This is a genomic window from Ramlibacter sp. GCM10027632 (assembly GCF_042675325.1).
Lineage (GTDB): Bacteria > Pseudomonadota > Gammaproteobacteria > Burkholderiales > Burkholderiaceae_C > Ramlibacter.
Genome location: NZ_JBHTGW010000002.1, coordinates 1 through 57,671 on the forward strand (window position 1 = coordinate 1; position 57,671 = coordinate 57,671).

At 70.1% G+C, this 57,671-nt stretch carries 47 protein-coding genes and 1 pseudogene (1 of these 48 running past the window's edge); 41 read left to right on the forward strand and 7 right to left on the reverse strand.

Features of this window, described 5'->3' with window-relative positions:
• Positions 1-157 precede the first annotated feature (157 nt).
• The 20 genes from ACFQZY_RS03410 to ACFQZY_RS03505 all read left to right on the forward strand — a co-directional run bounded on the left by ACFQZY_RS03410 (position 158) and on the right by ACFQZY_RS03505 (position 27,897).
• Complete coding sequence (locus tag ACFQZY_RS03410; protein ID WP_377412652.1) at positions 158-1,054, forward strand: hypothetical protein; 897 nt, start codon at positions 158-160, stop codon at positions 1,052-1,054.
• A gap of 2 nt (positions 1,055-1,056) precedes the next feature.
• The gene (locus tag ACFQZY_RS03415; RefSeq protein ID WP_377412654.1) at positions 1,057-1,950 is read left to right on the forward strand and encodes an ATP-binding cassette domain-containing protein; all 894 of its coding nucleotides are present in this window, start codon (positions 1,057-1,059) and stop codon (positions 1,948-1,950) included.
• 8 nt (positions 1,951-1,958) lie between these two features.
• Positions 1,959-2,618 (forward strand): class I SAM-dependent methyltransferase, encoded by a 660-nt coding sequence (locus ACFQZY_RS03420; protein ID WP_377412657.1) that lies wholly within the window; start codon positions 1,959-1,961, stop codon positions 2,616-2,618.
• Between the two features lie 82 nt (positions 2,619-2,700).
• On the forward strand, positions 2,701-4,263 hold the full coding sequence (locus ACFQZY_RS03425; RefSeq protein ID WP_377412659.1) for a hypothetical protein: 1,563 nt from the start codon (positions 2,701-2,703) through the stop codon (positions 4,261-4,263).
• 34 nt (positions 4,264-4,297) lie between these two features.
• A complete protein-coding gene (locus ACFQZY_RS03430) occupies positions 4,298-5,494 on the forward strand; it encodes an SIS domain-containing protein (protein ID WP_377412661.1) in 1,197 nt (398 codons plus the stop codon).
• Positions 5,495-5,682: 188 nt separating this feature from the next.
• Positions 5,683-6,540: a glycosyltransferase family 2 protein gene (locus ACFQZY_RS03435; RefSeq protein ID WP_377412663.1), complete on the forward strand. Its 858-nt coding sequence runs from the start codon at positions 5,683-5,685 to the stop codon at positions 6,538-6,540.
• Positions 6,537-7,415 (forward strand): glycosyltransferase family 2 protein, encoded by an 879-nt coding sequence (locus tag ACFQZY_RS03440; protein ID WP_377412665.1) that lies wholly within the window; start codon positions 6,537-6,539, stop codon positions 7,413-7,415. Before ACFQZY_RS03435 ends, ACFQZY_RS03440 begins: the two co-directional genes overlap by 4 nt.
• A complete protein-coding gene (locus ACFQZY_RS03445; protein WP_377412666.1) occupies positions 7,412-10,288 on the forward strand; it encodes a glycosyltransferase in 2,877 nt (958 codons plus the stop codon). Before ACFQZY_RS03440 ends, ACFQZY_RS03445 begins: the two co-directional genes overlap by 4 nt.
• On the forward strand, positions 10,281-11,570 hold the full coding sequence (locus ACFQZY_RS03450) for a hypothetical protein (protein WP_377412668.1): 1,290 nt from the start codon (positions 10,281-10,283) through the stop codon (positions 11,568-11,570). Before ACFQZY_RS03445 ends, ACFQZY_RS03450 begins: the two co-directional genes overlap by 8 nt.
• Positions 11,567-13,498: a TonB-dependent receptor plug domain-containing protein gene (locus ACFQZY_RS03455; RefSeq protein ID WP_377412669.1), complete on the forward strand. Its 1,932-nt coding sequence runs from the start codon at positions 11,567-11,569 to the stop codon at positions 13,496-13,498. Before ACFQZY_RS03450 ends, ACFQZY_RS03455 begins: the two co-directional genes overlap by 4 nt.
• Before the next feature lie 10 nt (positions 13,499-13,508).
• Positions 13,509-14,459, forward strand: a complete 951-nt coding sequence (locus ACFQZY_RS03460) for an ABC transporter substrate-binding protein (protein ID WP_377412671.1) — start codon at positions 13,509-13,511, stop codon at positions 14,457-14,459.
• Between the two features lie 19 nt (positions 14,460-14,478).
• On the forward strand, positions 14,479-16,473 hold the full coding sequence (locus ACFQZY_RS03465) for an ATP-binding protein (RefSeq protein WP_377412674.1): 1,995 nt from the start codon (positions 14,479-14,481) through the stop codon (positions 16,471-16,473).
• A 66-nt stretch (positions 16,474-16,539) separates the two neighbouring features.
• Positions 16,540-17,298 (forward strand): response regulator, encoded by a 759-nt coding sequence (locus ACFQZY_RS03470; protein ID WP_377412676.1) that lies wholly within the window; start codon positions 16,540-16,542, stop codon positions 17,296-17,298.
• Positions 17,295-18,137 carry an ABC transporter permease gene (locus ACFQZY_RS03475; RefSeq protein WP_377412677.1) on the forward strand — a complete coding sequence of 281 codons (843 nt, stop codon included), beginning with the start codon at positions 17,295-17,297 and terminating at the stop codon, positions 18,135-18,137. The genes ACFQZY_RS03470 and ACFQZY_RS03475 overlap by 4 nt, the downstream gene beginning before the upstream one ends.
• Positions 18,127-20,562 carry an ATP-binding cassette domain-containing protein gene (locus tag ACFQZY_RS03480; RefSeq protein ID WP_377412679.1) on the forward strand — a complete coding sequence of 812 codons (2,436 nt, stop codon included), beginning with the start codon at positions 18,127-18,129 and terminating at the stop codon, positions 20,560-20,562. Before ACFQZY_RS03475 ends, ACFQZY_RS03480 begins: the two co-directional genes overlap by 11 nt.
• Positions 20,563-20,599: 37 nt before the next feature.
• Entirely contained in the window at positions 20,600-21,745 is a 1,146-nt protein-coding gene (locus ACFQZY_RS03485; protein ID WP_377412681.1) for a DegT/DnrJ/EryC1/StrS family aminotransferase, read from the forward strand.
• A gap of 7 nt (positions 21,746-21,752) precedes the next feature.
• Positions 21,753-22,733: a glycosyltransferase gene (locus ACFQZY_RS03490; RefSeq protein WP_377412683.1), complete on the forward strand. Its 981-nt coding sequence runs from the start codon at positions 21,753-21,755 to the stop codon at positions 22,731-22,733.
• 16 nt (positions 22,734-22,749) lie between these two features.
• Entirely contained in the window at positions 22,750-23,862 is a 1,113-nt protein-coding gene (locus tag ACFQZY_RS03495; protein ID WP_377412685.1) for an acyltransferase family protein, read from the forward strand.
• A 316-nt stretch (positions 23,863-24,178) separates the two neighbouring features.
• On the forward strand, positions 24,179-27,577 hold the full coding sequence (locus tag ACFQZY_RS03500) for a beta strand repeat-containing protein (RefSeq protein ID WP_377412686.1): 3,399 nt from the start codon (positions 24,179-24,181) through the stop codon (positions 27,575-27,577).
• 107 nt (positions 27,578-27,684) lie between these two features.
• Positions 27,685-27,897 carry a DUF6447 family protein gene (locus tag ACFQZY_RS03505; RefSeq protein WP_377412688.1) on the forward strand — a complete coding sequence of 71 codons (213 nt, stop codon included), beginning with the start codon at positions 27,685-27,687 and terminating at the stop codon, positions 27,895-27,897.
• A gap of 416 nt (positions 27,898-28,313) precedes the next feature.
• On the opposite strand, the gene ACFQZY_RS03510 is transcribed toward ACFQZY_RS03505, so the two are convergent.
• Entirely contained in the window at positions 28,314-31,496 is a 3,183-nt protein-coding gene (locus tag ACFQZY_RS03510; RefSeq protein WP_377412690.1) for a beta strand repeat-containing protein, read from the reverse strand.
• Positions 31,497-31,802: 306 nt separating this feature from the next.
• On the opposite strand from ACFQZY_RS03510, the gene ACFQZY_RS03515 reads away from it, so the two are divergent.
• The 6 genes from ACFQZY_RS03515 to ACFQZY_RS03540 all read left to right on the forward strand — a co-directional run bounded on the left by ACFQZY_RS03515 (position 31,803) and on the right by ACFQZY_RS03540 (position 36,989).
• Positions 31,803-32,951, forward strand: coding sequence for a tyrosine-type recombinase/integrase (locus tag ACFQZY_RS03515; RefSeq protein WP_377412692.1), 1,149 nt, complete (start codon positions 31,803-31,805; stop codon positions 32,949-32,951).
• 175 nt (positions 32,952-33,126) lie between these two features.
• Positions 33,127-33,468: a type II toxin-antitoxin system RelE/ParE family toxin gene (locus ACFQZY_RS03520; RefSeq protein WP_377412694.1), complete on the forward strand. Its 342-nt coding sequence runs from the start codon at positions 33,127-33,129 to the stop codon at positions 33,466-33,468.
• Entirely contained in the window at positions 33,465-33,821 is a 357-nt protein-coding gene (locus tag ACFQZY_RS03525; protein WP_377412695.1) for a helix-turn-helix domain-containing protein, read from the forward strand. Before ACFQZY_RS03520 ends, ACFQZY_RS03525 begins: the two co-directional genes overlap by 4 nt.
• Before the next feature lie 374 nt (positions 33,822-34,195).
• Positions 34,196-36,391 (forward strand): hypothetical protein, encoded by a 2,196-nt coding sequence (locus ACFQZY_RS03530; protein ID WP_377412697.1) that lies wholly within the window; start codon positions 34,196-34,198, stop codon positions 36,389-36,391.
• 287 nt (positions 36,392-36,678) lie between these two features.
• Positions 36,679-36,816 (forward strand): hypothetical protein, encoded by a 138-nt coding sequence (locus tag ACFQZY_RS03535; protein WP_377412699.1) that lies wholly within the window; start codon positions 36,679-36,681, stop codon positions 36,814-36,816.
• Positions 36,813-36,989, forward strand: coding sequence for an addiction module antidote protein (locus ACFQZY_RS03540; protein WP_377412701.1), 177 nt, complete (start codon positions 36,813-36,815; stop codon positions 36,987-36,989). Before ACFQZY_RS03535 ends, ACFQZY_RS03540 begins: the two co-directional genes overlap by 4 nt.
• 5 nt (positions 36,990-36,994) lie before the next feature.
• Here ACFQZY_RS03540 and ACFQZY_RS03545 read toward each other — a convergent pair.
• The 5 genes and pseudogenes from ACFQZY_RS03545 to ACFQZY_RS03565 all read right to left on the reverse strand — a co-directional run bounded on the left by ACFQZY_RS03545 (position 36,995) and on the right by ACFQZY_RS03565 (position 39,322).
• Positions 36,995-37,411: pseudogene (locus ACFQZY_RS03545) on the reverse strand (type II toxin-antitoxin system VapC family toxin).
• Entirely contained in the window at positions 37,408-37,656 is a 249-nt protein-coding gene (locus ACFQZY_RS03550; RefSeq protein ID WP_377412703.1) for a type II toxin-antitoxin system Phd/YefM family antitoxin, read from the reverse strand. Before ACFQZY_RS03550 ends, ACFQZY_RS03545 begins: the two are co-directional and overlap by 4 nt.
• Positions 37,657-37,707: 51 nt before the next feature.
• A complete protein-coding gene (locus tag ACFQZY_RS03555; RefSeq protein ID WP_377412705.1) occupies positions 37,708-38,037 on the reverse strand; it encodes a helix-turn-helix domain-containing protein in 330 nt (109 codons plus the stop codon).
• The gene (locus tag ACFQZY_RS03560) at positions 38,034-38,363 is read right to left on the reverse strand and encodes a type II toxin-antitoxin system RelE/ParE family toxin (protein WP_377412707.1); all 330 of its coding nucleotides are present in this window, start codon (positions 38,361-38,363) and stop codon (positions 38,034-38,036) included. The genes ACFQZY_RS03555 and ACFQZY_RS03560 overlap by 4 nt, the downstream gene beginning before the upstream one ends.
• 29 nt (positions 38,364-38,392) lie before the next feature.
• The gene (locus tag ACFQZY_RS03565; protein ID WP_377412709.1) at positions 38,393-39,322 is read right to left on the reverse strand and encodes a transposase; all 930 of its coding nucleotides are present in this window, start codon (positions 39,320-39,322) and stop codon (positions 38,393-38,395) included.
• Positions 39,323-39,520: 198 nt separating this feature from the next.
• On the opposite strand from ACFQZY_RS03565, the gene ACFQZY_RS03570 reads away from it, so the two are divergent.
• The 5 genes from ACFQZY_RS03570 to ACFQZY_RS03590 all read left to right on the forward strand — a co-directional run bounded on the left by ACFQZY_RS03570 (position 39,521) and on the right by ACFQZY_RS03590 (position 45,271).
• Complete coding sequence (locus ACFQZY_RS03570; RefSeq protein WP_377412711.1) at positions 39,521-40,177, forward strand: hypothetical protein; 657 nt, start codon at positions 39,521-39,523, stop codon at positions 40,175-40,177.
• Between the two features lie 226 nt (positions 40,178-40,403).
• Complete coding sequence (locus ACFQZY_RS03575; protein WP_377412713.1) at positions 40,404-41,237, forward strand: peptidylprolyl isomerase; 834 nt, start codon at positions 40,404-40,406, stop codon at positions 41,235-41,237.
• A gap of 144 nt (positions 41,238-41,381) precedes the next feature.
• Positions 41,382-42,371: a Bug family tripartite tricarboxylate transporter substrate binding protein gene (locus tag ACFQZY_RS03580; protein ID WP_377412715.1), complete on the forward strand. Its 990-nt coding sequence runs from the start codon at positions 41,382-41,384 to the stop codon at positions 42,369-42,371.
• 54 nt (positions 42,372-42,425) lie between these two features.
• Positions 42,426-43,418: an ABC transporter substrate-binding protein gene (locus ACFQZY_RS03585; protein ID WP_377412717.1), complete on the forward strand. Its 993-nt coding sequence runs from the start codon at positions 42,426-42,428 to the stop codon at positions 43,416-43,418.
• A gap of 92 nt (positions 43,419-43,510) precedes the next feature.
• Entirely contained in the window at positions 43,511-45,271 is a 1,761-nt protein-coding gene (locus ACFQZY_RS03590; protein ID WP_377412719.1) for an Ig-like domain-containing protein, read from the forward strand.
• A 75-nt stretch (positions 45,272-45,346) separates the two neighbouring features.
• Here the strand turns inward: ACFQZY_RS03590 and ACFQZY_RS03595 are convergent, their stop codons facing one another.
• On the reverse strand, positions 45,347-48,643 hold the full coding sequence (locus ACFQZY_RS03595; protein ID WP_377412722.1) for a beta strand repeat-containing protein: 3,297 nt from the start codon (positions 48,641-48,643) through the stop codon (positions 45,347-45,349).
• 192 nt (positions 48,644-48,835) lie between these two features.
• On the opposite strand from ACFQZY_RS03595, the gene ACFQZY_RS03600 reads away from it, so the two are divergent.
• From ACFQZY_RS03600 to ACFQZY_RS03645, 10 genes are all read left to right on the forward strand, one after another.
• Entirely contained in the window at positions 48,836-49,999 is a 1,164-nt protein-coding gene (locus tag ACFQZY_RS03600) for a tyrosine-type recombinase/integrase (RefSeq protein ID WP_377412724.1), read from the forward strand.
• 119 nt (positions 50,000-50,118) lie between these two features.
• Positions 50,119-50,301, forward strand: a complete 183-nt coding sequence (locus ACFQZY_RS03605) for a hypothetical protein (protein WP_377412726.1) — start codon at positions 50,119-50,121, stop codon at positions 50,299-50,301.
• Positions 50,302-50,317: 16 nt separating this feature from the next.
• Positions 50,318-50,476 (forward strand): hypothetical protein, encoded by a 159-nt coding sequence (locus tag ACFQZY_RS03610; protein ID WP_377412728.1) that lies wholly within the window; start codon positions 50,318-50,320, stop codon positions 50,474-50,476.
• Positions 50,473-50,760: a helix-turn-helix domain-containing protein gene (locus tag ACFQZY_RS03615; protein ID WP_377412730.1), complete on the forward strand. Its 288-nt coding sequence runs from the start codon at positions 50,473-50,475 to the stop codon at positions 50,758-50,760. The genes ACFQZY_RS03610 and ACFQZY_RS03615 overlap by 4 nt, the downstream gene beginning before the upstream one ends.
• Before the next feature lie 52 nt (positions 50,761-50,812).
• Positions 50,813-51,322: a hypothetical protein gene (locus tag ACFQZY_RS03620; RefSeq protein ID WP_377412732.1), complete on the forward strand. Its 510-nt coding sequence runs from the start codon at positions 50,813-50,815 to the stop codon at positions 51,320-51,322.
• Positions 51,323-51,371: 49 nt separating this feature from the next.
• Positions 51,372-51,998, forward strand: coding sequence for a hypothetical protein (locus tag ACFQZY_RS03625; RefSeq protein ID WP_377412734.1), 627 nt, complete (start codon positions 51,372-51,374; stop codon positions 51,996-51,998).
• Positions 51,985-53,760: a type I secretion system permease/ATPase gene (locus tag ACFQZY_RS03630; protein ID WP_377412736.1), complete on the forward strand. Its 1,776-nt coding sequence runs from the start codon at positions 51,985-51,987 to the stop codon at positions 53,758-53,760. Before ACFQZY_RS03625 ends, ACFQZY_RS03630 begins: the two co-directional genes overlap by 14 nt.
• The gene (locus ACFQZY_RS03635; RefSeq protein WP_377412739.1) at positions 53,757-55,547 is read left to right on the forward strand and encodes a type I secretion system permease/ATPase; all 1,791 of its coding nucleotides are present in this window, start codon (positions 53,757-53,759) and stop codon (positions 55,545-55,547) included. Before ACFQZY_RS03630 ends, ACFQZY_RS03635 begins: the two co-directional genes overlap by 4 nt.
• A 27-nt stretch (positions 55,548-55,574) precedes the next feature.
• Positions 55,575-56,903 (forward strand): HlyD family type I secretion periplasmic adaptor subunit, encoded by a 1,329-nt coding sequence (locus ACFQZY_RS03640; protein ID WP_377412741.1) that lies wholly within the window; start codon positions 55,575-55,577, stop codon positions 56,901-56,903.
• A 1-nt stretch (position 56,904) separates the two neighbouring features.
• Positions 56,905-57,671 carry the 5' portion of a TolC family outer membrane protein gene (locus ACFQZY_RS03645; protein ID WP_377412743.1) on the forward strand. 595 nt of this gene lie beyond the right edge of the window, so only the first 767 of its 1,362 coding nucleotides appear in the window; its start codon is at positions 56,905-56,907; the stop codon falls past the right edge of the window.

Below are 57,671 nucleotides of genomic sequence, written 5' to 3' on the forward strand. Positions count from 1 at the left end.
GGCCGGCCCGCCGCCCGGCCGCCGGGCCGCGCCTGCGCGCGGCGCCGCGGCGCCTGGCCAAGCTCGGGCACCGCGCCCTGGTCATGGCGTACGCGGCGTACGCCGCGAGCCTGCGCCCGCTGGTCCACTGGCTGCGGGCGCTGGGAGGGGCGAGGCCATGAGCGCCGCGCCGGACCGGGCGTCGCGCAAGTCCGGTGCCCCTGGCCCGGGAGCGACCTGCCCGGGGCCCGCCGCGCCGGGTGGTCCGGGTGGTCCGGGTGCGGCGGGCCGGCGCGCCGCCCTGGGCTGGCACCTGCGCACCGCCTGGGCCCTCGTGCAGCGTGACTGGCGCGTGCGTTTCCGCCGCACCCTGCTCGGCGTCGCCTGGCTGCTGGTGCCGCTGCTCACGCTCGCTGCCGCCGCCGCGTACCTGGGGCAGGCCGCCGGCCTGTACGACGCCGCCGACCCGCGCGCCGCCACGCGCTACCTCGCGCGGGTGCTGGCCGGCCTGGCGCTGTGGCAGCTGTTCGCGGGTGCCTGGCTGGAGCCGCTGCGGCTCTCGCGCCGCGCCGCGGGCCTGCTGCGCGCGGTCGCCTTCGACCCGGCGGTGCTGCTGGTCGCCGGCGCGCTCTCGGCCCTGGCGGCCTTTGCGATCCGGCTGCCGGTGGTGCTCGCGGCCCTGGCCTGGTCCGGCCTGCTGCCCGGGCCGCACGCGCTGCTGCTGCCGCTGGGCCTCGCCGCCCTGGTGGTCGCCGGCGCGGCGCTCGCGGCGCTGTGCCTGCCGGCCGGCCTGGTGCTGCACGACGTGCGCTACGCGCTGCCCCTGGTGCAGGCGGCGCTGCTGCTGCTCACGCCGGTGTTCTACGACGCCGCGCCCGCCGCCTGGCTCGAGCCCCTGGTCGCGGCCAACCCGCTGGCCCTGCTCGTGCCGCCGGTGCGCGACGCGCTGGCCGGCGGCGTCCCGGCGCTGGGGCCGCCGGCCGGAACCGGCCTCGCCGCGCTCGGCGTGCTGGCCCTGGCCCTGCGCTACCTGCGCTCGCGGGTGCCGCTGGCCGTCGCCTACCTGGGGCACTAGCCATGGCGCACGGCAAGGCCCCCGACCAGGCCCGCGACATCGCGAGCGACCGGCCAAGCGACCGGGCGAGCGAGAGAGCCGCCGCTCCCGGCCTCGCGCCCTCCATCGCCCTGCGCCTCACCCGGGTCGGCCGCGCCTTCCCGCCCGACGTCGCGGACTTCGCGCCCGCCGTGCTGCGCGAGATGCTGCTGCCCCGCCGCGCGCTGGCGCGCAGCGCCGCCCATGGCCTGCCCGCGCTCGCCGGGGTGGACCTGGCCCTGCGCCACGGCGAGCGCCTGGGCGTGCTCGGCGCGCCGCGCAGCGGCAAGTCCCTGCTGGCGGCCATCGCGGCGGGCGTGCTCGCGCCCACCACCGGGCGGGTCCACGCGCCGGCCTCGCGGCTGCTGCTCGCGCGGCCCTCGGCCGGCTTCAAGCCGGGCCTGGCGCTGCGGGACAACCTGCGCCTGCACGCCCTCCTGCAGGGCCTGGACGGCGCGCAGGCCGACGCCGCGCTGGCCCGCGCCTTCGCCCAGTCCGGCGCCGACCCGCGCCTGGCCGGCGCCGCCACCGGCCACCTGCCGCCCGCCCTGGTGCGCCTGCTCGCGCTGGAGCTCGCCCTGGCCCTGCCGGCCCAGGTGCTGGTGGTGGACGACCTCGCCGGGGCGGGGGAGGGCGCGGCGCGCCGGTCGCAGCGCGCGCGCCTGCTCGCCCGGCTGGAGCGCGGCGCCGCGCTGGTGTTCAGCGGCGAGCCGCAGTGGCTGCGCGCCTGCGCGCCGCGCGCCTGCGTGCTGCGCGAGGGCCGGCTGCTCGGCCCCTTCCCGGTGGACGAGGCCGCCGCGCTGTTCGCCGCCGGCCCGGCGCACGGTCCCGAGGCCGGCCCGCCCTCCCTGTCCGCGCCGCTGCGCGCGATCGCCTGAGGCCCGCCATGTCCGGCGCCAACGGCCTCACCTGGATCCGCGAGCACCTGCGGCATGCGCGCGGCGAGGCGCTGGAGGTCGGCTCGCGCAAGTACAAGGCGCATGCCTTCCTCGACCTGCGCGGCTTCTTCGCGCAGGAGCGGCCGGCGCTGCGCCTGACGGGGTGCGACCTCGCGCCGGGCGAGAACGTCGACGTGGTGGTGGACCTCACCGCGCCGCCCGAAGCCGTGGCCGCGGCCTTCGGCGGCCGGGCCTTCGACACCGTCCTGTGCCTGAGCGTGCTGGAGCATGTGCCGCAGGTCTTCGCCGCGGCCGCCAGCCTGGAGCGGCTGCTGCGGCCCGGGGGCGCGCTGTTCCTCTCGGTGCCCTTCGTCTTCCGCTACCACGGCTACCCGGGCGACTTCTGGCGCTTCACGCCGCAGGCCGTGGGCCACCTGTTCCCGGGCATCGACTTCCGCGGCCTGCGCCACTCCTGCGTCGCCACGCTGGAGGAGGGCGACCGCATGTCCCTGGCCGGCCTGCGGGTCGACAAGCTCAATCGCTTCCTGTTCCGCCCCCGCGGCCGCGACGACCGCCTCGAGCGCAAGCGCGCCAAGGCCGCCGGCGAGGCGGTGCCGGCGTACACGCTGGCGCCGGCGATGCTGCACATGCTGGGGTTCAGGAAATGAGCGCCGCGCCGGGCCGCCCCAAGCAAGCTCGCGCCCCCTCGGGGGGCAGCGACGGACACGCAGTGCCGAGCGTGGGGGCTCCATGAGCAATTTGCCCAACGTATTCAGGTGGCTCGGTGAGCGGCCCGGCTGTCTCGCCCGCACCTGGCTCATCGTCGGCAAGGGCCCCAGCTTCCCGCTGGCGCTGCAGGCCGCTGAGTCCCATGCCGTCCTCTCCCTCAACGACGCCGTGCGCGCCCTGCCGCGCGTGGACATCGCCCACTTCATCGACCTGGAGGCCTTCCAGCGCTGCGCCGGCGCGCTGGCCCACGCGCGGCTCGTGGTGCTGCCGTGGCGGCCGCACGCCGGCCACCGCCCCGGGCCCGCGGCCCTGCCCGAGCTGGCCGACCACCACCCCGCGCTCGCCCGCCTGCGCGAAGCCGGCCGGCTGGCCTGGTACGACCTCGACTCCGCGCCCGGCCCGCGGGGCGCGCAGCCCGTGGTGCGCGCCACCTGGTTCAGCGCCGAGGCCGCCCTCGACCTGCTGGCCACCGCCGGCGTGCGCACCGTGCGCTCGGCCGGCGTCGACGGCGGCCACGCCTACGCGCCGCCCTTCGCCGACCTGCACGCCGTCTCCCGCCTGGCCAACGGCCAGCGCCGCTTTGACCGCCAGTTCCTGCGCTTTCCCGCCATCCTGGCGCGCACCGGGGTGGACTTCGCCCCGCTGGGCGTGCCCGCGCCGGCGCGGGTCTTCGTCGCGGCCACGCCGGGCGAGTGGCTGCCGCTGCAGGTGCTGGCGCACTCCATCCGCCGCCATGCCAGCCTGCGCGTCGAGGTCACCGCCCTGGGCGCGCTGGGCCTGCCGCAGCCGCTGCCGCGGGACCCGGCGCTGCGCCCGCGCACGCCGTTCTCCTTCCAGCGCTTCCTGGTGCCGCGCGCCTGCGGCTACGCCGGCCGCGCCCTCTACCTCGACGCCGACATGCTGGTCCTGCGCGACCTCCTGCCCCTGTGGCGCCGCCCCTTCGGCGCCGCGCCGGTGCTCACCGTCGCGGCCGACGGGTCGGGCCGGCGGCCGCAGGCCAGCGTCATGCTGATGGACTGCGACCGCCTGCGCTGGGACCTGCCGGCCCTGGTCGCCGAGCTCGATGCCGGCCGCCTCGGCTACCCGCAGCTGATGGAGGACTTCATCGCCGCCCAGGCCGAGGCCGCCATCGACCCGGTGTGGAACTCGCTCGAGGCCTGGTCGCCCGGGCGCACCGCGCTGCTGCACTACACCGACATGCCGCGCCAGCCCTGGGTCTCCTGCGCCAACCCGCTGGGCCGCCTGTGGGTGGGGGCGCTGCGCGAGGCGCTGGCGGCCGGCGCCGTCACGCGCGAGGAGGTGGCGCGGGAGGTCGCCCTGGGCCATGTGCGGCCCTCGCTGCTCGCGCAGCTCGAGGCCGGGCCGGAGGACCCGCTGCTGCTGCCCGCCGCCGCGCGCGCCGCCGACCGGGGTTTCCGCCCTCCCTGCCGCGCGCTGCCGCCGCACCGCGCCTCGCCCTGGAGCGGGCGCGCGCAGTGGCTGGCGGCGGCCCTGCGGGCGCGCTACCAGGGCACCTGGCTGCACGGCCTGCAGCGGCGGCTGCGGCATCGCTGGCATGAACACCACCCGCCCCCCGCCGCCTGAGGGCGCCGAGGGCGCTGGGGGCGCTGGGGGCGCCATGGGTGCCATGGGTGCCATGGGTGCCGTGGGTGCCGTGGGTGCCGTGGGTGCCGTGGGTGCCGTGGGTGCCGTGGGTGCCGTGGGCGCCGTGGGCGCCGTGGGCGCCGTGGGTGCCGTGGGCGCCGTGGGCGCCGTGGGCGCCGTGGGCGCAGCCCGCCCCTGCCAGGCCGGCGCGCAGTCGCTGCGCGCCCAGGCCCGCGCCGTCGCGGCCCTGGCCGCGAGGCTGGAGGCGGGGGGCCGGGCGGAGGCGGCGGCGGGCGACGGCGGGGCCGGCGCGGCCAGCACGGCCAGCACGGCCAGCACCGGCGCAGGCGCAGGCGCAGGCGGCCAGGCCGCCGCCTTCGACGCCATCGTCGAACTGCTGCTCGCCTGCCCGGGCCGGGTGGCGGTGTGCGGCATGGGCAAGTCCGGCCATGTGGGCCGCAAGATCGCCGCCACCCTGGCCTCCACCGGCACGCCGGCCTTCTTCCTGCACCCGGCCGAGGCCCTGCATGGCGACCTGGGCATGCTGCGTCCCGGCGACGTGGTCATGATGATCAGCAACAGCGGCGAGACCGAGGAGCTGCTTCGCCTGCTGCCCGCGCTGGAGGCCTTCGGCCACCCGCGCGTGGCGCTGGTGGGCCGCACCGCCTCCACCCTGGCGCGCCGCGCGCACCGGGTGCTGGATGTCTCGGTGGAGCGCGAGTCCTGCCCGCTGAACCTCGCGCCCACCACTTCCACCCTGGCCACCCTGGCCATGGGCGACGCGCTGGCCGTCGCCCTCATGGGCCGGCGCGGCTTCCGCCCGCAGGACTTCGCCCGCTACCACCCGGGCGGCAGCCTGGGCCGGGCGCTGCTCACGCGGGTGCGCGACGCCATGCACCCCGTGCTGCCCGGCGTGCCCTCCGGCACCCCGCTGCGCCAGGCCGTGCCGGTCATGACCGAGGGCCGCCTCGGCCTGGCCCTGGTCACCGGCCCCGGCGGCACCCTGCGCGGCCTGCTCACCGACGGCGACCTGCGCCGCGCCCTGCAACGCCCCGGCAGCCCGCTCGACCAGCCGGTCGACCGCTTCATGTCCGAAACACCGCTGAGCATCGACGCCGACGCCCTGCTGGCGGACGCCCAGGCCCTGATGCATGGAGCCAAAGTTCGCTGCCTGGTCGTCACCGCGGGCGGGGAGGGCGGGGCGGTGGGTATCCTGGAGATCTTTTGTTAGCGCTCACTACCCGTAAAAGCCCGGTGGATGATGGGACAAACGACCAGGGTTGCGCGCAATCCCACTTCATTACGCATTCTGTTGCCGAGCTGACTACCTGTTAACCACTTCTTATTGATGGGCAATCGGGAGCCCAGCCCTACAATGGCCGGGTTCCCATGATGACTAAAGTCCGTCAATAAGCTGTCATGAAGGCCGACCTGCCCGTCTCGCTGGCAGCGCCCTTCCTGGCGCTGCCCTGTGTCACGCTGTCGGTGGTCAGCCACGGGCATGGCACGGACGTGCTGCAACTGCTGGCCGACGTCGCCCGTCACTCGGCCCGCATCGTCGAGCAGGTCATCGTCACCCTGAACGTTCCCGAGCCCGAGTTGTCCGCGGCCCTCGAGTCGGCCGAGTGGCCCTTCGAGGTGGTGCTGCTGGCCAACACCGCCCGCCAGGGCTTCGGCGCCAACCACAACGCCGCCTTCGAGCGTTGCCGCACCGCCTACTTCGGCGTGCTCAACCCCGACATCCGCTTCTCCAGCGACCCCTTCATGCCCCTGCTGGGCCACCTGCAGGAGCCGCGCACCGGCTGTGCCTACCCGCTGCAGGCCTGCGGCGAGGGCGAGGCCTTCGACCCCGCGCGCGAGCTGCCCACGCCGGCCTCGCTGCTGCGCCGCCACCTCGGCGGGGCAGGGCGCGGCGCGCCCCAGGCGCGCGAGTGGACCAATGGTGCCTTCATGCTGTTCCGGTCCTCGGTGTTCCGCCGCCTGGGCGGCTTCGACACCCGCTACTTCATGTACTGCGAGGACGTGGACATCTGCCTGCGCCTGCAGGACCTGGGCTTCGCGCTCGACGGCGCGCCCGAGGTCGTGGTGGCCCACCGCGCCGCCCACGCCAGCCGGCGCGACCTGCGCCACCTGGGCTGGCACCTGCGCAGCCTGTGGCGCCTGTGGACCTCGGGCACCTTCCTGCACCGCCTGGCCGGCGGCCGCCGCGCAGCCCCGCCGCCGCAGGAAGGCTCCGGCCCCGCCCTCGACGGACGCCGGGGAGCCCCGTCACCATGAGTGGCCGGGTGCTCGCCTGCATCGTTGCCTACCACCCGCGCCTCGACAGTCTTTCCGCCCTGATCGACCGCCTGCGGGCGGACGCCGATGCCGTCCTCGTCATCGACAACGGCCACACGCTGGACCCGCGCGACGCGCGCTGGGCCGGCCATGCCAACGTGCTGTGGCGCCAGCCCGGGCACAACCTCGGCGTGGCCGCGGCGCTGAACGTGGCGGTGGCCCATGCCGAGGACCACGGCTTCGACTGGCTGCACACCTTCGACCAGGACTCGCTGCCCCCCGCCGGCCTCACCGGCCGCCTCGTCGCGGTGGCCCGGGCCAGCGGCCCCGGCATCGCCGCCTTCGGGCCGGCGCTGGTCGACGCCGCCTCCGGCCGCCCGTTCCCCTCCATGCTCCCGATGCGGTGGCGCCGCCGCAAGGTGCTGCTGGCGCCGCAGGACCGCGTGGTGGTGGACCACCTGATCACCTCCGGCTGCCTGTTCGCCGTGCCGGCCCTGCGCCGCGTGGGCCTGTTCAACGAGGACCTGTTCATCGACTACGTCGACGTCGAGTGGTGCCTGCGCGCGCGCCGCGCCGGCCTCTCGGTGCTGCAGGTCGGCGCCGAGCGCATGGCCCACAGCATCGGCAACGGCAGCATCGGCGTCTTCGGCAACCGCCTCGCGGTGCATGCGCCGCTTCGCACTTACTACCAGGCGCGCAACGGCGCCTGGCTCGCCATGCAGCGCGCCCTGCCGCTGCCCTGGCGCCTGAACGACGCCTTCCGCTCCCTGCAGAAGCTCGCGCTCCTGCTGCTCCTGGGCGGCGAGAAGGCCGAGCGCCTGCGCCAGATCGTGCGCGGCCTGCGGGATGCGTTCACCCTCAAACCGATCGCATGAGCCTCCTGCCGCCTGACGCCACGCCCGCCGTCTCGGTCGTCATCCCCCTGTACAACCACGCCCGCTACATCGCCGCGGCGATCGACAGCGTGCGGGCCCAGACCTTCACCGACTGGGAGCTGATCGTCATCGACGACGGCTCCCGCGACGGCAGCGCCGAGGTCGTCGAGCGCCTGCTCGCGCAGCACCCCGACGCCCGCATCCACCTGCACCGCCAGGCCAACGCCGGCTCGCACGCCACCATCAACCGCGGCCTGGCCCTGGCGCGCGGCGAGTACCTCGCCGTCCTCAACTCCGACGACCTGTTCGCGCCCGACCGCCTCGCGGTGCTGGTGGAACGCGCCCGCCGGCATGAGCGGCCCGAGTTCCTCGGCGTCACCCCGGTGCGCCTCATCGACGGCCAGGGCCGCGCGGTCACGCCGGCCGACCCCGCCGGCTGGTGGCTGGCCATGTACCAGGGCATCACCGCCCGCCTCGCGCGCGGCCAGTCGCCGCGCGACGTGCTGCTGTGGGGCAACTTCACCGTCTCCACCTCCAACTTCTTCCTCTCCCGCGCGGCCTGGGAGAAGCTCGGCCCGCTGGGCCACTTCCGCTACGTGCTCGACTGGGAGTACGCGCTGCGCGCCGCCATCGAGCTGCCCGGCGCGCTGTGCTGGCTGGAGGGCCGCCCGCTGCTGGACTACCGCCTGCATGGCGGCAACACCATCCTGGGCGGCGCCATCCGCAACCATGTCGAGGCCGCCTTCGTCCTGCGCACCGCGCAGCGCCGCGTGCTGGCCCTGGGCCAGCCGGTGCCCGCCGAGGCCCTGCTGCGCGTGAAGTACCTGGACCGCTTCGTGCGCCAGGAGCAGGCCCGCCTGCACGACGCCGAGCGCGCGCGGATGAAGGTGGCGCACGACCGGCTGGCGCAGGAGCGCGACGAGCAGGTGGCCGGTCTCCACCACCAGCTGCAGGCCCTGCACGCGCATGCCGACGGCCTGGCCGGCCAGCTGCGCGCCATGGAGGCCTCGCGTTCCTGGCGCCTCACCGCGCCGCTGCGCGAGGCCGGCACGCTGGCCCGCCGCATCCGCGGCCGCCTGCGGCGCGAGCTCTCCCGCGTGCGCGCGTTCGGCCGCCGCCTCCTGGGCCGGGCCACCGGCCAGCCGGTGGCGCCCACGCCAGCTGCCGCCTACGACCTCTGGCTCGCGCAGGAGGCCGAGCGCCTGGACGCCCTGCAGGCCGAGGCGCCGCAGCGCCTCGCGCGCCTGCCGCGCCAGCCCCTGGTCTCGGTGGTGGTCCCGGTGTTCAACACCGAGCCGGCCATGCTGGACACGATGATCGCCTCGGTGCTGGCCCAGGCCTACCCGAACCTGGAGCTGTGCCTGTGCGACGACGCCTCCACCCGCGCCGGCACCCTGGCCGTGCTGGAGCGCCACGCCGCCGCCGACGACCGCGTGCGGGTGCTGCGCCGGGCCCGCAATGGCCACATCGTGCGGGCCACCAACGAGGCCATCGCCGCCGCGCGCGGCGAGATCATCGCCTTCGCCGACCATGACGACCTGCTCGCGCCGCAGGCGCTCCTGCGCATGGTCGAGGCCAGCTTCGAGGTCCCCGCCGCCGGCGCCTTCTACAGCGACGAGGACAAGGTCGACGACCGCGGCCGCCGCAGCCTGCCGCTGTTCAAGCCCGACTGGTCGCCCGCGCTGGCCTGGTCGCAGAACTACGTGGGCCACCTGCTGTGCGTGCGCCGCGAGGCGCTGCAGGCCGTGGGCGGCCTGCGCGAGGGCCTGGAGGGCAGCCAGGACCACGACCTGGTGCTGCGCCTGGCCGCCGCCGGCGTGCACTTCCACCACGTGCCCGAGGTGCTCTATCACTGGCGCCAGCACGAGGCCTCCACCGCCTCCAATGCCGGCGCCAAGCCCTATGCCCACGACGCCGGCGCGCGCGCGGTGGAAGACCACCTGCGCACCCGCTACGGCGAGCGCTTCGCCCGCCTGGAGACGCCGGCTTACACCTTCGTGCACCAGCCCCGCTTCGCGCTGCCGGGCCGGCCGCTGGTGTCCATCATCATCCCCACGCGCGACCGCATCGACCTGCTCGCGCCCTGCATCGACAGCATCCTCGAGCGCTCCACCTGGGCGAACTTCGAGGTCATCGTCATCGACAACGGCTCGGCCGAGCCTGCCTCCAAGGCCTACTTCGCCGGCCTGCCCGCGCGCGACGCCCGCCTGAAGGTGGTCGACGCGCCGATCGACTTCAACTGGTCCCGCCTGAACAACATCGGCGTGCGCCATGCGGCGGGCGAGTTCCTGGTCTTCCTGAACAACGACACCCTGGTCATCACGCCCGACTGGCTCGAGCGCCTGGTGGAGGTCGCCGCGCTGCCCGACGTGGGCACGGTCGGCCCGCTGCTGCTGTTCGAGGACGGCACCATCCAGCACGCCGGCGTGGTGGTGGGCATGGGCGGCTGGGCCGACCACGTGTTCCGCGGCGCCGAGCCGGTGCACTTCCCCTCGCCCTATGTCTCGGCCATGGTGCCGCGCAACGTGCTGGCGGTGACCGGCGCCTGCGTCGCCATCGAGCGCGCCAAGTTCGAGCGCCTGGGCGGCTTCGACGAGAGCTTCATCATCTGCGGCAGCGACGTCGAGATCGGCCTGCGCGCCCACCGCGCCGGCCTGCAGAACCTCTACTGGCCCCAGGTGCGCCTCACGCACCTGGAGAGCAAGACCCGCACGCCCCACGTGCCCGAGCCGGACTTCGTGCAGTCGCGCCTGAAGTACGCGCCGTTCCGCACCGAGGGCGACCCCTTCTACAACCCCAACCTCGATGCCATGAGCCAGGCCCCGCGCCCGCTGCACCCGGCATCGCCGCGCCGGATGGCCGTGCATGACTGAAGCCCTCGGCCCCTTCCTTCGCCGCGCCTGGCGCTGGGCCCGCCGCCGCCCCGCGGTGCAGGCCACCGCCGCCCGCCTGGGCCTGCCCACCGCGGAAGTCGACATCCCCGAGGTCACGCCGATGACGGCGCGGCCCTCCGCCTTCGACCGCCCGCGCCTGAACCTGCTGCTGCCCACCATCCGGCCCTCGCACGTGTTCGGCGGCATCAGCACCGCGCTGCACTTCTTCGACATCCTCAAGGCGCAGGACGCCGACGTGCGCGTCATCCTCACCGACCACGACTGGCGCGGCGAGCCCCTGCCTGCCGCCCTCGCGGGCTGGGAGGTGCGCGACGCGTCCGCCGAGGACCGCCCCGGCCGCTGCATCGTCTCCATGGGCGACCGCGCCGCGCGCACCCTGCCGGTGGGCCCGGGCGACCTGTTCGTCGCCACCGCCTGGTGGACCGCGTACTCGGCCCAGCGCCTCGTGCCGTGGCAGGCCGCGCAGTACGGCATCGCCGCGCGCCCCCTGGTGTACCTGGTGCAGGACCACGAGCCGGGCTTCTACCCGCTGTCCTCGCGCTACCTGCTGTCTCGCAGCACCTACGAGTACCCGCTGCCCATGGTCGGCGTGTTCAACACCGGCCTGCTGGCGGACTTCTTCGCGCAGGCCGGCTATGCCTTCTCCGCCCGCCACGCCTTCGAGCCCGAGCTGAACCCGAGCCTGGCCGCCGCCCGCGCCGGCCTGCAGCGGCTGGACAAGGAGCGCCTCCTGATCCTGTACGGCCGCCCCGGCGTGCCGCGCAATGCCTTCGAGCTGGTGGTCCAGGGCGTGCGCGCCTGGGCCGCGCGCGACCCTTCGGCGGCGCAGTGGCGCATCGAGTCGCTGGGCGAGCAGCACCAGGACATCGCGCTGCCCGGCGGCGCGCGCATCGCCAGCCGCGGCAAGCTCTCGCTCGACGAGTACGCGCAGGCGCTCACGCAGGCCGGCCTGGGCCTGTCGCTGATGCTCTCGCCGCACCCCAGCTACCCGCCGCTGGAGATGGCCGAGTTCGGCGTGCAGGTCGTCACCAACCGCCACGAGAACAAGGACCTGGGCGCGCGCAGCCCCTTCATCCACTCGCTGGGCAGCGTCACCCCCGAGACCATCGCCGCCGAACTCGAGCGCCTGGCCGCGCCCTGGCGCGCGGCCGGCCGGGTGGCGGTGGACCTCGCGCCGGGCAGCCTGTTCGCCCCGGCCGGCACTGCCTTCCATTTCATCCCCGAGCTTCGCCGGGCCCTCGGGCTCGCGGCCGACGCATGAAGCCCGCACGCGCCCTCCTGCTGTCCCTGGTGCTCGCCGCCCTCGGGGCGGCGCATGCCGAGCCCCAGCCCGAGCTCTCCGAGAACGAGTACGTCGGCGAGATCCGCGCCATCCAGTCGGTGGCCCACCTGGCCCAGACCCCGCAGGACACGCCGGCCGCCGTCACCGTCCTGGACCGCGACTTCATCCGCGCCACCGGCGCGCGCACCCTGGCGGACCTGTTCCGCTTCGTCCCCGGCTTCCAGGTCGGCTACCCGGTGGGCGGCCGCCCGGTGGTGAGCTACCACGGCCTCTCGGGCCAGATCTCGCAGCGCGTGCAGGTGCTGGTGGACGGCCGCTCGGTCTACGCCCCCTACCTGTTCGGCGGGGTCGACTGGGCCAACGTGCCGGTGCAGGTCGACGACATCGACCGCATCGAGGTCGTGCGCGGGGGCAACTCCGCCAGCTACGGCGCCAACGCCTTCCTCGGCGTGATCCAGGTCATCACCCGCAGCGCGGCGCAGAGCACCGGCCTGCGGGTCGACGTGGCGCAGGGCAGCAACGGCATCCGCGACCGCGCCTTCCGCATCGGCCGCCCGGTCGGCGACGCGCAGGTGCGCCTCAGCGGCATGGTGCGCGGCGACGAGGGCCTGGAGAACCGCCAGGACACCTACCGCTCCCGCTTCATCGACCTGCGCGCCGACCTGCCCCTGGGCCACAGCGACGAGCTCACCCTGCTGGCCGGCATCGCCGACAACCGCATCGGCGTGGGCTTCGCCCGCCAGTTCACCGACCCGGTGCGCGAGGAAGCCACCACCTCGCACTACCTCTCCGCGCAGTGGCACCGCCAGCTCGCCCCGGGCAACGCCTACAGCCTCACCGCCTCCCTGAACCACGACGAGGGCCGCGACGCCTACACGCTGGACCTGATCGGCGGCCCGCTGCGGGTGGACCTGGGCCGCCGCGCGCGCCAGGCCACCCTGAGCTACAGCCACCGCTTCGACCTCGGCCCCGAGCTGCGCGCGGCCTGGGGCGCCGACTGGCGCAACGAGAGCCTGTGGGCGCCGCAGCTGTTCAACTCCCAGGAGGCCCAGGGCAAGCAGGCCTACCAGGCCTTCGGCCACCTCGAGTGGCAGCCCGGCCTGCACTGGACCTTCAACGCCGGCGGCCTGTTCGCGCGTGACCAGCTCTCGGGCGCACAGTTCGCGCCGCGCCTGTTCGCCAACTGGAAGCCCTGGCCCGGCCAGACGCTCAAGGCCGGCGTCTCCGAGGCGTTCCGCACGCCCAGCCTGTTCGAGCAGCGCGCCGACTGGCAGCTGTCCTACCAGGGCCAGGTGCTGGATGTCCTGTACCGCACCCGCGGCCGCCTGCAGCCCGAGCTGGTGCGGGCCAAGGAGGTGGTGTACCTGGGCGAGTGGGCCGCCCACGGCCTGAGCCTGGACGTGCGCGTGTTCGAGGAGGACATGCGCCGCCTCATCACCCGCGAGCTCTATGCCCTGGGCGACCGCTCTGGCGGCGGCGCCTACGACCTTCGCAACAACGCCGCCGCCGTCACCCGCGGCCGCGAGGCGCAGCTGCAGTGGCGGCCGACGCCGCGCGTGCTGGTGGCCGCCGCCGGCCACCGCAGCCGGGTGCGCAGCGACAACGCCGCCCTGTCGGCCTCGGTGCCGCAACGCAGCGCCAGCCTGGTCGCCAGCTACCTGCTGCCCTCCGACACCCAGGTCGGCCTGAACTTCTCCGAGCGCTCCAGCCTGCGCTGGCTCGGCGAGGCCACCGTCTCGGACGTGCAGCGCATTCGCGGCGCCAGCATCGCCCAGAAATTCCGCCTCGAGGGCACCCGCGCCGAGGCCTCCCTGAACTGGTCCGCCCCGGTCGGCCGCCGCGAGGAATTCCGTGAATTCCAGTGGCTCACCCCCCGGTGGTGGGCGCGCCTGACCCTCGAGTACTGAGCGGCCGGCCATGCGCGTGACCTTCCTCCCGCGTGCCTTGCGAGCCCTCGTGGCCGGCCTGCTGTGGCTGGCCGGCGCGGCCTGCGCGCAGACCGTGGCCATCGTCCTGCCCGAGGCCACCGGCGCCGCCGCCGACCTGGCCGAGGCCCTGCAGGCCGAGCTGCGCAAGGCCCCGGCGGTGCGCCACCAGGTGGTGGTCGCCTCGCGCGCCGCGCTGGAGCGGCGCGAGCCGCTGGCGCTGCCGGCGGACACCCAGCTCGTGGTCGCCGTCGGCACCCAGGGCACGCGCGCCGCGCTGGCCGGCGAGGCCCGGGCCGACGTGCTCTCGGTGCTGGTGCCCCGCGCCACCTTCGAGGGCCTCGCGGCCTCGGCCCGCGCGGTCGCGGGCCGGCGGCTTTCCGCCGTCTTCGTCGACCAGCCCCTGGCCCGCCAGGCCGAATTGATCCGCCAGCTGTTCCCCTCGCGCCCGCGGGTGGGCCTGCTGGTCGGCCCGGCCCTGGCCGGCGAGGTCGAGCCGATCCGCGCCCAGGTGGAGGGCCGCGGCATGGCCCTGGCCACCGAGCGGGTGGAGCGCGAGTCCGAGCTGTACGCGGCGCTGCAGCAGCTGCTGCCCGCCAGCGACGTGCTGCTCGCCGTGCCCGACCCGTACATCGTCAATGCCGGCACCGCGCAGAACCTGCTGCTCACCGCCTTCCGCTGGCGCGTGCCGGTGATCGGCTACTCGCAGTCCTATGTGCGGGCCGGCGCGCTGGCGGCGGTCTACTCCACGCCCGCCCAGGTCGGCGCCGACGCGGCCGACCTGGTGCGCACCGCGGCCCGCGGCCAGCCCCTGCCGGCGCCGCGCTACCCGCGCCTGTTCTCGGTGGCCCTGAACGAGCACGTGGCCCAGACCCTGGGCCTGCGCCTGCCCGCCGAGGCGGCCCTGCTGGAGCGGCTGCGCCGCGCGGAGCGGGGGGAATGAGCATGAGGGGGGCCGCCTGATGCGCTTTCGCTCGCCCTGGCTCAGCCTCGTGCGCAGCCTGCGCGCGCGCCTGCTCGTGCTCTCGCTGCTGCCGGCGCTGGTGCTCACCACGGTGGCCGGCGGCTACCTGCTGGTGCAGCGCGCTCAGGACGGCCGCGAGCAGCTGCGGCAGGCCGGCGCCCAGCTCGCCCGCCAGCTCGCCGCCGGCGCGGACTACGGCATCTTTTCCGGCAACCGCGAGGCCCTGCAGCGACTGGTGGCCTCGGTGGTGGCCGAGCCCGCCGTCGTCAGCGCCTCGGTGCATGACGCCCAGGGCCAGCCGCTGGCGCTGGGCCTGGCGCCGCAGCGCGCGCTGGACTGGAACCCCGCCGCGGTCGAGCCCGCCTGGTTCGGCGCCGAGCCCCGCCTGGTCACGCGCGACGGGCAGCTGGTCTTCATCCAGCCGGTGGCCTCGCCCGCGGTCGAAGTGAACGACTACGCCGAGGCCGCCGACAGCCTGGCGCCGCGCGGCGGCCCGCGCGGCTGGGTGGTGGTGGCCCTCACCACCGAGCTGCTCTCGCAGGCCCTGGCGCGGCTGGGGGGCGGCGTGGTCGCGGCCTGGCTGGTCACGCTGGCCATCGCCGTCGTCTTCGCCCGCCGCCTGAGCGCGCGCATCTCGCAGCCGCTGCGCGAGCTGGCGGTGGCGGTGCGCCGGGTGGGGGAGGGCGGCCGCCAGCGCGTGCGCGTGCGCGGCACCCGCATCGCCGTGATCAACGAGCTGGCCGAGGGCTTCAACCGCATGGCCGCGCGCATCGAGGGCGCCACCCGTGACCTGGAGGACAAGGTGCGCGAGGCCACCGCCGGCTGGCGCGAGCAGACCTACGCCGCCCAGGCCGCCGACCAGGCCAAGACCAAGTTCCTCGCCGCCGCCAGCCACGACCTGCGCCAGCCGATGCACGCCCTGAGCATGTTCGTCGCCGCCCTGCGCCAGGAGAGCGAGCCGGCGCGGCGCGACGAGCTGGTCGAGCGCGTGCAGAGCTCGGTCACCGCCCTGGCCGGCCTGCTCGACGCGCTGCTGGACATCTCCAAGCTCGATGGCGGCCGCATCCAGCCGCAGCTGCAGCGCCTGCCGGTGCAGGACATCCTGGACGCGGTGCGCGAGCAGTACACCCCCCTGGCCGAGCGCCAGGGCCTCACCCTCACCGTGCGCAACTCCCCGCAGTGGACCGAGACCGACCCGGTCATGCTCGGGCGCATCGTCGGCAACTTCGTCTCCAACGCCATCCGCTACACCCCGCCGGGCGACGGCGCCGGCCAGGTGCTGGTGGCGGTGCGCCCGCGCGGCGAGGGCCTGGCCATCGAGGTCCGCGACAACGGCGTGGGGATCGCGCCGGAGTCGCAGCAGGTGATCTTCGACGAGTTCGTGCAGCTGCATAACCCGCAGCGTGACCGCGGCAAGGGCCTGGGCCTGGGCCTGGCCATCGTGCGCCGGCTCGCCGAGCTGCTGGGGCACCGCGTCGCGGTGCGCTCGCGCCCCGGGCGCGGCTCCACCTTCACCGTCACCCTGGCGCGCGTCGAGCCGCCGGCCGACGCGGTGCGCCTGACCGGCCGGGCCCACCTGCCCGGGCCGGCGGTGGACCGGCCCCTGGAGGGCGTGCGCGTGCTGCTGGTGGAAGACGACGCCCTGGTGCGCGAAAGCGCCGGGCACCTGCTGCGCCTGTGGGGCTGCGAGCTGCGCGCCAGCGCCGGCGGGCCCGGCCTGGTGGACGCCCTGCGCGCGCAGGGCTGGCATCCCCAGCTGGTGCTGAGTGATTTCCGCCTCGGCGGCGGCACCGACGGCCTGGACACGGTGCGCGCCCTGCGCGAGGCCTTCGGCCCCGGCCTGCCGGCCCTGCTGGTCTCCGGCGACACCGAGGTCGGCCTGGGCGACCAGGCCGCGCGCGACGGCGTCGTCCTCCTCTACAAACCCATCCAGCCGGGGGTGCTCCACGACACCCTGGCCACCCTCCTGGCCCGCGCCGGCGAGCGGGTCTGACGGATGAGGTGAGGTTTAGAATCGTTGCGCGAGAAGAACAAAGTCACCACCAATAACAAAGTCGTAATGAAGACGCTGATCGTCGATGACCACCTGCTGGTGCGCGAAGGCCTGCAGGCGATCCTGCGCCGCGCCTTCCCCGACATGACCTATGTCGAGGCGGCGGACGACCAGGCGATGTGGGCGGCGCTGCAGGCCCACCCGGACATCGGCCTGATCCTGCTCGACGTGCAGTTGCCCGGCGTCAACGGCGTCAACCTGCTGCCGCAGCTCACGCGCGACTACCCGAAGGCGCGCATCGTCATGCTCTCGGGCGACTACGACCGCGAGACGGTGGCCCGCTCCATCCAGCAGGGCGCCGCCGGCTTCCTGCCCAAGAGCCTGCTGGACCAGGTGCTGCTGTCCGCGCTGCAGCTGGTGCTGGTGGGCGGCATCTACATCCCCGCCGAGATCTTCACCAAGCCCGCGCCGCTGGCCTCGCCGGCCCCGGCGCCCGCGCCCCTCGCGCCCCTGGCCCCGGTGGCCCAGCCCACCCAGCCGGTGCCCGCGATCATGGTCGCGCCCCCGGTGTCCCCGCACGGCCGCGGCCCCAACCTCGGCCTCACCGAGCGCCAGCTCGAAGTGCTGTCCTACCTGCTCGAAGGCCTGTCCAACAAGCAGATCTGCCGCCAGCTGGACCTCGCCGAGGCCACCGTCAAGATCCATGTGCGCGCCATCCTGCGTTCGCTGCAGGTGAACTCGCGCTCCGAGGCCATCGTCGCGGCCTCGCGCCTGGGCATCCGCCCGGAGCATCCGGTCTCCCGCCCCGAGGGCGCGGCGCAGTGAGCTTGGGGCCGTCCCAGGCGGGCGGTCCTCCCCGCCTGCATCTCCTCGCGCTGGCGCGCTCGCTGCGCCAGCACCGCAGCCTGCTGCTGCGCCTGGTGCGCCGCGACGTCGCCAGCCGCTACCAGGGCTCGGCCGCCGGCCTGCTGTGGTCGCTGGCCACGCCGCTGCTGATGCTGGCGGTCTACCTCTTCGTCTTCGGCTACGTCTTCACGCCCCTGCGCGCGCCGGGCGCCAGCACCGCGCTGCCGACCTTCGGCCTCGGCCTGTTCGCCGGCATGCTCACGCACGCCCTGTTCGCCGACTGCCTGATCCGCGCGGTGCATGCCATCGTCAGCCAGCCCAGTTACGTCAAGAAGATCGTCTTCCCGGTCGAACTGCTGCCCCTCACCGTCCTGGGCAGCGCGCTGGTGCAGTACGCCATCGGCTGGGGCGTGCTGCTCGCGGCCACCCTGGCGGTGCTGGGCCTGTCGCCCGCCGTCGTGCTGCTGCCCCTGGTCACGCTGCCCCTCATGCTGGTGTGCGCCGGCGTGGCCCTGGGCATCGCGGCGCTCTCGGTCTACCTGCGGGACATCGGCCAGCTCACCGGCCTGGCCAGCACCGTGCTCATGTTCCTCTCCCCGGTCTTCTACCCGCTGGACAGCCTGCCCGACTGGCTGCGCCGGTGGATGCACCTGAACCCGCTGACCTTCCCCATCGAGGCCAGCCGCGACCTGCTGCTGCGCGGCCTCACGCCCGACTGGGCGGCCTGGGGCGTGTACGGCCTGGCCAGCGTCGGCGTGCTGTGGCTCGGGTGGGCCACCTTCGAGGCCCTGCGCCGGGGGTTCGCCGATGTCCTCTGACGCCTCGGCCAGCGCCAGCCCCAGCCCCAACGCCATCGAGGTGCGCGGCGTCGGCAAGACCTTCCGCATCTACGACAAGCCGCACCACCGCCTGCTGCAGACGCTGTGGCGCGGCCGCCGCAGCTGGTACCGCGAGTTCCAGGCGCTGCAGGACGTCTCCTTCGACCTCGCGCGCGGCGAGACCCTGGGCATCATCGGCCGCAACGGCGCCGGCAAGTCCACGCTGCTGCAGGTGATCTGCGGCACCCTCACGCCCACCGCGGGCGAGGCCCGGGTGCACGGGCGGGTGGCGGCACTGCTGGAGCTGGGCGCGGGCTTCAACCCCGAATTCACCGGCCGCGAGAACGCCGCCATCAATGCCTCCATCCTCGGCCTGTCGCCGCAGGAGGTGGAGGCGCGGATGGACGACATCATCCGCTTCGCCGACATCGGCGAGTTCATCGACCAGCCGGTCAAGACCTACTCCAGCGGCATGTACGTGCGCCTGGCCTTCGCCGTGGTGATCCACGTCGAGCCGGACATCCTCATCGTCGACGAGGCCCTGGCCGTGGGGGACGCGCTGTTCCAGGCCAAGTGCATGACGCGCATGCGCCGCATGCTCGATGACGGCCTGACCCTGGTCTTCATCAGCCATGACGTCGCGGCCGTCAAGGCCCTGTGCCGCAAGGCCCTGTGGCTGGACCATGGCCGCGTGCGCGCGCTGGGCGACACCGCCGAAGTCACGCGCCTGTACTCCGAGGACTGGATCCGCGAGGCCAACGCCGCGCAGGGCGTGGCGGTGGCCGAGGCCGAAGCCGCCACCGGGGCGGAGGAGGGCATGCCCGCGCCCGCCGCCGTCGGCACCGGCGCGGTGCGCCTCACCGCCATGGCCTGGGGCACCGGCGCCAGCCTGCAGCGCGAGGCCCTGGCCGACTGGGGCGACACCCTGCGCATCCGCGCCCGCGTGGTGGTGCGCCAGCCCTGCGAGCAGCTGGTCGTCTCCTTCCACGTGAAGAACCGCCAGAACCAGCATGTGGTCGGCGGCCACACCGGCCACCGCCCCGAGGTCTACGGCCGCCGCTGGCAGCCCGGCGAGGTGGTGGACGTGGAGTTCACCACCCCCGTGCAGTGGCACGACGGCGCCTACACCCTCACCATGCTCGCCGCCTCCATGGGCGACGTGCAGCATTACAGCGACGCCGTCTTCCACGACTGGGCCGACGACGTCGCCGCCCTCAGCGTCACCCGCCGCGCGGTCTTCCCGCTCTCCGACCTGGTGGAGCCGCCCGCGCAGGTGCGCGTGTCCCCCGCGCCGCGCTGGCTGGTGCTGGACGACTTCTTCCCCAACCTGCTCACCGGCTTCCGCGTCGCCGAGTACAACGCGCACCTGGATCGCTTCCCGCAGCTGGCGGTGCTGTCCTCGCTCGGCGACTTCGAGGCCCAGCATGCCCGCTACGCCGCCCGCTACCCGCAGCATGCGCAGCGGGTGCGCGCCTTCGAGCCGCAGCTCCTGGCGGGCGCGCAGCTGGCGTACCTGAACTTCCTGAACAACGCGGCGCAGTACCTGCCGCACCTGGAGCGCGCGGGCCTGCCCTTCGTGCTCACGCTCTACCCCGGCGGCGGCCTCGGCCTGGACGAACCCGAGAGCGACGCCAAGCTGCTGCAGGTGCTCTCGTCCCCGCGACTCGCCGGCCTGGTCTTCACCCAGCCCGTGACGCGCGACTACGTGCAGGCCTTCGCCCAGCGCCACGGCCTCACGCTGCCGCCCAGCACCTTCGTGCCCGGCGTGGTGGTGAACCCGCTGTACTTCGACGCGCCGGCCCATGGCCCGTACTTCGGCGCGGGCAAGGCCACGCTGGACATCTGCTTCGTCGCCGAGAAGTACATGCCCCAGGGCCTGAACAAGGGCTACCCCGAGTTCATCGCCGCGGCCCACGCGCTGGCCGATGTGCCGAACCTGCGCTTCTCGGTGGTCGGCAGCTTCACCGCCGACGACCTGGATGTCAGCGCCCTCGGCGACCGCATCCGCTTCCTGGGCCGCCTGGAGACCGGCGAGCTGCCCGCCTTCTTCGCCGCGCAGGACCTGGTGGTCTCCCCCAACCGCCCGCACCTGCTGCACCCCGGCAACTTCGACGGCTTTCCCACCGGCGCCTGCGTCGAGGCCGCCCTGTGCGGCGTGGCCGTCATGGCCACCGACGCCCTGGGCCAGAACCCCGGCTTCGTGGACGGCGAGTCCCTCCTGCTGCTGCCCGCCGGCGAGCCCGCGCAGATCGTGGCGGCCATCGTGTCCGGCGTGCGCGCCCTGGTGGCCGACCCCGCGCGCCTCGCCCCCCTGGCCGCCGCCGGCCGCGAGGCCACCCGGCGCTGGTACGACCCGCAGGCCCAGATCGCCCCGCGCCAGCAGGCCCTGGAGGCCGCGGCCGGCCGCCTTGGCCTGCCGGTATAAGCTCGGCCCTGCCTACCTTCGAGCCACCCCCGCGTCCATGACCGCCCCGCAAGCCCCCGCCTCCTTCGCGCAGCCGCTCTACGTGACGCGGCCGCTGCTGCCCCCGCTGGACGAATACCGCGCCCAGCTCGAGGCCGTGTGGGACTCGGGCTGGCTCACCAACGGCGGCGCGCAGCATGTGGCGCTGGAGTCGGAGCTGGCGCAGTGGCTGCAGGCGCCGCACCTCTCGCTGTTCAACAACGGCACCATCGCCCTCATCGTCGCCTGCCAGGCGCTGCGCATGGCGGGCGAGGTGATCACCACGCCCTTCACCTTCCCCGCCACGCCGCACGTGCTGACGTGGAACAACGTCACCCCCGTCTTCGCGGACATCGACCCCGAGACCCTGTGCCTGGACCCGAACCGGGTCGAGGGCCTGGTCACCGGCCGCACCAGCGGCATCCTGGGCGTGCACGTGTACGGCGTGCCCTGCGACGTGCAGGCCCTGGACACGCTGGCCCGCACCTACGGCCTGCGCGTGGTCTACGACGGCGCCCACGCCTTCGGCACCACCATTGGCGGCAAGCCGGTGGCCGCCTTCGGCGACGCCACCATGTTCAGCTTCCACGCGACCAAGCTGTTCCACTCCGCCGAGGGCGGCGCCCTCGCGGTGGCCGACCCGGACCTGAAGAAGCGCATAGACCTCCTCAAGAACTTCGGCATCAAGAACGAGGCCGAGGTCGTCATGCCCGGCATCAACGGCAAGATGAGCGAGCTGCAGGCCGCCCTGGGCCGCGTGGTCCTGCGCCATGTGGACGCCGAGCGCGAGCGCCGCGCCGCCCTGCGCGCCACCTACGAGCAGCGCCTGGCCGACCTGCCGGGCCTGCGCCTGCTGCCCATGCCCGCCGGCGTGAGCGACAGCCGCCAGTACCTGGTGCTGCGGGTGAACGAGGCCCAGGCCGGCGTGAGCCGCGACGTGCTGCACGAGCGCCTCAAGCGCTTCAACATCATCACGCGCAAGTACTTCCACCCCCTGTGCAGCGAGTACAGCTGCTACCGGCACCTGCCCTCGGCCCGCCCGGAGAACCTGCCCAATGCCTACCGGGTGGCCGGCGAGGTCATGACCCTGCCCCTGTTCGGCGCGCTGCGCCAGGACGAGGTGCACCAGGTGTGCGACGCCATCGCCTACAGCCTGCGGCATTGATGTGACCATGGCTCCCAAGGTCAGCGTCGTCATCGCCAGCTACAACCATGCGGACCATGTGCAGGCCTGCCTGCGCAGCGTGCTCTCGCAGGACTTCCAGGACTTCGAAATCGTCGTCACCGACGACGGCTCCGCCGACGCCACCGCCGAGCGCGTGCGCGAGCTGGCGGCGCAGGACCCGCGCATCTCGCTCGAGGCCCTGCCCGCCAACCGCGGCGCCTGCATCGCCATGAACCGCGCCATCCGCCGCGCGCGGGGCCGCTACATCGCGGTGCTCAATTCGGACGATGTCTTCCTCCCCGGCAAGCTCGCCCTGCAGGTGGCCTGGCTGCAGGCCCACCCCGAGGTGGGCGCCACCTTCGGCTGGCCCGCCTTCATCGACGAGCGCGGCCACCGCTTCCACGACGAATCGCACAAGGACCACGCCGTCTTCAAGGAAGGCAACCGCCCCCGCCATGCCTGGCTGCGGCACTTCTTCGAAAAGGGCAACGCCCTGTGCCACCCCACGGCGCTGGTGCGACGCGAGGTGTACGACACCGTGGGCCTGTACGACCCGCGCCTGGCCCAGGTGCCTGATCTGGACATGTGGGTCCGCGTGTGCAGCCGCTACGAGATCCATGTGATGCAGCAGCCGCTCACCGGCTTTCGCATCCTGGAGGGCCAGCGCAATGCCAGCGCCGCCCGCCCCGAGGTGGTGGTGCGTGATGCCTGGGAGCGCGCCATGGTCCTGCGCCGCTACCTGCAGCTGCCCCGCCGCGAGATCGACGCCGCCTTCCCCGAGTGGGCCGGCCGCCCGGATAGCGCCGCGCAGCTGCTGGCGCAGCATGCCCTCACGCTGGACTACCCGTTCTACCAGCGCTTCGCGCTCGACACCCTCTACGCCGAGCTCCCCGCCGACGACGATGCCCCCGGCCTGGACCCGCAGGCCTGGCGCCGCTTCATCGGCCTGACCGGCCGCACCGACCTGCACCGCCTCTACGCGAAGTGAACCCGACGCGGCCCCCATGCACACCTCCCAGCACCCCTACCTGAGCCGCCTCGACCACCTGCGCTTCCTGGCGGCGGCGCTGGTGGTGCTGTTCCACTTCTTCCACACCCATGTGGGCGACCTGCGTTCGGGCAACCCGCTGGTCTCGCTGGTCGACGAGGGCCACACCGGCATCGCGCTGTTCATGGTGATCAGCGGGTTCATCTTCACCGTGATCGCTGGCGACCGCGAGATCCACTACGCCGGCTTCCTGAAGAACCGCATCCTGCGCATCTACCCGCTGTTCGTCTTCGCGGTCTTCTTGCAGCTGATGGTCAGCACCTACAACGACCAGCGCAATTACGGCTTCCTGCAGCTGCTCTCGTGGCTGGTGCCTTTCCGCTCGGAGACGGTGCCCTTGTCGCCGTACTTCGTGCAGCTGTGGACCATCTGGGTCGAGTTCCAGTTCTACCTGGTCTTCCCCTTCCTGCTGGTGTTCACCCGCCGCTGGGGCGCGCGCTACCTGCTGGGGCTGCTGGGCCTGCTGCTGCTGGTGCGCTTGCTGGTCTTCGCGGCCTCGGGCAGCGTGCGCTTTCTGGCCTATGAAACCATCTTCGGTCGCATGGACCAGTTCATCGTCGGCATGCTGGTGGGCCTGGCCTGGGCGCGCCGGGAGCGGGGGCAGGGCGGGGCGGCCGGGGGGCTCTCGGCCGCGTGGCTGCTGCCGGCCGGGGTGGCGGTGCTCCTGGGCCTGCACGCCTTCAGCCGCAAGGTGGGCTTCTCTGAGCTGGCCAGCCCGGTGTGGATCGTCTGGCCGGTGATCGAGGCCGGCCTGTGGGCCGTCTTCCTGTGGGTCTACCTGCGGGCCCGCTGGCCGGCCCTGGGCGGCTTCGGCGCGGGGGTGGACCGGTCGCTGGCGGCGCTGGGCACGGCCAGCTTCTCGATCTACGTGATGCACAACCTCGTGATCGCCGCGTACAACGCCCGCCTGCCCCTGCTGGACCTGCCTGGCCCGCCGGGGCTGAAGGTGGTGGCCACTGGCCTGCTGGTGGTGCTGCCGGCGGTGGTGGTGCTGAGCGCGGTGACCTACACCCTCATCGAGCGGCCCTTCCTGGGCATGCGCTCGGGGTATCTGCGCAAGCCGGCATAAGGCCCGGGCCGGCGCAAGACCGGGCGGGAATAGGGCCTGGGCTAATCCGTCTCGGATTGGCAACGGGGAGGGATTACTCCCTTGGGTGTAGAGGGTTGCGATCCTGGGTGAGGTTGGTTTCGCAAGTCATTGATTTTCAATGGAATTTTTGCGGACTGGAGGGGTAAGACCTTTGCGTCGCCGCCACCCCCTCGCTTACCCCCTCGTAGCTCTGCCTTGAGTGAGAACCTCTCTCTACAATCGCGCTGCGAAGTTGGGTAGTGGTCACCCTGATCCCTGTCCCTTTGTTTTGCAAACCTTACCTAAAGGCAATCACATGTACTTCACCACCGGTGCTCAGCTGCAATCCGCTCTGAACGCTCTGCCCGCTTCCAAGAAGGGCAGCTACGTTGCTTTCGACGCCTTCTACTACGGCGCCACCTACATGACCGGCTACCAGGGCACCCTGTCCCCGATCGAGCACTTCGTGCAGATCGGCGCTGCCCGTGGCTACGCCCCGAACGCCTCGTTCAACCCCACCTACTACGCCGACGCCTACGCTGACCTGCGCGGCAAGGGCTTCGACGCTGCCGACCTGCTGTACCACTTCATGCAGTACGGCCTGGACGAGGGCCGCGCGCCCAACGCCACCCTGGCCAAGTTCGACGGCGCCGCCTACCTGGCCGCCAACGCCGACGTCGCCACCTACGTCAACGCCAACCTGGTCCAGTTCGGTGGCAGCGTCACCAACGGCGCCATCGCCCACTTCGTGAAGTTCGGCCAGTTCGAAGGCCGTACCGCTTACTACACGGGCACCGGCTCTGGCCAGACTTTCACGCTCACTTCCAGCATCGACACCGTTGCTGGCACCACCGGCGCCGATACCATCAATGCCCCGACTGGTACCTTCACTTCGCTGGACAACGTTGACGGCGGTGCTGGCACTGACACCATCAACGTCGTGTTTGGCGGTGACCTGGGTGCTGCTGCTGGCGCTACCGTCAAGAACGTCGAGGTCGCGAACCTGACCGCTGCCGCCGCGATTACCGCTGCAGACGTTTCCGGCTGGACTGGCCTGCAAACCCTGAACGTCGCCGGCAGCGCGGCTATTGCTGGCGTCAAGGCTGCCGCTACGACCGACGTCAATGTCCTCAACGGCCTGGCCGGCGTCACCGTGAACGGCGGCAAGAACGTCGTCGTGACCAACAGCACCGCTGGTGCCATCAGCGTCGGTGGTGTCACCGCAGCTGCCGGCAACGTGACCGCCACGAACACCTTCGCCACCGGTACTGTGGGCCTGAAGGGCGCTGGCGCTCTGACCGCCACCGCCAAGGACGGCGCTATCACCTTCACGAACGGCACGTCCGTTACCGCATCTACCGTCGACGCTGTGGCCCTGGCTACTCGCGTTGCCAACGTCGCTGCACAGACCGCTGCCACCGCCGCTAACACCGCTGCAACGGGTGACACCGACGCCGCTGGTGTGGCCAAGCTGGCTGCCTCCGCCAAGGTGACCGCCCTCACGACGCTTGCCACCGCCATCACCAACGCTACTGGCGTGTCCGCCGCTCAAACCGGCACCTCGATCCAGGCTGCCACCAAGACGGCTTACCAGGCTGGTGCCATCACCCTGGCCGACAAGGTCGCTATTGACGCTGCCTTCATCGGTGCGCTGTCTACCAGCCTGGCTGCTGCCAAGACGGCTGCGCAAGCTGTGTTGACCCCCCTGCAAACTGCCGCGACCGCCGCGAGCACCGCTGCCGCCGCAGCCGATTCCGCTAATGACGCTACCGCCCTGGCTGCAAAGAATGCCGCCGACGCAGTTGTTGCCGCCGACACCACGAAGGCCGGCCTGGTTGATGGCGTGACCGTTGCCGCCACGACCAACACCGCCCTGACCAGCGCTTCGGTGAAGGGCAACTACGGCGCCGCTGGTGTCGGTACCGGTGCCGCGTTCGCCAACGCGATCACGGACGCGTCCACTCTGAGCAACACGCTGACCACTGTCACGCTGGAGAACGCTGGCGCCACCGAGATCACTGGCCAGGCCGTGACCAACGTGTCTGCCACCGGCATGAATGCTGATGTGACCGTGACGAACTCGAGCGCGGCACACACGCAGAACTACACGCTGAGCGGTGTCACCGGCGGTACCTACACCGACGTCAACGCCACGACGGTGAATATCACCAGCAACGGCACGGCTACCAACGTGTTGACTGGCCTGTCGTCTACCCTGGCCACCAAGGTGAACGTGACTGGCGCTGCTGGCGTGAATTTCGGCACGACGACCCTGGCCGCAGCTGCCGTGATTGACGCCTCGCTGAACACCGGCAACAACACGATCAGCATCGCTGCTGGCCAGAAGTTCACCGGCGGCTCTGGTGTCGACACCGTGACCGCAGGCAATGCCCTCCAGACCGCCACGGTCGATGGCGGTGCAGGCACCGCTGACAAACTGATCCTTACCAACACGGCTGCCTTCGCTACCACCGGCGCTGCCAAGTTCCAGAACTTCGAAGTCCTGGAAACCTCGGTCGACGCTGACGTGAGCCGCTTCACTGGCTCGGCTATCACTAGCGTGACCATGTCCGGCACGACCGCTGTGACCGGTCTGAGCGCGGCCCAAGCTGCCAACGTGACGATCAAGGCTACCTCCACCCCGACCATTGGCGTTGCCGGTGCTGCTAACGTCGGCCAGCTCGACACCGTCGGCCTGACCATCAGCGACGGCCTGGCAGCGGTGAACACCATCGCCCTGACCGCGCCCGTGCTGACCGGTGTCGAAACCCTCAACATCACGGCGACGGACAACTTCAGCATCAGCGCCCTGACCAGCGCGACCGCCCTGACCAGCATCAACGTCACTGGCGCTGGCACCACCAGCATCACGACCGGCGCTCTGGCACTGAACGTGAACACCGTGATTGATGCATCCGCTGCCACTGGCGCGGTGACCATTTCTGCTCTCGGTGCGACCGCCAACGGCCTGAAGATCGTCGGTAGCGCCACCAAGGCCAACACCCTGACGGGTAACGCCCTGGCGAGCATCCTGACCGGTGGTTCGGCGAACGACACCATCACGGGCGGTGCTGGTAACGACGTGATTAGCGGTGGCGCTGGCAACAACGTCCTCAGCGGCGCTGCTGGCTCCAACACCATCACCGCTGGTGACGGTGACAACGTCATCACGGTGACCGGCTCCTCCGGTACCAACACCATCACGGTGGGCAATGGCTACAACACCATCACCGGTGGCTCCGGCGTCGACACCATCACTGTGGGTACGGGTGGCAACCTGGTGACTGGCGGTGCTGGCGGTGACGTCATCGTGTTCGGCGCTCACGCTGCCGGCGTGATGGATGGCATCGTCATGGCCGCTGCCGGCGACACCTGGACGGGTGCAAGCATCACCACCGGCGTCACTGTTCTGACCGGCATCGACAAGGTGACCGGCCTGAAGGCTGGTGACACGGTTGATCTCGTTGCTCTGAGCAACACGTTCACGGGCGCCACCGGTACGACGATTGCCTCTGCCACGACTACCACGGTGGCCACGGTTCGCGGTACCTTTGATGCCACGACCAGCATCTGGACCACGCTGGCCACGGGTACTGACACCCTGGTTGTCTATGACGCTGATGCAGCTGCGGGTGGCCTGGGTCTGGAGGCCATCGTGCTGATCGGCACGGTCGCTACCGGTACCGTCGCCGCTGGCGTGCTGACCCTGGCCTAAGCTCCTCTGGAGACAAGCACCCGCTTTTGCTAGCAGGTGCTTGATATAAGAGCCTATTGACCCGCCCTCTTGCGAGAGGGTGGGTTTTTTTATTTGGAGTAGGCGACATGCCAACCCTTAACTTTGATGGCAAGAAATACGATTTGAGCGATCTTTCTGACGAGGCCAAGGCGCAACTGGTCAGCATTCAATTTGTGGATCAGGAACTGGTGCGCCTGCAAGCGAAAATCGCTGCATTGCAGACCGCACGCATGGCCTATTCCAAGGCGTTGCAAGACGCCCTCCCAGCTTTTTCGCAGGGCGACACAATCAAGGTTTGAGGGATGCCGCGGCGAGGTCCGGCATTAACGTGACTGGAGTTGGGTCCTTGGGGTCAACCTTTAGCGGCCCCCGCTAATCGCGACGAATGACTTTCTGCGATCGTCCCCGCATTGCTAGGTTCCAGAGTTTCGCGGCCACCCACGGAGTCCATGGCGCGATTGGTTCTCGAATTATGGTGGCGCCGCTGCGCACCAGTCACCCGTCAAGATCACGGTCGCCGCGCCTTGCAGGGTCACGGGACCTGGGGTCTTGCATTAGCACCCAAGCTTCATGATTCAAGTCGCGCATCTTCGTCGCTGCCAAGACGCCAATACCAATAAAAAACCCGCCCTCTTTCAAGGGCGGGTTTCATCAGCTTCTCAAAATGGAGGTGACGGTGCTGACGCACCGAATTCCTCCTTCACGTCTCGCTGAGTTAGGCCAGCATCAGCGTGGTGCTGTCGCTGTTGAACGAGGCGGTGCTCAGATCAATCAGGCCGGTCAGCTTCACGATGAGGTCCGTACCGTTCGTGAAGGACGTAGCGTTGCTACGGTCTTCAACGATGTAGGTGTCACCACCGAACTGGAACCAGCTGATAGCGCCGACGGAAGCGCCGCCGTTACCTGCAGCTGCAGCGTTGGCATAGTCTTGGAAGACTGCCGTCGGAGCCAGCGTCACCTTGGTGCGGGCAAACGTTTCACCACCAGCGACACCCACGTCGGCAAACTTGATGAGATCGCCAGAAGCGGCATCAGTGATCGTCGAGTAGATGTTCGCGTTGGCACCCGTTGCCTGGATCACGAACGTATCCTTGCCAGCGCCACCGGTCAGGGTAGACAGACCGCCGTTGGTGGTCAGGGTGTCGTTGCCAGCGCCGCCAACCAGGGTCACGGCATTGGAGCCAGAGCCAGCATTCAGCGAATCGTTGCCAGAGCCACCAGTGATGGTTGCAGCAGTGGTCGTGTTCAGCGACGTGACGGTCAGAGCCGCCGTCATCGCAGAAGCGTCCAGCGAAGCAACCTTGGTGCTGCCAGTCATCGTGATGTTGAGGGCAGCATTGCCAGCAACGGTGACAGTGGTCGCATCTGCAGCCGTCAGCGTCAGCGTATTGCTGTTAGCACCTGCGGCAACGTCAGTGTCCGTAGAGGTAACGTTGATCGTTTCGACGTTAGCCGAGGTCACCGTGCCGCCGGTCAGGCTGCCAGCCGAGCTCAGAACGAGGTTCAGCACATCAGCAGTACCAGTGGATGCGTTGGTAACGTTGACCTGGTAGGCGCCGACCGTGTTCCCGGTGACAGTCAGCGTGCCACCCGACGCCATCTTGTCCAGCGTCAGGGTACCAGCGCTAGCACTGGAGGTGACTTGGGTGTAGTTGCCCAGCGTCGCGAGGTCCACGGTCTGAGTGCCGGTGGCGCCCGTCAGGCTCAGGACTTCGAAGCCCGAAACCTTCGTGGCGAAGACAGCCGTACCAGACGCGGTGACGGCGTCGGCAGCGACCATCTGCAGGGTGTCGGAACCAGCGCCGCCATCAATGGCACCGGTAACAGACGTCGTGCCGGAAGCCAGCGTGAGCTTGTCATCACCTGCGCCCAGCGAGATTGCCTTCGAGGGGGCAATAGCAGAAGTGGTGACGAAGTCGACACCCGAACCACCGGCGTAGGTGGCAGCAGTTGCATCGATCGTGATCACGTTCTTGCCGGTGGTAGCGGTCGTATCGACGCTGGTCACAGTGGAGCCACTCGCATCAAGGGTGATACCAGCGGAACCGCTCACGGCGACCGTCTTGAGCGCACCCAGAGACGAGCTCGACATGTCAACGGCCTTGGAGCCAGCGACGGTCAGCGCGGTCACGCCAGCACCGGTCACGGCCAGAACGGAGTCCGAGCCGGTGGTGGTGACGTTCAGGCTGGTGACCTTGCCGGACACGCCATCCAGGCTCAGGGTAGAACCAGTCGCAAGCTTGTTCACGGACAGCGCCAGGGCGGAGCTGGAGGTGTTGGTGTACACCGTGAAACCAGCGTTAGCGGCGCTGTTGGCCAGCGACAGCGAGGCCAGAGCGTCGGACTTGGCAAACGAACCGGTAGCGTAGCCGTCGACGGTCACAGTGCTGATCGTGTCAGCCACGGTGGTGTTGCTGTAGTTCTTGTCGGTGATCTGGACAGCGCCGTTGGCGATACCCACCTTACCGGTGACCGCAGCCGTCGCGCCCGAACCGTCGGCGACCTTGGTCACAGTTGCGGAGCCAGTGCCACCGTTAGACAGGTCGGTCACGCCAGTGTTGGCAGTCGACGAGGTGAAAGTCACGGTTGCAGTGCCAGAGATAGCGCTCGTGCTCCAGCCAGACAGCGAGCCGGTGAACGTGCCCTTGGCAGAAGAACCTTGCGTAGCGCCGTTTGCGAGGTTCGCAAAGGCTGCGGCAACTTCAGCGGCAGTGGCACCAGAGGAGCCGGCAGTGAAGGTCAGGCCACCGAGGACGATGGTCTGGCCGCTGGTGAGGGCACTGAATGCAACAGTGGCCGATTCAGTGACGCCAGCGACTGCGGTAACAGCGTTCGCTGCAGTCTGAGCGGCATCTTGCGTCGCGGTCACAGCCGTAGTAGCTGCGCCACCGGTGACGGTCACGGCGCTTTGAGTGACGGTGTAGTTGGTTGCGTCAGCGGCGGCGGCGGTCTTAGCGGCAGCGCTGGCGGCCGATTGGGCCACGGTAACAGTGGTGCCGCCCGTGATTGCGATCGCACCTTGCGTGAAGTCGGCAGCAGTCGACGTGGAATAGCCGCTGGTGTTAGCAACGGAAACGGCACCAGTCGGAGCGGTGGTCGCACCGATAGTCACGGTGCCGGTGGTCTGGCCGCTCGTAGTCACAGAGACAGTCGTACCGCCGTCGATTGCGATGGCGCCGGCACCTTGAGCGGTGTCGGTCACGGAGACCGTGCCGGAGACAGCAGTCGTTGCGCCGATGGTGACGTTGCCCGCAGTAGCTTGGCTCACGGAGACAGCGCCAGCGCTGCCGTCAATCACGACCGCACCAGCGGTGCCAGTGACGGTTGCGGAGACAGCCTTACCACCAGAAATTTGGACGGTCTGAGTGGATGCCACGTCAGTGACGGTCACGTCGGTCGTCGCTGCGGCCTTGACGTTCACAGTACCGGTAGCGTTTGCCTTGAAGTCGGTCAGGCCAGTGAAGCCCGACACGTCATACACGACCGCGGTCACGGCAGCGGTGGCTGCAGCGTTAGCGGTGGTGGTGGCGCTGGCGGTGGGAAGCAGGGAGGAGTCGGTGGCGCTAGAGAAAGCGATCACAGGCAGGGCCGTGCCAGCCACCGGGGCGGTAACCACAACCTTACCGGCATCCGCACCAGAACCAGCGGCAGCAACGCTAGCACCGGCCATGGCGTTCAGGGCGAGAACGACAGCGGCAATCAGTTCAGCTTGCGTTGCGCTGGCATCCGTCGACACGGTCGTCGACAGAGTGCCGTAGCTAACCAGAACAGAGCTGCTGTTGGCGGGAGAGGCACTGAAGGTGTACTTGTTCACTTGAGCCACGGCGGAGGAACCAGCGGAACCCGCACGACCAACCGAACCAGTAGCGGTGACAGCCATCGATTCGATGTTCTTCACCACAACGCCAGCAGGCACGCCAGAAGCGGAAGCACCGCTGGTGTCGGTCACGGCGAGGGAGTCCGTGCCAGCGCCGCCGTCCAGAGAGTCGAGAGCAGTGAAAGTCGAGCCGGTGGCATTGATGACGTCAGAGCCCGTCGTACCAGTGACAGTGTCAACACCAGTAGTGAGCGAACTCGTCGCCTCACTTTCTTCACCTCCTATTCACTTCCCAACGCCTCCCCCTCCAACGCCCCCTCAACGACCCACTCCGACCCCAACGACCCGCCCCGACGGCAAAGTCCGGCCTTTTCCCCCGCCGCACCCATGCCCGTCGCCCGCCTCACCCCCGCCCTCATCGACACTCTCGCTTGCCCGCCCGGCCGCGCCCATTGGGAAGTCTTCGACACTCTGCTCCCCGGCCTCTATGTCGACGTGCAGCCCTCCGGCCGCATGGCCTTCCGCCTGCGCTATCGCACGGGCCCCGGCGCACGCCGTCACCTCACCCTCGGCAATGCGCGCGTGATCACCGTGCAGGAGGCGCGCATGCAGGCCCGCGAGGCGCTGCGCCGCGCACACGCCGGGGGTGACCCGGCCACCGCCCCTGCCCACGCGCTCGGCCCCACCGTCGCCCGCTTCTTCGAGGGCGACTACCTGCCCTATGCCCGCAGCTACAAGCGCAGCTGGGGCTGCGATGCCTCGCTGCTGCGCCACCACGTGCTGCCCGCCCTCGGCCACCGCCCCCTGGGCGACCTCACCACCCCCGACATCGCCCGCCTCGTGGCCGCCATGCAGGACCGCGGCTACGCCAAGGGCACCATCAACCGCGTGCTGGTGCTGCTTCGCTACGGCTACACCCTGGCCCTGCGCTGGCAGACGCCGGGCGTCACCGCCAACCCGGTGAAGGACCTGCGCAACCTGCGTGACGACAACCGCATCGAGCGCTACCTCTCCCCGGCCCAGGCCCGCGCCCTCTCCGCGGCCGTGGCGGCCAGCGAGAACCCGGCGCTGCGCTTCGTGGTGGCCTTCCTCCTGTACACCGGCGCCCGCAAGCGCGAGGTGCTCGACGCCCGCTGGGCCGACGTGGACCTGGCCCGCCGCACCTGGCGCATCGCCCGCACCAAGTCCGGCAAGGTGCGCCATGTGCCGCTCTCCCTCCAGGCCGTGGCGCTGCTGCGCGAGCTGCGCGCCTCGCAGGCCGAGGGCGAGGCCTGGCTGTTCCCCAACCCGCGCACGGGCCGGCCCTTTCTCTCCCTCTTCACCAGCTGGAACCGCGCCCGCCGCGCCGCCGGCCTGCCCGACTTCCGCCTGCACGACCTGCGCCACAGCTTCGCCAGCTTCCTCGTCAACGCCGGCCGCAGCCTCTACGAGGTCCAGGAGCTGCTCGGCCACGCCGACCTGCGCACCACCACCCGCTACGCGCACTTGAGCCGCGAGCGCTTGTTCGAAGCCGTGGAGGCGGTGCCGGGGATGTGAGGGGCGGGGTCAGGTCTTGCATCAACGCGACCGAATCCTTGGCGGGGCCAACGGCCGCGTCTGCTCATTCCAACGCAGCCGCACAGGCTCGTTGCCGGGCCATCGGTGGCGCCTCTACCCTGCGGGGGTCGGGATGTTGGATTATTCCGAAATTGGAATAAAATGGAGGGCCCGCATGAGAGCAAGTCCGAAGCAACTGCGCTGGCTTGGCGACAGCCTGGAGGTGGTCAAGACCTTTTCCGACGAAGCCAAGCGCTCGGCTGGCCACCAGTTGGGACTGGTGCAATCCGGAGTGGATCCCTTGGACTGGAAGCCCATGGAAACCGTCGGCGCGGGCGTGAGGGAGATTCGGATCCGGGTCGAGACAGCCTGCCGGGTGATGTATGTCGCCAAGTTCAATGAGGCCGTCTACGTGCTCCATGCGTTTGTGAAGAAGTCCAGCAAGACCAACAAGCAGGACATAGACCTTGCTGCTGACCGATATCGGGCATTGATCAAGGCAAGGAGTGCAAGATGACTGAACTCAAAGTGACCCAGGGCGGCGCCAACATCTTCGAAGACCTTGGGTTTGATATTCAAGAGTCGCAGAACCTGCTGTTGCGCTCTCAGACGATGATCGCGCTGGCGCAATGGTTCAACGCCAGCGGCCTCACGCAGGCAGCCGCGGCGAAAACGCTGGGGGTCACCCAGCCGCGCTTCAATCAGCTGCTCAAGGGCAAGATTGAAATCTTCAGCCTCGATGCCCTTGTGAACATGGCCACGAACGCAGGCATGCAGGTGGCGCTGACCATTCGCCCGCTCCCCTCCGTGAGGGTCCGCAGCGCGGCACCCCCCAAGACCGCGCAGGCCTCCAGGCGCCGTCACGCATGAGAGAGGGGAGGCCTTGCACTAACGCGACAGCTCCCAAGGTCACTTCGACAAGCGTTGATGCAAGACCTCACCCCATCGCCCCATCGCCCAGGCCGGACAGCGCTTGATCTTGCTGCTCGTGGGCGGCGACAAACGCCGCCAGCAAGCCCTGTTGACGGCACTGCGGCATATCGCTGAGGCGCAGGGCATGTCTGCGGTCGCCCGGCGCGCGGGGATCCCGAGCACGGGGTTGATGGGTCAGGTATTGCACCAACGCGACTACGGGCTCCCGCCGCCCACGGCTGGAGCCCAACGCCCGTTGATGCAAGACCCGACCCCATGACCCCGCGTCATGTAGAGTCGCCCCTCGGATTCACGACACATTTCGATACACGATGGGCCGCCCCTCGATCGCTGAACTACTGAACGCTTCCGGCCATACCACCTACACCCTCGACCTTGTGATGCGCGCCGTGTACTCGCTGTACGGCAACATCGGCGCGGGTCTCGATGAGCGCAACTGGTCTTCCATCATGGCCAGCGCCGACCCCCTGGCGGCTTCCGAGCGCGCCCTGGTCGCGATGTACCAGGACAGCAGCTACCTGCTGCGCAATGCCAACCACCTCGTCAACTCGGGGTACGTGCCGGCACAGGCCGAGATCACCTACCGGCAGATGTATGACCGTCTGGGCCTGGTCTACAAGCCGGACTGGTCGGTGGGGACGAGCTACGAGAGCCTGGGGCCTCTCACCATGCCTCAGCTGATCGCGCAGGTGCTTCCGCCTCCCCCGCCGCCCACCCTCAGCGTGGACCACTCCGTCAACGGTCTGGTGGTCCGTGTCAATGTCAATGGGCAAGTGAGCGTGTCCGTCTCGGGCAGTCTCGGCAATTTCAGCGCGGGCGACACGGTCCTCGTTGAGCAAGGCTCGATCAAGGAGGGCTACCTCTCGCTGTCCGCCAATGGCCAGACCAGTCCGGCCACGAGCCAGTATGTGGTGCTGGGCACGGGTGGCAACGATGCGATCGACACCTCGGCTTCCGGGACGCGGGTCAACTACCTGTTCGGCGGTGCCGGCAACGACACCCTGACCGCAGGCAGCGGTGATGACGTGATCCACGGCGGCGCGGGCCAGGACACGCTCCAGGGTGGCTACGGTGCCGATACGCTCTACGGTGGCGATGGGGACGACCGGTTCATCTACCGCGAGAGCGGTCTACTGCGCCAAGGGTTGGGCCTTGCTGACCGAATCGATGGTGGCGCCGGGACCAACACCCTGGTCATCGGCAACAACGTGGGCACCCAGAACGGGTTCGAGATCGACAGCGCCATGAGTTGGGCGCGGATGTCGAACGTGAGCCGGATCGAGGCGGTGGGCCCGCAGATGGCGGGGTTCTACCTCGAGTTCGGCGACGACGCCCATGAATCGGGCCTGCGCATGGTGGACTTGTCGTCGGACACGGAAACCACGGGCATGAACATCAACACGATCAACGTGTCCACGGAGACGGGAACGAGCAACGGCTACACCCTGGTGGGCTCGGCCTACGTCGACCGCATCACGGGCGGTGCGGGCCCCGACGTCGTCACCGGCGGGGGCGGCGCCGACAAGATGCTGGGTAAGGGCGGCAATGATGTCTTCGTGATGTCCGAAGACACCGCCAGCGGCGAGCGCATCAACGGCGGCAGCACGGCGAGCAACGAGGTCAACTCCATCCGCATTGACGCCACCGCCAACCTGACCAACTTGCTGGCCACCAATGCCGACGGGTCGGCCGATACCCTGTACGGCCTGCTGACCGATGGCGCCATCAACCAGGTGGTTCTCAATGGCGACAGTGCCAACGTCACCTTCCAGGGCGACTTCATCACCGGGCAGGCGATCAACTTCGCCAAGGTCAATTCGGCCGATACGAGCGATGTGGTGATCAATGTGTCCGCGGGGGCCTCGCGCGACTTCAGCGCGCTCACCTTCCAGGCCAACTTCAGGGACTCGGGCTACCACGGCCTCACCTCAGGGACCAATGCGTTGACCTTCAACGTCGTCGGTGGCGCTGCGGGGGTGACGTTGGTGGGCTCCTCGATCGGTGACGTCATCAACGGCGGCGACGGTGACGACACCCTCAAGGGTGGCACCGGCGTCGACCGCCTCACCGGTGGCCTCGGCCATAACCGGTTTATCCAGAGCCTGGGGGACTCCGAGTACCTCTCGGAGTCCTTGAGCACCATTGCGAACCGCTCAGCCAGTGGCCAATTGGCCAATGGCGATACGCTGAAGTATCCGAACGGCCAGGTCGACATCGTGACGGACTTCGACTCGTCGAAGGACTTGCTGGACGCCACCACCAGCGGTGCCATCTACACGAGCGGGCTACTGTGGATGAATTACGTCCGCGGCCAAGGCCACTATGCCCGTGGCACCTGGGATGGCACCGACCAATTCACCATTGACTACACCAGCGGCCGGGACATCCTGTACTTCGTCTCCCTCAACGGCGCCAACCTCGCCTTCAATGTCTTTGATATCGCCAACGGCGCCATCATCCTGGTCGGGGCGGGAGCGACGGGCTTCAGCGCGTCCAACATCGTATGACGGGGAGAGGGGGCCTTCGCTGCGCTGAAAGAGGGGTGGGGTCAGGTCTTGCATCAACGGGTCTTGCATCAACGCGACCGAATCCTTGCCGGGTCCAACGGCCGCGTCTGTTCATTCCAACGCAGCCGCACGAATGCGTTGCCGGGCCAGCGGTGGCGCCTCTACTACGCCCAAGCCGGACAGCGCTTGATCTTGCTGCTGGTGGGCGGCGACAAACGCCGCCAGCAAGCAGACATTGATCTGGCCCACGGGTATTGGGCTGATTGGCAGCACCGAAGGAAGTTGAAATGACCACCGCGAAAGCAAGCCGCGCGCATGACGAGACCATCGTCGAGATGCTCAGGGCCGACCAGGGGTTGCCAACGAATACCTGGCCGCGGCCCTGGACGAAGCCGACCAACCCGGCGGCCAGCAGGCCCTGTTGACGGCACTGCGGCATATCGCTGAGGCGCAGGGCATGTCCGCGGTCGCCCAGCGCGCGGGGATCCCGAGGGAGTCCCTGTACCGCGCTCTCGGGCCACGGGGGAACCCGACGATCAAGACCTTGCTGGCTGTCGTCAATGCTTCAGGCTTGCATTTGTCGGTGTCTCGAGGTTGATGGAGTCACGACTTCGTCCAAGGATTGAACGTTTCAACGGGCAGCCCGTTGAAGTCTTTCACGTTGCGCGTGACCAGGACGAGGCCATGGGTCAGGGCTGTGGCGGCTAGCAAGCTGTCAATGGCCGGCAGGGGCCAGCCAGCAGCGGCAACGAGCCGCCCCCAGCGATCGGCCACAGCTGAATCAATGGCATGGACCCGGCCGGTGAAGAACGCGGGCAACTCGGTTTCGAGCCAGTCCAGCAGCGCTTGCCTGCGAGCCTGGTCACCCACTGCCTCGATGCCCTTGCGAATCTCCCCCAGCGTGAGCACGCAGAGGTGCAACGTGAGGGGACGTCGTTACGAAAACCAGTCGACCACGCCCGGGTTGGGCGCCTTGCGCCGCAACTCGGAGAGCACGTTGGTATCGACCAGGTAGCTCAAAACGATACCTTGCGGGTGCGGCTGCGGTCACGCTCCAATTCGATGCCTTCGGCCTCATGGAGCGGCGAACGCCGCATGTAATCCACGAGCGACTTCTGGGCCTGGGACAACTTGTCGAAGGTCTCGCGGGACACGACCACGGCCACGGACCTGCCGTGCAAGGTGATGTCTTGCGGCTGCGTTTGGGCGCGCTTGACCAGCTCGGACATCCGCGCCTTGGCTTCCTGCATTTGCCATGTGTGCATCTTCGACCACCTCATACTGACCAGACAGGTCAGATTTAAAGGGCGATCAGCCTAGCAGGCCATTTCATGGCCTGTGCGCCTGTGGTGTTTGACGGGCAGCGCCTTCGGTTTCGACAGCTTCACCACCGGCGCCATCCCCGCCGTTGCGGCCATGTCCATCAGCATGTCCAGCGAGAACAGGTTGATCTTTCCACGCATCAGGTCCGAGACCCTGGGCTGGGTCACGCCAAACAGCTGCGCTGCCTCGGCTTGCGTCATGCCCCGCCCTTCGATCAGGCGGGCCAGCTCCATCATGAGCGTGGATCGCGCCCTCATGCTGGCCGCCGCCTGGGGGGTGTCCTCGATGGCATCCCAGACGCTCGCGAATTTTTGACTCTTCATGATTCGATCTCCTTGAGCAGTTGCTTCAAGCGCCGGACTGCGAGGTCGATGTCTTTCTTTGTGGTCTTCTCTGTCTTCTTCTGGAAGCAATGCAATACGTAGACAGCTTGTTCAAGTTTGGCCAGGTAGATGACTCTGAAAGTGCCCGCCTCATCCCAAAGCCTCAGCTCGGTCACCGCCTTCCCGATGCTGGGCATGGGCTTGGAGTCATTGGGGAGGAAGCCGTTCTGGATCCGGTCGAGTTGGTAACCCGCCTCCCGCATCACGGAAGACGGGAATGCTCGAAGGTCATCCAACGAACTGCCCAGAAACTCAATGTCCTTCATTGGCGATGATATACAAGGTTTTGTATTTTTCAAGCCCGGGAAGATCGAGGTCGAACGGGGGCGAAAGGGGGCGAAAGGGGGGTCAGGTCTTGCATCAACGCGACCGATCGCCCCCCCCCCCCCACCCCACTCCCCCTGACCGCCCGACTCACCGTGGAGTAATGCACCCCGAAGTGCTCCGCGATCTCGCGCAGCGAATAGCCGCCGCTGGCGTAGGCGTGCGCCATGGCCTGTGAGGCGTTGGGCGCCCCCGCCGCGTAGTCCGCCAGCGTCTGCGGCTTGGCGTGGCGCTGCAAGCGGGGCACCTCCGCGGGCGCCTGCGCGGCGCGCGCCTGCCCCAGCACCCGCTGAACGAAGGGCTCACTGCCCAGGATGCCTTGCCCCGCAGCGTCTCGCAGCGGGCTCGCGAGGCCGATGCCTCCAAGCACGAAGCGGCGGTATCGATCCATGGCCACAGCCCTGTCCCGTGCGAACCGGGCCAGGAGCCAGTCAACGTCGAGCCAGCCCGGCGCAGCGTGCAGGCCCGCCGTGGCATGCCAGGAGCTCCAGGGCCAGTCGCCTGGCAGCCGCACCATGCCGCCCCTGACGGGGTTGAGGACGATGTAGCGGCTCAACTCCAGCAAATGCGACTCCTTCTCCACCACGATGGCCTTGAAGCGGCCCTGGAACAGGTGCCCGGTTCGCTCGTGGCGCCGGTTGCTCCATTGGGTGAAGACGCCATTCAGGTGCCGCATGCCCCGCGACAAGGTGGGCTCCACGGTTTCCACCATCAGGTGGTAGTGGTTGGTCATCTGGCACCAGGCATGGCAGACCCAGTGGAAGCGGTCACAGGCCTCCGCCAGGAGATCGAGCCAGACCCGGCGATCGTGGTCGTCCTCGTAGATGGCCTCGCGGCGATCTCCGCGAGATGTCACGTGGTACAGGCAGCCAGGGAATTCGATGCGAAGCGGTCGAGCCATCGCCGCAGCCTAGGCGGGCAGGCGATTCAGCGCAAAGGACGGATGCGGTTGCGTTGGTGTTGGCAGACGCGACAGTTAAAGCTGTCGCGTTGATGCAAGACCTGACCCCATCCCGCTCGTCCAACCCGCATCGCCTCCGAGGAGCGCCTTCCCTAGACTTCCGCGCGCTGCGGATTTCGGCGTTGACCAGGGGGCAATATGAGGTTTGCATGGACCATCGGAATCGCGTTGGGCGTGCTTGGCGCGGGGTGCGGAAGCAAGTCGGATCCGAGCGAGCGCAACTTCGCCAAAGCGATCGAGGCATTCCTCGCCCGCAGCGATGGCTTGTGCCTCGGCATCCGCCAATGGCCGGTCGATATCCCCGAGTACGCCATGCGCAAGTCGCTCTTTTCACCGGGCGGGCCGCCTCGCACCCTCGTCGCGTTGGAGTCGGTCGGGCTTGCGCGAAGCGAGGATGTCGACGTGGATTCCGAGCGAACAGGCTTCGACTTGAAGCCCATGCGGGTGAAGGAAAAGGCACGGCGCTACTCGCTCACAGAAGCGGCTCGCCCCTATGTCCATGAGACACCGGACAAGCGCCAAGTTCTCTGCTGGGGCCGGGCTGTCCTCGACAAGGTGGTGAAGTGGGAAGGGCCGCTGAAGTTCGGTGAGTATCAGGAGGCCCGGGTCGCCTATCACTTCAAGATCGACGGCCAGGCCGCCTGGGCGCTGAAGCCGGAGATCCAGGAAGCCTTCTCCTCGGTGTCTGCCGCCCTCGGTGCGGCCAGTCGCAGCGAGCAGTTGGTACAAGTCAAACTGACCAACCTCGGCTGGGAGGTCTACGACCGCGTGGGGCTTCCGAAGGCATGGGACTGAGTGGGGCTGGGGGGCTGGGGTCAGGTCTTGCATCAACGCGACCGATCGCTCTCTGGTCCCACGCCATTCCCTCTGACCGTCCAACCTACCGGGGAGTCGTGTACCCCGAAGTTCTGCGCGATCTCGCACCACGAATGGCCGAACTTTTTGCTGTCGCGTTGATGCAAGACCTGACCCCATCCCTTCCTGCGCGACAATCCCCCGATCGCCCGCCTTCCCCCCGACCATGCCTCCCTCCCTTCCCCGCGCCCTGCTCGTGACCGCCACCGCCGCCCTGCTGGCCGCCTGCGGCGGCGGCAGTGACCCGAAGCCGGCCGTGAACGGCTTCCAGGTCCAGTCGATGATGTTCGGGAAGGCCGCCACCTTCTACGTGGGCGGCGTGCACCTGCGCAACACGATGGTGGCGGACACCGGCGGCGCCTGCACCAACCCCAGCTTCGCCAGCAGCAGCACCCCCGAGCTGGCGGTGCTCAATTGCACCGTGGAGCGCGTCGGCGAGTTCCCCTTGACCCTGCGCTCCGCCGAGGGCGCCGTGCTGTACCAGACCACGCTCACCGTGCCCAAGCCGCAGGTGGCCATGCTCACCGACGCCGGCAACATCACCCTGGAGCTGGACCCGGCGGCCGCGCCCGTCACGGTGCGCAATTTCCTCACCTACGTGGGCAACGGCTACTACCGCAGCACGCTGTTCCACCGCGTGATCCCCGGCTTCGTGGTGCAGGGCGGCGGCTACACCACCGGCATGGTGAAGAAGCCCGGCCAGCTGGCACCCATCACGCTCGAGAGCAACAACGGCCTGCGCAACGTGCGCGGCAGCGTGGCCATGGCCCGCACCAGCGCGCCGGACTCCGCCACCTCCGAGTTCTTCATCAACCTCGTCGACAACACCAGCCTGGACTACCGCAGCGCCAGCAACCCCGGCTACGCCGTGTTCGGCGCGGTCACCGCCGGCCTGGACGTGGTGGACACCATCGCGGCCAAGCCCACCGGCACCTTCAACGGCTTCAACGACGTACCGCTGACCGACATCACGATCACCCTGGCCCTGCAGGTGAAGTAGGCCCGGCGACGCGGGGCGCCCGGCCCGCGGGCAGGGCCTGTCACCTGCGTGCCTCCCGGGAGACCTCGCGGTGTTGATCCCGCCGCGGGAAGGCTGAACAATCTCCAGCCAACCGGGCGCAGACCCGACAACGCAGGAGACCCCATGCCCCCACGCCCTCGCGCGCGCCGTCGCTGGCTCGCCCTGGCTGCCTGTGCGCTCGCCGCCCTCGCCCCGCTGGGGCAGGCCCACGCGCAGACCTGGCCGAGCCGGCCGATCCGCCTGGTCGTTCCCATCCCGCCCGGCGGCGCGCCCGACCTGATCGCGCGCGCCCTGGGCCAGCGCCTGGCCGCCCAGACCGGCCAGTCCGTGGTGGTTGACAACAAGACCGGCTCCAACGGCAACGTGGCCGCCGAGTTCACCGCGCGCGCCCCGGCCGACGGCCACACCCTCCTGGTGGGCATGGACAGCCTGTTCGTGATCAACCCCTACCTCTACGCCCGCATGCCGGTGGACGTGAACAAGGAGCTGGTGCCGGTGGCGACCCTGGGGGCCAACCAGTTCGTGCTGGCGGTGAACCCGGGCCTGAAGGTGAAGAACCTGGCCGAGTTCGTGGAGCTCGCCCGGCGCGCCAAGCCGCCGCTGGCCTACGCCTCCGGCGGCAATGGCAGCCAGCACCACCTCACGATGGAGCTGCTCAAGGCGCGCGCCGGCTTCGACCTGCTGCACGTGCCGTACAAGGGCGGCACGCCGGCCACCGCGGCTACCATCGGCGGCGAGACGGCGGCGATGTTTGCCGGCACCTCCAACGCCAACCTGATCAAGGCCGGCAAGCTGCAGGCCCTGGCCACCAGCGGCCTCCAGCGCTCGAAGTCGCTGCCCGAGGTGCCCACCATCGCCGAGTCCTTCCCCGGCTTCGAGAACACGATCTGGATCGGCCTGTTCGCGCCCGCCGGCACCCCGGCGCCGGTGCTGCAGCGCCTGCGCGCCGAGGTGGCGCGCGCGTTGCAGAGCCCCGAGCTGAGCGAGGCCTTCCTGGCGGCCGGCGGCATCGAGCCCATGGCCACCACGCCCGAGGAGATGCGCGAGCTGATGGCGCGCGACCAGGCCCGCTACAGCAAGTTGATCCGCGAGCTGAACGTGCGGCTGGACTGACCGCCGGGCTGCGGCCCGCGATTTCCCGAACCGAGAACAAGAAAGACGAGCCCCGTGTCACGCCTGACCCTGTCCATCGCCCTGGGCGCCTATGACCATGTCCGCGACCTCACCGAGGGAATCATCCGGCCCGACGGGCTGGACCTGGTGGGCATGCACTTCCAGCCGGAGGAGGTGTTCTTCCGCTTCCTGCGCTTTCGCGAGTTCGACATCTCGGAGGTGTCGTTCGCCAAGTACATCGCGATGGCCTCGTCCCCGCAGGGCTGCGATTTCATCGCGCTGCCGGTGTTCCCCTCGCGGGTGTTCCGGCACTCGTCGATCTACGTGCGCGCGGACGCCGGCATCACCCGCCCGCAGGACCTCGCGGGCCGCCGCGTGGGCCTGCCCGAGTGGGCGCAGACCGCCGCGATCTACAGCCGCGGGCTGCTGGCGCACGAGTACGGGGTGGACCTGCGATCCATCGATTGGGTGCAGGCCGGCGTGAACCAGCCTGGCCGCAAGGAGAAGGTGGCCCTGGCCCTGCCCGAGGGCCTGCGCTGCACGCCCGCGCCGCAGGCCAGCCTGTCGTCCCTGCTGGCCGATGGCGGCATCGACGCGGCCCTCACCGCACGGCCGCCGGAGGCCTTCCTGCGGGGTGACGGGCGCGTGGTCCGCCTGTTCGCCGACTACCGCGAGACCGAGCTGGACTACTGGCGCCGCACCGGCATCTTCCCGATCATGCACGTGGTGGTGCTGCGCCGCGAGGTGCACGAGCGCCACCCCTGGGTGGCGATGAACCTGCTCAAGGCCTTCGAGCAGGCCAAGGAGGCCAGCCAGGCCCGCGCCCTGGACATCACCTGCTCCGCCTTCCCCGTGCCCTGGCTGCCTGACCACGCCGAGCAGGCCCGCAGCCTGATGGGGGGCGACCTCTGGCCCTATGGCGTGGACGCCAACCAGGCCACGCTGCGCGCCTTCACGCAATACGCCTACGAACAGGGCGTGGCGCAGCGGCTCATGGCGCCGGAGGAACTGTTCGCGCCGCAGACGCTGGAGCGGTTCAAGGTCTGAGGCGGGGGCGGGGGCGGTGAGCGGGTGGTGATCAGCCCACCCGGCGGGAGTACGATAGGCCTTTAGGTTGCCTTGCCCCGTGCCTCGTCCCCATGGCTGTCGAAGTCTCCGCCGCCCAGCGCCTCACCCAACCCTATCGTGACGTCGGCCTGCTGATCGTCTCCTGGCCCGACGGAACCCAGAGCGTGGCCAGCGCGGTGCTGGTGGGCCGCAACGACGTGCTCACCGCCGGCCACGCCATCTACAACCCCGACCGCGGGGGCTGGGCCACGAAGTACAGCGTGTACTTCGGCGCCGACTTCAGCTTCACCCGCGTCGCCTTCGATGACCCGGGCACGCCGGTGCACCCCACGCGCTGGTCCGTCCTCAGCTGGCCCGGCCAGACCTACGCCAACGCCGACAACGGAACGATGGAGCAGTCCGAGGCGCAGTACGACGTGGCGCTGCTGGGGCTGGACCGCGCCGTTGGCGATACCCTGGGCTGGCTCGGCATCGCGCCGGGCTTCGATGGCACGCAGGTGGCCGAGGCCGTCGGCTTCCCCTCCAATGCCGACGGCATGCAGACCGAGACGGTGAGCGTGACGCGCCCCTCCTGGTATGCGCTGTACGAGTCCGCCGTCGACGTATTCGCCCCGGGCAGCTCGGGTGGGCCGCTGCTGGTGGGCAACCAGGTGATCGGCGTCAAATCGACCAGTTCCTGGTGGGCCGACGTGGGCGGCAGCGAGGTCTACGGCGCCCTGCTCGCGGGCATGCTGGCCAACGACACGCTGCTGGACGCGCAGGCCCGCCCCACCGTCACCGCGTTCACCCCCGGCGACGCCGCCGCTACCGCGCCGGTGGCCGCCGACCTGGTGCTGCAATTCAGCGAGGTGGTGCGCCGCGGCAGCGGCACGATCTCGCTGCGCAAGATGGATGGCACGCTGGTGGAGAGCTTCGACGTGGCCTCCAGCAGCCGCGTGGAGGTGGGCGGCCCCGAGCTCTCGATCGACCCCACGAAGGACCTCGCCTGGTTCACCCGCTACACGCTCAGCGTCTCCCCGGGCGCGGTGCAGGGCCTCTCCGGCCTGGCCTCGGCGGACGGCGTGTCCTACGGCTTCTACACGGGCGGCACCGTGGTGCCCGGCACGCCGGGTGACGACGCCTTCGCCAGCACCTACCAGGTGGAGGAGTTCAACGGCGGCGCCGGCCTGGATACCGCGGTGTTCCGCGGCGCGGTGGGCGGCTACAGCCTCACCATCGACCGCGCGGCCCGCACCGCCATCGTCTCGGACGCCACGCCGGGCCGCGACGGCACCGACCTGCTGCGGCAGGTGGAGAAGGTGCAGTTCGGCACGCAGGTGTTCGACCTGTTCAACCCGGCGCGCACCAGCGTGCCGGCGTACAAGGCCAACCGGGACTTCCTGTTCGACCCGGCCTACTACCTGCTGTCCAACCCCACGCTGGCGACCTCGGTGACGATGGACGCGGCCAGCACGCACTACCTGTCGGCCGGCGCCGCGCAGGGCCTGCGGCCGAATGCATGGTTCGATGCCCCGTACTACGCCAATCGCTGGCCCGACCTCAAGGCCGCGAACCTCGACACCGCCACCCTGTTCCTGCACTACAACCTGTACGGCGTGTGGGAAGGGCGCAGCGCGGGCCCGGTGTTCGACACGTACGACGGTACCCGCTACCTGCGTGACAACCCCGACGTGGCCGCCTACGTGGACGGCCACGTGGCCGACTTCCTGGGCAGCCGCACCAACGGCGCGATCGCGCATTACGTGATCTACGGGGCGGATGAAGGGCGCGTGGCCTATGACGCCGCAGGCGCCAGGCTCGACGCGGCGGTGGTCATCGGGGTGAGCCCCTGAAATGAAAAACCCCGCGCCCTTGTGGGGCGCGGGGTCTGCGTCACGGCGCTATCGCGCCGGGAGCTCGAGGCTTCGTCAGACGGCCAGCAGCGTGTCCGAGGTGGCGTTGAACGAGGCAGTGCTCAGGTCCACCAGGCCGGTCACCTTGACGATGATGTCCAGGTTGGCGGTGAACTCCGTGGCGCTGCCGGCAGCGATGTTCTGCACGACATAGGTGTCGCCGCCGAACTGGAACCAGGCCAGGCCACCGTCGGTGGTGTTGGCGATGGCAGCGTTCGCATAGTCGGCGAAGACCGCGGTCGTGCCCAGGGTGACCTTGGCCGACTTGAACGCGTTGGCGCCCGCGTTGAACTTGATCGTGTCGCCGGCCTGCAGGTCGGTGATGGTGCCGTAGGCGTTGACGTTGTTCACCGCGAAGTCCACGTTGAACACGTCGGCGCCAGCGCCGCCAGTCACGGTCACGCCATTGCTGCGGATCGACAGCGTGTCGTTGCCTGCGCCGCCCACCAGCACGTCGCCGGCGCGGTTGGCGGTGAGCACGTCGTTGCCGGCGCCGCCGGTGACGGTGACGGCCGAGGTGCCGCTCGCGGAGGTCGCGAACGTCAGCTTGCCACCCAGGGCGGAGGCATTGACCGAGGTCAGGGCCGTCACGTTGGCGTCCAGGTTCAGGTTGGCGTTGGCATTGCCGGACAGGGTCACGGTCTTGAGCGCAGCGTCCTTCAGCGTGATGGTGTGCGTGTCGGGCGTGGTGACGGTGACGACGTCGCTGTCGGTGACCACCAGGGCGATGGTCTCGACACCAGCGGCGTCCACCGTGCCGGCGTTGATGCCGGAGCCGTTCTTGACGATCACGTTCAGGATGTCGGCGGTACCGGTGGCGTCGGCCAGGGTCACGACCGCGCCGGTGCCGGCAGCGGTGATCTCCAGCGTGCCGTTGGCAGCCATGTTGGTCAGGGTCAGCGAACCCGGGCCGAGGCCGGTGGCGGTGTAGGTCAGGTCAGTGACGTTGCCGTTGGCGCCGTAGTCGAAGAACACCGTGGAGCCGCTCATGCTCGGGCCAGCCCAGGTCGTGTAGCTGCCGCTGACGCTGACGTTGGCCGAGCCCGTGGGCGAGTAGCCGAAGAACGCAGCAGCCACTTCGCTGGAGGTCGCGTCGTTGATCGCGGTCGCGGTCACGCCGGCGATGGTGATGCTCATGCCGGCGGACAGCGCCGGGAACGTCACGGCCGCGGTCTCGTGGGTCGTGCTCGTGCCCTGGGTCGTCACGATGGTCACGGTCGGGGCGGCCTGGCTCGTCGCGGCGCCACCGGCGGTGGTGACATAGCTGATGCCGTCCAGGTTCGCCAGGTTGACCGTCTTGTTCTGGCCGGCGGCCACGGTGCCCAGGCTCAGCTTCTCGAAGCCGTCGATCTTGGTCGCGAAGGTCGCCGTGGCGGAAGCCGTGGCGGCGTCGGCGGCAGCCATCACCAGCGTGTCGGTGCCATCGCCGCCGGACAGGGTCGCGGTGGAGGTGGTGGTGCCGGTGGCCAGGGTCAGCGAGTCGTCGCCAGCGCCCAGGGACACGGCCTTGGCCGGTGCAGTGGCAGACAGCGTCACGTTGTCCACGCCCGCGCCGCCGGTGTAGGTGGCATTGACGGCGTTCAGCGTGATCGTGTTCTTGCCGGTGGAGGCGGAGGCGTCCACGGAAGCCAGGCTCGCGGCGGCGGACACGTTGGCCTTCACGCCACCAGCGCCGGTGATGGTCACCGACTCCAGGGCGCCCAGCGAAGAACCGGACAGGTCCAGGGCCTTGTCGCCGGACAGGGCCAGTGTCTTGACGCCACCCGCGGTCAGTTCGACGTACGAGTCGGCACCGGAGGTCGCCACGTTCATGGCGGTGTAGGTGCTGCCCGCGTTGACCTGGGCGGTGTTGATCACGCCGGCAGAGGACTTCGTGCCCAGGGCGACGACGTTCAGGGCCAGGCTGGTGGCGGCGGCGTTGGTGATGGACATGTCCTCGGCGCTGCGGGCCAGGGTCACGGTCGTCAGCGCGTCGGAGGCGATCGACGACGAAGCGCCGAAGCCGTCAACGGACACGGTGGCCAGCTTGTCGGTGCCGGTGATGGCGCCGTTGATGGTCACGGTACCCGCGTTCACGCCCAGCACGCCGGTACGGGCCGTGACTTCAGCGGCGCCCAGCACGTTGTCGCCTTGCGTCGGGGCGGTGGCGCCGACGCTGGAGATGGTGAGGGTCTGGTCCGTGTTGCTGGCGGTGGCGGCGGTGAAGGTGACCGAGTAGGTGGTGGTCCCGCTCACCGTCGTGGAGGTCACGGCGCCGGAGGTCCAGTTGGCCGACAGGGCACCGGTGAAGGTGCCATTGGCCGTGGCCGTGGTGTTCTGCGTGGCGCTCTTGGCCAGGTTGGCGAAGGCGGCAGCCACTTCGGCGGCGGTCAGGGTCTTGGCGGCGGTGAAGGTCAGGCCGTCGATGGTGACGGTCTGGCCGGTGGTCATGCCGGAGAAGTTGACGACTTGCGTCTCCTTCTTGGCGGCGACGGCCTCGCGCGCGTCGACGGCGGCAGCGGCGGTCGTCTGGGCGACGTAGACGGCGGTGGTCAGGGACGTGCCGGTCACGGACACGGCGCCCTGGCTGACGACGGTATTGCTGGTGTCGGTGGCCGCGGCGGCGGACGACGAGGTCGCCTGCTGGTTCACCGTGACGGTGGTGCCACCGGTGACGTTGATCGCGCCGAGGTTGACGTTGTTGCTCGTCGCCTTGTATTCGGCGCCCGAGGTGCTGACCGAGATGGTGCCGGTGGGCTTGACCGTGTTGTAGGTGCCGATGTTCACGCGGCCGCCGGTTGCGCCCTGTGCGGACACGGTGACGTTGGTGCCGCCATCGACTTCGATCCAGCCGCTGCCGGTGTTGGCGTGGTTCACGGTCACGGCGCCGGAGGCACCGGTGTCGTAGCCGACGTAGACGTCCTGGTTGGCTTGGCTGGAGGTGACGGCGATGTCGGCACCGCCGCGCACGTCGACGTAGCCGCCCGTGGCGCCGCTCACTTTCACGTTCGTGGTTGCAGCGGCGATGGCGTAGATGTCGTCGCCGCGGTTGATGTTCAGCGTCTTGAGGCCGGAGAAGCCGGACGTGGTGTCGAGGTCCACATCGCCGACGGAGGACACGTTGACCGTCTGGATGTTGGTCGTGTTGATGTTCGAAACGCTGGTGCCGCCGACCTGGTCGACGATGTTCAGCACGTTGTTCGATCCCGCGCCACCGTTGATGGTGTCGACGCCCGACAGCGTGGCGGCGGACACGAGCACGCCGTTCTGGATGACGTTGCCGACGACGCCGTCAACCGTATCGTTTCCCGCGGTGCCGGTGATGTTATCCACACCTGCAGTGAGCGTGAAAGTATGGGACGAATAGTCTATTGAATATATTCAATGTGAACAGCAAGATCCGCCTGTGCACTGCATTTTTACTGCAGGTACACCGACCGCAGGGAGTTTCAATTTCGAAATAAGAGAGTACAAAAAGTATCAGATTCGACTTCGGAATTGCATCGTTGACCGAGCCTCGAAATCGTGCACAGCCTCACTCAGGAACTGATCGACCAGGTGCGTTGCCCCCCGGGACGCCGGCACATGGAGGTGGCCGACGCGCTGGTGCCCGGGCTGTTCCTCGACGTCTATCCCACCGGCACCCGCTCCTTCAAGCTGCGCTACTCGGTGCGCGGCGCCCGCAACTTCGCCACGCTGGGCAACGCGGCCCTGCTCACGCTGGACGAGGCGCGGGAGCGGGCCCGGCAGATCCTGCGGCGCGACCTCCTGGGCATCCGGGCGGATGAGGCGGGGGCCGGGAGCCTCACGGTCGAGGACTTCTTTCTCAATCGCTACCTGCCCTACGTGAAGTCCTACAAACGCAGCTGGGGTACGGACGAAAGTTTCATCCGCAACCATGTCATTCCGCACCTCGGCCCGCGGCCGCTGGGCGCGGTGAGCGCGAGCGAGCTGGCCGGCGTGATCGAGGTGATGCGCAAGAAGGCCTACGCCGCGGCCACCAGCAACCGCTTCCTGGTGATCCTGCGCTACGGCTACACGCTGGCCCTGCGCTGGAAGCTCGAGGGCGTGGAGCGCAACCCGGCCAAGGAGCTGCGCAGCCTCAAGGTGGACAACAAGATCGAACGCTTCCTCTCGGCGCCCGAGTCCGAGCGGCTGATGGACGCGGTGCGCGCCAGCGAGAACCCGCTGCTGCAGTACATCGTCGCCTTCCTGGTGCTCACCGGCGCGCGCCGGCGCGAGGCGCTGGAGGCGCGCTGGGACGACGTGAACTTCGACCAGGCCTCCTGGCGCATCCCGCGCTCCAAGTCCGGCAAGGTACGGCATGTGCCGCTGTCGGCCGATGCCCTGGGCATCCTGCGCCACCTGCAGGCCCGGCAGGCCGGGGAGGGCGCGGCGACGCCCTTCGTCTTTGCCAACCCGTCCACCGGCAAGCCCTTCGTCTCCATCTTCGTCAGCTGGGACACGGCCCGCCACCGGGCCGGCCTGCCCGAGCTGCGCATCCACGACCTGCGCCACAGCTTCGCCAGCTTCCTGGTGAACTCCGGCCGCAGCCTCTACGAGGTGAAAGAGCTCCTGGGCCACGCCGACATCAAGACCACCAGCCGCTACGCCCACCTGAGCCGCGAACGCCTGGCCCAGGCGGTGGAGCTGATCGGGCCGGCGATGGGGTTGAAGCGGGGGGGCTGAGGGCGGGCGAGGCTGCGCGAGTCCAGCCAATGACACCAGCGGTCCGGCGTGACGGGACATGGGAGAGGCCGGCGGGTTGAATTCCCAGGCCTTGTTCGAACCGTCCCATTGGATCAGGCTTGGCCCACCTGCTCACAGTCGCCGAATTGCCAGGATTCATCCGTTGCGCAGACCGCCTGTTGGCGTCTTCCGAGCGTGAAGATGTGAATCGTTACCTGTCGGGCTATCCGCTGGCCGGTGACCTCGTCGAGGGCACCGGGGGGCGTTCGCAAGCTGCGGTGGGGCTGCGGAAGCAAGGGTAAGAGGGGTGGCGTACGAGTGATCTACTACTTCCACAGCGAGAACATGCCGTTGTATCTCCTGACCTTGTTCGCGAAGAACGAGCGAGCCAACCTGACGCGCGCAGAGCGCCATGACCTGGCTGAACTGACGGGTCTGCTGGTCAAGGCCTGGAGCCAACGGGGTTGGATGAGATGACACGTGCATTCGAGAGCATCAAGGCAGGCCTGCAGGAGGCCCTGGAGCACGCCGAAGGGCGGTCTCCAAAGACGCGCGTCCATCGTCCCCGGCCCGTGGACGTCAGGCAGCTGCGCGCCAGGATCGGGATGACCCAGGAGCAGTTCGCTGCCCGGTTCGGGTTCTCGACGGCGACCCTGCGCCACTGGGAGCGTGGTGACCGGCAACCCCACGGTCCCGCACTTGTTCTGCTTAACGTGATCGAGCGCAACCCCGCAGCCGTGATCGACGCCTTGAGCAACTGACTCTCGGGGAGGGCGCCAAAGGCCCGGGGGCCGCTTGGTTATCCTCGCCCTCATGCCCGACCTCCAGCGCATCACCACCGAGTACGTCGAGGCCGAAGACCGCCTGCGCCTGAGCGGCGAGCGGCCGGATGGCTCGACCGTGGTGTTGTGGCTGACCCTGCGCATGGCCGTGCGCCTGGTGCCGCCGCTGTGCCGCTGGCTCGAGCAGCACACCACCGCCGCCGGCGCGCCGCTGGAGGTGGTGCAGGAGTTCGCCCAGCAGGCCGCCCTGGCCGCCCTGGAGCCGGCGCCGCCGGTGCGGGCCACCGGCGAGGCCCGGGCCTGGCTGGTGCACAGCGTCGACGTGAACATCCGCAACGACCTCGTCCAGCTCGGCTTCAAGGCCGAAGGGCAGGGCGAGGTGCTCGCCCGGATCGCCTTCGCCCCCCAGCCCCTGCGCCAGTGGCTGGGCATCCTGCACGACCAGTTCCGCAAGGCCGACTGGCCGCTCGCCGCCTGGCCCGAGTGGGTCACCGAGGCCCGCCCCCGGCCGCCCGAAGGGCAGGGGGGCGTGCTCCACTGAGACATCCGGTAAAACTTCATATAGGAACCGTTACACTCGAGCTTCCTATATGAACTCCCGGATCGTCATCACCCTCAACGTGACCCCGGCCCAGCAGCAGCGGCTGCTGGCGCTGCAGGGCGCGTTCGCGGAGGTGTGCAACGCCCTGGCGCCGCTGGTGCAGTCCACCCGCACCTGGAACCGCGTGGCCCTGCACCACATGGCCTACAAGTCGCTGCGCGAGCGCTTCCCGGCGGTGGGCTCGCAGATGGTGTGCAACGCCATCTACTCCGTGTCCCGCCACTGCCGCGCGCTGTTCCAGGCGGAGGGCAGCCCCTTCCACCTGGGCAAGCTGGGCGACCGGCCGCTGCCGCTGCTGAGGTTCACCGACAGCTGCCCGGTGTTCTTCGACCGCCACACGCTGAGCCTGAAGGACGGGCAGCTGTCCATGTACACGCTGGACGGCCGCCTGCGCTTCCAGCTGGACTTGCGGCCCGAGGACGAGTACAGCTTCCACCACCGCAAGCTGCGCGAGCTGGTGCTCAGCCGCACTGCTGGCAACCGGTTCGTGCTGTCGTTCACGTTCTCCGAGCAGGACGCGGCCGGCGGCGCGGCCAACGAGGTCATCCTGGAAGAAGACGAGGCGGGCCAGATCCCGCGCTATTTGAAGGTTGAGGAATTCCATGCAAATGCGTAACCCCGCGGGCACCCCGCCGGACGCCGAGCTGCGGGCCGCCGCGGGCGAGCTGCGGCCGTACTTCGTGAAGTCGGTGTGGTTCACGGTCATCGCCGGCCTGCTGGTGCTGGCGCCCAGCGGCTACATGCTCGAGGTGTACGACCGCGTCGTGAACAGCCGCAGCCACATCACCCTGGCCATGCTGACCCTGGGCGTGGTCTTCGCCTACCTGGTGATGGAGACCCTGGAGTGGGCCCATGGCGAGGAGATGCACGAGGCCGGCCTGAAGCTGGACGAGCGCCTGTCCTCGCGCGTGTTCCGCGCCAGCTTCGAGGCCAACCTGCGCCGCATGCCCGGCGGCACGACCCAGCCGCTCAACGACCTGCGCACCCTGCGCGAGTTCCTGGCCGCGCCGGTGCTCAAGGCGATCATGGAGTCGCCGGTGTCGCTGGTGCTGCTGCTGGTGCTGTTCGCCATCCATCCCGTGCTGGGCTGGGCCTCGGTGGGCGGCGCGCTGCTGCAGGGCCTGGTGGCCTGGCTGAACGAGCGCGGCACCCGCCCGCCGCTGATGGAGGCCAACCGCCGCGCCGTCGCGGCGCAGCAGTACGCCGACGGCTCCCTGCGCAACGCCCAGGTGATCGAGGCCATGGGCATGCTCAAGGACATCCACGGCCGCTGGATCGAGAAGCAGCAGGAGTTCCTCGGCCTGCAGGCCGAGGCCTCCAACCGCGCCGGCCTGTACTCGGCGCTGGCCAAGCTGATCCAGATCGTCGGCAGCTCGCTGCTGCTGGGCCTGGGCGCCTGGCTCGCGCTGACCGACCGCACGTTCAGCGGCGGCCTGATGATCGTCGGCTCCATCCTCGGCGGCCAGGTGCTCAAGCCGCTGGTGCAGATGGTGACCGGCTGGAGCGCGCTGGTGAACGCGCGCGACGCCTGGATGCGCCTGGCCGCCATGCTGGCCTCGCTGCCGCCCAAGCCGCCGGCGATGCCGCTGCCCGCGCCGCGCGGCGTGCTGGTGGCCGAGAACCTGGTGGTGCCGGCGCCCGGCACGCAGCTGCCGATCCTGCGCGGCGTGAGCTTCGCGCTGAACCCCGGCGAGGTGCTGGCCGTGATCGGCCCCTCCGCCGCCGGCAAGACCAGCCTGGGCCGCGCCCTCATGGGCCTGTGGCCCTCGGCGGGCGGCAAGGCCCGCCTCGACGGCGTGGACGTGGCCACCTGGGACAAGGCCGAACTCGGCCCCCACGTGGGCTACCTGCCCCAGGGCGTGGAGCTGTTCGACGGCAGCGTCGCCGAGAACATCGCGCGCTTCGGCGAGGTCGACGCCGCGAAGGTGGAGGCCGCCGCCCGCGCGGTGGGCCTGCATGAATTCATCCTGTCGCTGCCCGAGGGCTACGAGACCGACGTCGGCCCCGACGGCGCGCGCCTGTCCGGCGGCCAGCGCCAGCGCGTGGCCCTGGCCCGCGCGCTGTACGGCGACCCGGTGTTCGTGGTGCTCGACGAGCCCAACTCCAGCCTCGACGAGGCCGGCGACATCGCCCTGGCCCAGGCCATCGCCCTGGCCAAGTCGCGCGGCACCACCTTCGTGGTGATGACCCACCGCACCAGCGTGCTGGGCGTGTCCGACAAGATCCTGCTGCTGCGTGACGGCACCGCCCAGGCCTTCGGCCCGCGCGACGAGGTGCTGGCCGCCCTGCAGAAGGCCAACCAGCAGGCGGCGCAGCAGGCCGCCCAAGCCGCCCAGGGCGCGCGCCCCGCCCAACCCGCCATCGAGGCCGCCCAATGACCGCCCCGCAAGCCACTTCCGAGACCGGCGCCCTGAGCGCCCTGCGCTCGACCCTCTGGACGTTCCGCCGCGAGTTCCTGTGGGTCGGCGCGCTCAGCGCCATCGCCAACCTGCTGATGCTCACGCCCACCCTGTACATGCTGCAGGTGTACGACCGCGTGATGATCAGCCAGAACACCGCCACCCTGGTGAGCGTGTCCCTGATCTGCCTGTTCCTCGTGGGCATCATGAGCGTGGCCGAGTGGACGCGTTCGCGCATCCTGGTCAACGCCGGCATGCGGCTGGACGAGGCGCTGGGCACCAAGGTGTTCAACGCCAGCTTCGAGGCCTGCATCGGCAGCCTCAAGGCCAGCCCCGCGCGCGCCTTCAACGACCTGCTGCAGGTGCGCCAGTTCCTCACCGGCCAGGGCATCTTCGCGCTGTTCGACGCGCCCTGGGCGCCGATCTACATCGCCGTCACCTTCCTGCTGCACCCGATGCTCGGCGTGCTGGCCCTGGTGTTCGCGGTGGTGCAGGTGGCCCTGGCCTGGTTCGGCCACCGCCACACGGTGGCGCCGGCCGAGGCCGCCGCCCTGGCCACCAGCGACGCCACGGTGTACGTGCAGGGCAAGCTGCGCAACGCGGAGGTGCTCGAGTCCATGGGCATGGTGGACAACCTGCTGGCCCGCTGGAAGCAGCGCCATGGCACCGCCCTGGCCCGCGCCACCCAGGCGCAGGCCGTGAACAACCGCGTGATGGCCGCGAGCAAGTTCATCCGCTACGTGCAGCAGTCGCTGTCGCTGGGCGCCGGCGCGCTGCTGGTGATCGACGGCCAGCTCACGCCCGGCGCGATGATCGCGGCCAACGTGCTGATGTCCCGCGCGCTCGCCCCGATCGACCTGCTGGTCTCCACCTGGAAGGGGTTCGTCACCGCGCGCGCCGCCTTCCTGCGCCTGGAGAAGCTGCTCGAGGAGTTCCCCGAGCGTGACGCCGCGCTGCGCCGCGTCGCCCCCACCGGCCGCGTGACCCTGAAGGCCATGGGCGCCACCGCCCCGGGCCGCGAGACGCCGATCCTGCAGGGCCTGGACGTCGACATCGCCCCCGGCACCGTGGTGGTGGTGCTCGGCCCCTCGGGCTCGGGCAAGAGCACGCTGGCCCGCGCCATCGTCGGCATCTGGCCCCACGTGCAGGGCGAGGTGCTGCTGGACGGCCTGCCGGTCGACGGCTGGAACCGCGTCGAGCTGGGCCCGCACCTGGGCTACCTGCCGCAGGACGTGGAGCTGTTCGACGGCTCCATCGCCGAGAACATCGCCCGCTTCGGCGAGGTGGACTCGGGCCAGGTGATCGCCGCCGCGCGCAGCGCCGGCCTGCACGACATGATCCTGCGCTTCCCCAAGGGCTACGACACGCCCCTGGGCGAGGCCGGCAGCCTGCTCTCGGGCGGCCAGCGCCAGCGCATCGCCCTGGCCCGCGCGGTCTACGGCGACCCGGCGCTGGTGGTGCTGGACGAGCCCAACGCCAACCTCGACGATGCGGGCGAGGCCGCCCTGGCGCGTACCGTGGCCGAACTCAAGGCCAAGGGCAAGACCGTGTTCCTGATCACGCACCGCCCCGGCGCCATCGCCTCGGCCGACTGGCTGATGCTGCTGCAGAACGGCCGCCTGGCCGCCAGCGGCCCGCGCGACGCGGTGCTCGGCGCGCTGCGCGCCCAGGCCGCCCAGGCCGCCCAGGCCGCCCAGGCGCAAGCGGCCGCCGCTGCGGCTGCCGCCCCCTCCACCCCGCCCGGCGACGCGATCCAGCCCGCCTGATCCCCGTATTTGCGAAACAGAACTGCCATGTCCTCTCAATTCCCCCTCGACCCGGCGGACTCCGGGACCGCAACGCGCCGCACCGGCCGCGCCGGCCGCATCGGCCTGCTGGCCCTGGCCCTGGGCTTCGGCGGCTTCGTCCTGTGGGCCGCCTTCGCGCCGCTGGACGAAGGCGTCGCCGCCCCGGGCAGCGTGACCGTCGACACCAAGCGCAAGTCGGTGCAGCACCTCTCGGGCGGCATCGTGAAGGACGTGCTGGTGCATGAAGGCCAGCAGGTCAAGGAAGGCGACGCGCTGGTGCGCCTGGACCCGGCCGTGGCCCAGGCCAACTTCGAGTCCTCCCGCCAGCGCTATTTCGCGCTGCGCGCCATGGAGGGCCGCCTGATCGCCGAGCAGGGCGGCCAGTCGAAGATCACCTGGCACCCCGACCTCAAGGACGGCGCGCAGGACCCCCTGATCAAGCAGCAGCTGGCGTTGCAGGAGCAGCTCCTGGCCACCCGCCGCGCCGCGCTGCAGGCCGACCTGTCGGCCATCGAGGAAAGCATCCGCGGCCAGGAGGGCCTGGTGCAGGCCTACCGCGGCATGCTCGAGAACCGCAAGATGCAGTTCTCCCTCCTCAGCGAGGAGCTGAAGAACGTGCGCCCGCTGGTGGCCGACGGCTACGCGCCGCGCACCCGCCAGATGGAGCTGGAGCGCGCGGTCGCCGAGTCGCTGGCGGCGCAGACCGAGCTGCAAGGCAACTCGGTGCGCTCGGTGCAGGCGATCGCCGAGCTGCGCCAGCGCGCCACGGCGCGCCAGGCCGAGTACCGCAAGGAGATCGAGTCGCAGCGCGCCGACGTCACCCGCGAGGTGGAGGCCGAGTCCGCCAAGTACGCCTCGCTGAAAAACGACCTGGCCCGCACCGAGATCCGGTCGCCCGCCACCGGCCAGGTGGTCGGCCTGTCGACCCAGACCCTGGGCGGCGTGGTCGGCCCCGGCCAGAAGCTGATGGACATCGTGCCGTCCGACGCGCCGCTGCTGCTGGAGGCCCGCGTGCCGCCGCACGTGATCGACCGCGTGCGCAACGGCATGCCGGTGGACATCCGCTTCAGCGCCTTCTCGCACGCCCCCACGCTGGTGGTGGACGGCAAGGTCGTCTCCATCTCGGCGGACCTGATCGTCGAGCCGCAGACCAACATCGCCTACTACCTCGCCCGCGTGGCCGTGACGCCGGAGGGCCTGAAGAAGCTGGGCCAGCGCCAGATGCAGCCCGGCATGCCCGCCGAGGTGATCATCCGCACCGGCGAGCGCTCGCTGATCACCTACCTGGTCGGCCCGCTGGTCAAGCGCGTGGCCGCCTCGATGAAGGAGGAGTGAGATGGCCGCCCGACGCCTTCCCCCGGGCCTGCCCCGCGGCCTTCGCCTGCTGGCCGTCGCCGGCCTGGTGGCCGCCGCGCTGCCGGCCTGGTCCCTGGACCTGGCCAAGGCCCACGAGCTGGCCCTGGCGCGCGACGCCCAGGTGGCGGCGGCCCGCGCCGCCGCCGCGGCCGGCCGCGAGCGCCTGCCGCAGGCCCGCGCGCAGCTGCTGCCGACGCTGAACGCCAGCGTCTCCCGCGCCCGCAACGACCTCGACACCACCGCCCCCAACTTCCTGGGCGAGTCGCAGACCACCAACAGCACCTACAACAGCGCCAACAACACCCTGTCGCTGCGCCAGCCGCTGTTCCGCCCGCAGCTGTGGGCCCAGTACCGCCAGGCCCGCTTCCAGGTGGAGGACACGGACGCCCAGTACGAGGTCGAACTGGTCAACCTCACCAACCGGGTCACGCAGCAGTACTTCCAGGCGCTGCTGGCGCAGGACCAGCTCGAGGTGGTGCGCCAGCAGAAGCTGGCCATGACCACCCAGCTCGACGCCGCGCAGCGCAGCCTGCAGGCCGGCGTGGGCACGCGCACCGATGTCGACGACGCCCGCGCGCGCCTGGACATGACCGTGGCCCAGGAGCTGGAGCTGACCCAGGCGCTGGACCTCGCCCGCCGCGAGCTCTCGCTGACCATCGGCGAGCCCGCCGGCGCGCTGGCCGCGCTGGACCCGCGCAAGCTGGTCCTGGCGCCGCCCGAGCCCGCGGGCATGGACGCCTGGGTCGA

Bases quoted from the DNA above. Each gene is read 5' to 3' on its own strand.
- ACFQZY_RS03410 (WP_377412652.1), top strand. From the start codon at position 158: ATGAGCGCCGCGCCGGACCGGGCGTCGCGCAAGTCCGGTGCCCCTGGC.
- ACFQZY_RS03415 (WP_377412654.1), top strand. From the start codon at position 1,057: ATGGCGCACGGCAAGGCCCCCGACCAGGCCCGCGACATCGCGAGCGAC.
- ACFQZY_RS03420 (WP_377412657.1), top strand. From the start codon at position 1,959: ATGTCCGGCGCCAACGGCCTCACCTGGATCCGCGAGCACCTGCGGCAT.
- ACFQZY_RS03425 (WP_377412659.1), top strand. From the start codon at position 2,701: ATGAGCAATTTGCCCAACGTATTCAGGTGGCTCGGTGAGCGGCCCGGC.
- ACFQZY_RS03430 (WP_377412661.1), top strand. From the start codon at position 4,298: ATGGGTGCCATGGGTGCCATGGGTGCCGTGGGTGCCGTGGGTGCCGTG.
- ACFQZY_RS03435 (WP_377412663.1), top strand. From the start codon at position 5,683: ATGAAGGCCGACCTGCCCGTCTCGCTGGCAGCGCCCTTCCTGGCGCTG.
- ACFQZY_RS03440 (WP_377412665.1), top strand. From the start codon at position 6,537: ATGAGTGGCCGGGTGCTCGCCTGCATCGTTGCCTACCACCCGCGCCTC.
- ACFQZY_RS03445 (WP_377412666.1), top strand. From the start codon at position 7,412: ATGAGCCTCCTGCCGCCTGACGCCACGCCCGCCGTCTCGGTCGTCATC.
- ACFQZY_RS03450 (WP_377412668.1), top strand. From the start codon at position 10,281: ATGACTGAAGCCCTCGGCCCCTTCCTTCGCCGCGCCTGGCGCTGGGCC.
- ACFQZY_RS03455 (WP_377412669.1), top strand. From the start codon at position 11,567: ATGAAGCCCGCACGCGCCCTCCTGCTGTCCCTGGTGCTCGCCGCCCTC.
- ACFQZY_RS03460 (WP_377412671.1), top strand. From the start codon at position 13,509: ATGCGCGTGACCTTCCTCCCGCGTGCCTTGCGAGCCCTCGTGGCCGGC.
- ACFQZY_RS03465 (WP_377412674.1), top strand. From the start codon at position 14,479: ATGCGCTTTCGCTCGCCCTGGCTCAGCCTCGTGCGCAGCCTGCGCGCG.
- ACFQZY_RS03470 (WP_377412676.1), top strand. From the start codon at position 16,540: ATGAAGACGCTGATCGTCGATGACCACCTGCTGGTGCGCGAAGGCCTG.
- ACFQZY_RS03480 (WP_377412679.1), top strand. From the start codon at position 18,127: ATGTCCTCTGACGCCTCGGCCAGCGCCAGCCCCAGCCCCAACGCCATC.
- ACFQZY_RS03485 (WP_377412681.1), top strand. From the start codon at position 20,600: ATGACCGCCCCGCAAGCCCCCGCCTCCTTCGCGCAGCCGCTCTACGTG.
- ACFQZY_RS03490 (WP_377412683.1), top strand. From the start codon at position 21,753: ATGGCTCCCAAGGTCAGCGTCGTCATCGCCAGCTACAACCATGCGGAC.
- ACFQZY_RS03495 (WP_377412685.1), top strand. From the start codon at position 22,750: ATGCACACCTCCCAGCACCCCTACCTGAGCCGCCTCGACCACCTGCGC.
- ACFQZY_RS03500 (WP_377412686.1), top strand. From the start codon at position 24,179: ATGTACTTCACCACCGGTGCTCAGCTGCAATCCGCTCTGAACGCTCTG.
- ACFQZY_RS03505 (WP_377412688.1), top strand. From the start codon at position 27,685: ATGCCAACCCTTAACTTTGATGGCAAGAAATACGATTTGAGCGATCTT.
- ACFQZY_RS03515 (WP_377412692.1), top strand. From the start codon at position 31,803: ATGCCCGTCGCCCGCCTCACCCCCGCCCTCATCGACACTCTCGCTTGC.
- ACFQZY_RS03520 (WP_377412694.1), top strand. From the start codon at position 33,127: ATGAGAGCAAGTCCGAAGCAACTGCGCTGGCTTGGCGACAGCCTGGAG.
- ACFQZY_RS03525 (WP_377412695.1), top strand. From the start codon at position 33,465: ATGACTGAACTCAAAGTGACCCAGGGCGGCGCCAACATCTTCGAAGAC.
- ACFQZY_RS03530 (WP_377412697.1), top strand. From the start codon at position 34,196: ATGGGCCGCCCCTCGATCGCTGAACTACTGAACGCTTCCGGCCATACC.
- ACFQZY_RS03535 (WP_377412699.1), top strand. From the start codon at position 36,679: ATGACCACCGCGAAAGCAAGCCGCGCGCATGACGAGACCATCGTCGAG.
- ACFQZY_RS03550 (WP_377412703.1), bottom strand. From the start codon at position 37,656: ATGCACACATGGCAAATGCAGGAAGCCAAGGCGCGGATGTCCGAGCTG.
- ACFQZY_RS03555 (WP_377412705.1), bottom strand. From the start codon at position 38,037: ATGAAGAGTCAAAAATTCGCGAGCGTCTGGGATGCCATCGAGGACACC.
- ACFQZY_RS03560 (WP_377412707.1), bottom strand. From the start codon at position 38,363: ATGAAGGACATTGAGTTTCTGGGCAGTTCGTTGGATGACCTTCGAGCA.
- ACFQZY_RS03565 (WP_377412709.1), bottom strand. From the start codon at position 39,322: ATGGCTCGACCGCTTCGCATCGAATTCCCTGGCTGCCTGTACCACGTG.
- ACFQZY_RS03570 (WP_377412711.1), top strand. From the start codon at position 39,521: ATGAGGTTTGCATGGACCATCGGAATCGCGTTGGGCGTGCTTGGCGCG.
- ACFQZY_RS03575 (WP_377412713.1), top strand. From the start codon at position 40,404: ATGCCTCCCTCCCTTCCCCGCGCCCTGCTCGTGACCGCCACCGCCGCC.
- ACFQZY_RS03580 (WP_377412715.1), top strand. From the start codon at position 41,382: ATGCCCCCACGCCCTCGCGCGCGCCGTCGCTGGCTCGCCCTGGCTGCC.
- ACFQZY_RS03590 (WP_377412719.1), top strand. From the start codon at position 43,511: ATGGCTGTCGAAGTCTCCGCCGCCCAGCGCCTCACCCAACCCTATCGT.
- ACFQZY_RS03615 (WP_377412730.1), top strand. From the start codon at position 50,473: ATGACACGTGCATTCGAGAGCATCAAGGCAGGCCTGCAGGAGGCCCTG.
- ACFQZY_RS03620 (WP_377412732.1), top strand. From the start codon at position 50,813: ATGCCCGACCTCCAGCGCATCACCACCGAGTACGTCGAGGCCGAAGAC.
- ACFQZY_RS03625 (WP_377412734.1), top strand. From the start codon at position 51,372: ATGAACTCCCGGATCGTCATCACCCTCAACGTGACCCCGGCCCAGCAG.
- ACFQZY_RS03630 (WP_377412736.1), top strand. From the start codon at position 51,985: ATGCAAATGCGTAACCCCGCGGGCACCCCGCCGGACGCCGAGCTGCGG.
- ACFQZY_RS03635 (WP_377412739.1), top strand. From the start codon at position 53,757: ATGACCGCCCCGCAAGCCACTTCCGAGACCGGCGCCCTGAGCGCCCTG.
- ACFQZY_RS03640 (WP_377412741.1), top strand. From the start codon at position 55,575: ATGTCCTCTCAATTCCCCCTCGACCCGGCGGACTCCGGGACCGCAACG.